This is a genomic window from Blautia sp. 1001283B150304_161114_C9, from assembly GCF_015668165.1.
Taxonomy (GTDB): Bacteria; Bacillota; Clostridia; order Lachnospirales; family Lachnospiraceae; genus Blautia_A; species Blautia_A wexlerae.
Window position 1 is genome coordinate 1 of record NZ_JADPGO010000014.1, and the last position, 57,671, is coordinate 57,671.

51 protein-coding genes are annotated in these 57,671 nt (G+C 42.8%); 8 read left to right on the forward strand and 43 right to left on the reverse strand.

Features of this window, described 5'->3' with window-relative positions:
* Positions 1 to 332: 332 nt before the first annotated feature.
* The 4 genes from I4V44_RS08780 to I4V44_RS08795 form a co-directional block, all read right to left on the reverse strand.
* Complete coding sequence (locus tag I4V44_RS08780) at positions 333 to 1,643, reverse strand: transglutaminase-like domain-containing protein (protein ID WP_020993857.1); 1,311 nt, start codon at positions 1,641 to 1,643, stop codon at positions 333 to 335.
* 99 nt (positions 1,644 to 1,742) lie between these two features.
* Positions 1,743 to 2,636, reverse strand: a complete 894-nt coding sequence (locus tag I4V44_RS08785) for an Ig-like domain-containing protein (protein WP_118587588.1) — start codon at positions 2,634 to 2,636, stop codon at positions 1,743 to 1,745.
* 48 nt (positions 2,637 to 2,684) lie between these two features.
* Positions 2,685 to 2,885: a hypothetical protein gene (locus I4V44_RS08790; RefSeq protein ID WP_008704289.1), complete on the reverse strand. Its 201-nt coding sequence runs from the start codon at positions 2,883 to 2,885 to the stop codon at positions 2,685 to 2,687.
* Positions 2,886 to 3,146: 261 nt separating this feature from the next.
* Positions 3,147 to 4,076, reverse strand: coding sequence for an AEC family transporter (locus I4V44_RS08795; RefSeq protein WP_008704291.1), 930 nt, complete (start codon positions 4,074 to 4,076; stop codon positions 3,147 to 3,149).
* A gap of 143 nt (positions 4,077 to 4,219) precedes the next feature.
* Here I4V44_RS08795 and I4V44_RS08800 point away from each other — a divergent pair, with 143 nt between their 5' ends.
* The gene (locus tag I4V44_RS08800) at positions 4,220 to 5,155 is read left to right on the forward strand and encodes an AEC family transporter (protein ID WP_055058694.1); all 936 of its coding nucleotides are present in this window, start codon (positions 4,220 to 4,222) and stop codon (positions 5,153 to 5,155) included.
* A gap of 53 nt (positions 5,156 to 5,208) precedes the next feature.
* Complete coding sequence (locus tag I4V44_RS08805) at positions 5,209 to 5,829, forward strand: LysR substrate-binding domain-containing protein (RefSeq protein ID WP_271724925.1); 621 nt, start codon at positions 5,209 to 5,211, stop codon at positions 5,827 to 5,829.
* Positions 5,830 to 5,839: 10 nt separating this feature from the next.
* Here the strand turns inward: I4V44_RS08805 and I4V44_RS08810 are convergent, their stop codons facing one another.
* Positions 5,840 to 7,231 carry an MATE family efflux transporter gene (locus I4V44_RS08810; protein ID WP_330380932.1) on the reverse strand — a complete coding sequence of 464 codons (1,392 nt, stop codon included), beginning with the start codon at positions 7,229 to 7,231 and terminating at the stop codon, positions 5,840 to 5,842.
* Positions 7,232 to 7,413: 182 nt separating this feature from the next.
* On the opposite strand from I4V44_RS08810, the gene I4V44_RS08815 reads away from it, so the two are divergent.
* Together I4V44_RS08815 and fliB are read left to right on the forward strand one after the other, a co-directional pair.
* Complete coding sequence (locus I4V44_RS08815; protein ID WP_196002612.1) at positions 7,414 to 8,232, forward strand: putative hydro-lyase; 819 nt, start codon at positions 7,414 to 7,416, stop codon at positions 8,230 to 8,232.
* Between the two features lie 19 nt (positions 8,233 to 8,251).
* Positions 8,252 to 9,400, forward strand: coding sequence for a flagellin lysine-N-methylase (gene fliB / locus I4V44_RS08820; protein WP_196002613.1), 1,149 nt, complete (start codon positions 8,252 to 8,254; stop codon positions 9,398 to 9,400).
* A gap of 84 nt (positions 9,401 to 9,484) precedes the next feature.
* On the opposite strand, the gene I4V44_RS08825 is transcribed toward fliB, so the two are convergent.
* The 4 genes from I4V44_RS08825 to I4V44_RS08840 all read right to left on the reverse strand — a co-directional run bounded on the left by I4V44_RS08825 (position 9,485) and on the right by I4V44_RS08840 (position 11,046).
* Positions 9,485 to 9,748, reverse strand: a complete 264-nt coding sequence (locus tag I4V44_RS08825; protein WP_118575980.1) for a hypothetical protein — start codon at positions 9,746 to 9,748, stop codon at positions 9,485 to 9,487.
* Between the two features lie 98 nt (positions 9,749 to 9,846).
* A complete protein-coding gene (locus I4V44_RS18220) occupies positions 9,847 to 10,005 on the reverse strand; it encodes a DUF4186 family protein (RefSeq protein ID WP_420314757.1) in 159 nt (52 codons plus the stop codon).
* Positions 10,006 to 10,021: 16 nt separating this feature from the next.
* On the reverse strand, positions 10,022 to 10,600 hold the full coding sequence (locus tag I4V44_RS08835) for an SOS response-associated peptidase (protein ID WP_196002614.1): 579 nt from the start codon (positions 10,598 to 10,600) through the stop codon (positions 10,022 to 10,024).
* Positions 10,601 to 10,608: 8 nt separating this feature from the next.
* Entirely contained in the window at positions 10,609 to 11,046 is a 438-nt protein-coding gene (locus tag I4V44_RS08840; protein ID WP_243280243.1) for an AlkZ-related protein, read from the reverse strand.
* Positions 11,047 to 11,439: 393 nt separating this feature from the next.
* Here I4V44_RS08840 and I4V44_RS08845 point away from each other — a divergent pair, with 393 nt between their 5' ends.
* Together I4V44_RS08845 and I4V44_RS08850 are read left to right on the forward strand one after the other, a co-directional pair.
* The gene (locus I4V44_RS08845) at positions 11,440 to 12,303 is read left to right on the forward strand and encodes a serine hydrolase domain-containing protein (RefSeq protein WP_196002615.1); all 864 of its coding nucleotides are present in this window, start codon (positions 11,440 to 11,442) and stop codon (positions 12,301 to 12,303) included.
* Positions 12,304 to 12,532: 229 nt separating this feature from the next.
* Positions 12,533 to 13,426, forward strand: coding sequence for an alpha/beta fold hydrolase (locus I4V44_RS08850; protein ID WP_196002616.1), 894 nt, complete (start codon positions 12,533 to 12,535; stop codon positions 13,424 to 13,426).
* 258 nt (positions 13,427 to 13,684) lie between these two features.
* Here I4V44_RS08850 and I4V44_RS08855 read toward each other — a convergent pair whose 3' ends face one another.
* The 8 genes from I4V44_RS08855 to I4V44_RS08890 all read right to left on the reverse strand — a co-directional run bounded on the left by I4V44_RS08855 (position 13,685) and on the right by I4V44_RS08890 (position 24,169).
* Positions 13,685 to 13,978: a hypothetical protein gene (locus I4V44_RS08855; protein ID WP_020993853.1), complete on the reverse strand. Its 294-nt coding sequence runs from the start codon at positions 13,976 to 13,978 to the stop codon at positions 13,685 to 13,687.
* Positions 13,979 to 14,004: 26 nt separating this feature from the next.
* Positions 14,005 to 14,466, reverse strand: coding sequence for a zinc ribbon domain-containing protein (locus I4V44_RS08860; RefSeq protein WP_196002617.1), 462 nt, complete (start codon positions 14,464 to 14,466; stop codon positions 14,005 to 14,007).
* 103 nt (positions 14,467 to 14,569) lie between these two features.
* Complete coding sequence (locus I4V44_RS08865; protein ID WP_196002618.1) at positions 14,570 to 15,577, reverse strand: DHH family phosphoesterase; 1,008 nt, start codon at positions 15,575 to 15,577, stop codon at positions 14,570 to 14,572.
* A 556-nt stretch (positions 15,578 to 16,133) separates the two neighbouring features.
* Positions 16,134 to 18,467 (reverse strand): ferrous iron transport protein B, encoded by a 2,334-nt coding sequence (gene feoB, locus I4V44_RS08870; protein WP_196002619.1) that lies wholly within the window; start codon positions 18,465 to 18,467, stop codon positions 16,134 to 16,136.
* Positions 18,468 to 18,784: 317 nt separating this feature from the next.
* Positions 18,785 to 19,444 carry a DUF6465 family protein gene (locus I4V44_RS08875; RefSeq protein ID WP_182437868.1) on the reverse strand — a complete coding sequence of 220 codons (660 nt, stop codon included), beginning with the start codon at positions 19,442 to 19,444 and terminating at the stop codon, positions 18,785 to 18,787.
* Positions 19,445 to 19,667: 223 nt separating this feature from the next.
* Positions 19,668 to 21,722 carry an ATP-dependent DNA helicase RecG gene (recG, locus tag I4V44_RS08880; RefSeq protein ID WP_055052844.1) on the reverse strand — a complete coding sequence of 685 codons (2,055 nt, stop codon included), beginning with the start codon at positions 21,720 to 21,722 and terminating at the stop codon, positions 19,668 to 19,670.
* A gap of 394 nt (positions 21,723 to 22,116) precedes the next feature.
* Positions 22,117 to 23,751 carry a DAK2 domain-containing protein gene (locus tag I4V44_RS08885; protein ID WP_055060065.1) on the reverse strand — a complete coding sequence of 545 codons (1,635 nt, stop codon included), beginning with the start codon at positions 23,749 to 23,751 and terminating at the stop codon, positions 22,117 to 22,119.
* Positions 23,752 to 23,809: 58 nt separating this feature from the next.
* Entirely contained in the window at positions 23,810 to 24,169 is a 360-nt protein-coding gene (locus I4V44_RS08890; RefSeq protein WP_020993850.1) for an Asp23/Gls24 family envelope stress response protein, read from the reverse strand.
* A 208-nt stretch (positions 24,170 to 24,377) separates the two neighbouring features.
* On the opposite strand from I4V44_RS08890, the gene rpmB reads away from it, so the two are divergent.
* The gene (gene rpmB / locus I4V44_RS08895) at positions 24,378 to 24,566 is read left to right on the forward strand and encodes a 50S ribosomal protein L28 (RefSeq protein WP_019161496.1); all 189 of its coding nucleotides are present in this window, start codon (positions 24,378 to 24,380) and stop codon (positions 24,564 to 24,566) included.
* Between the two features lie 332 nt (positions 24,567 to 24,898).
* Here the strand turns inward: rpmB and I4V44_RS08900 are convergent, their stop codons facing one another.
* The 16 genes from I4V44_RS08900 to rsxC form a co-directional block, all read right to left on the reverse strand.
* On the reverse strand, positions 24,899 to 25,270 hold the full coding sequence (locus I4V44_RS08900; protein ID WP_020993849.1) for a GerW family sporulation protein: 372 nt from the start codon (positions 25,268 to 25,270) through the stop codon (positions 24,899 to 24,901).
* A gap of 2 nt (positions 25,271 to 25,272) precedes the next feature.
* Positions 25,273 to 26,301, reverse strand: coding sequence for a DUF2953 domain-containing protein (locus I4V44_RS08905; protein WP_196002620.1), 1,029 nt, complete (start codon positions 26,299 to 26,301; stop codon positions 25,273 to 25,275).
* A 4-nt stretch (positions 26,302 to 26,305) separates the two neighbouring features.
* Positions 26,306 to 26,617 (reverse strand): hypothetical protein, encoded by a 312-nt coding sequence (locus I4V44_RS08910; protein ID WP_055052846.1) that lies wholly within the window; start codon positions 26,615 to 26,617, stop codon positions 26,306 to 26,308.
* A gap of 104 nt (positions 26,618 to 26,721) precedes the next feature.
* Positions 26,722 to 27,177 carry an NUDIX hydrolase gene (locus tag I4V44_RS08915; RefSeq protein WP_055060056.1) on the reverse strand — a complete coding sequence of 152 codons (456 nt, stop codon included), beginning with the start codon at positions 27,175 to 27,177 and terminating at the stop codon, positions 26,722 to 26,724.
* A gap of 180 nt (positions 27,178 to 27,357) precedes the next feature.
* Positions 27,358 to 28,860, reverse strand: coding sequence for a peptidoglycan D,D-transpeptidase FtsI family protein (locus I4V44_RS08920; protein WP_196002621.1), 1,503 nt, complete (start codon positions 28,858 to 28,860; stop codon positions 27,358 to 27,360).
* Positions 28,769 to 30,142 carry an FtsW/RodA/SpoVE family cell cycle protein gene (locus I4V44_RS08925; protein ID WP_118575212.1) on the reverse strand — a complete coding sequence of 458 codons (1,374 nt, stop codon included), beginning with the start codon at positions 30,140 to 30,142 and terminating at the stop codon, positions 28,769 to 28,771. The genes I4V44_RS08920 and I4V44_RS08925 overlap by 92 nt, the downstream gene beginning before the upstream one ends.
* 5 nt (positions 30,143 to 30,147) lie before the next feature.
* Positions 30,148 to 32,343, reverse strand: coding sequence for a U32 family peptidase (locus I4V44_RS08930; RefSeq protein ID WP_118338387.1), 2,196 nt, complete (start codon positions 32,341 to 32,343; stop codon positions 30,148 to 30,150).
* A 128-nt stretch (positions 32,344 to 32,471) separates the two neighbouring features.
* Positions 32,472 to 32,879, reverse strand: a complete 408-nt coding sequence (gene zapA, locus I4V44_RS08935) for a cell division protein ZapA (protein ID WP_008704329.1) — start codon at positions 32,877 to 32,879, stop codon at positions 32,472 to 32,474.
* A gap of 134 nt (positions 32,880 to 33,013) precedes the next feature.
* Positions 33,014 to 34,018 (reverse strand): Holliday junction branch migration DNA helicase RuvB, encoded by a 1,005-nt coding sequence (gene ruvB / locus I4V44_RS08940; RefSeq protein ID WP_008704331.1) that lies wholly within the window; start codon positions 34,016 to 34,018, stop codon positions 33,014 to 33,016.
* Positions 34,019 to 34,097: 79 nt separating this feature from the next.
* A complete protein-coding gene (ruvA, locus tag I4V44_RS08945; protein WP_118587563.1) occupies positions 34,098 to 34,706 on the reverse strand; it encodes a Holliday junction branch migration protein RuvA in 609 nt (202 codons plus the stop codon).
* A gap of 574 nt (positions 34,707 to 35,280) precedes the next feature.
* Positions 35,281 to 36,072 carry an RnfABCDGE type electron transport complex subunit B gene (locus I4V44_RS08950; RefSeq protein ID WP_196002622.1) on the reverse strand — a complete coding sequence of 264 codons (792 nt, stop codon included), beginning with the start codon at positions 36,070 to 36,072 and terminating at the stop codon, positions 35,281 to 35,283.
* A gap of 13 nt (positions 36,073 to 36,085) precedes the next feature.
* The gene (rsxA, locus tag I4V44_RS08955; protein WP_008704334.1) at positions 36,086 to 36,661 is read right to left on the reverse strand and encodes an electron transport complex subunit RsxA; all 576 of its coding nucleotides are present in this window, start codon (positions 36,659 to 36,661) and stop codon (positions 36,086 to 36,088) included.
* Between the two features lie 6 nt (positions 36,662 to 36,667).
* Entirely contained in the window at positions 36,668 to 37,378 is a 711-nt protein-coding gene (gene rsxE, locus I4V44_RS08960; RefSeq protein ID WP_019161483.1) for an electron transport complex subunit RsxE, read from the reverse strand.
* Entirely contained in the window at positions 37,378 to 37,986 is a 609-nt protein-coding gene (locus I4V44_RS08965; protein WP_118572568.1) for an RnfABCDGE type electron transport complex subunit G, read from the reverse strand. The genes rsxE and I4V44_RS08965 overlap by 1 nt, the downstream gene beginning before the upstream one ends.
* The gene (locus I4V44_RS08970; protein ID WP_118331258.1) at positions 37,983 to 38,960 is read right to left on the reverse strand and encodes an RnfABCDGE type electron transport complex subunit D; all 978 of its coding nucleotides are present in this window, start codon (positions 38,958 to 38,960) and stop codon (positions 37,983 to 37,985) included. Before I4V44_RS08970 ends, I4V44_RS08965 begins: the two co-directional genes overlap by 4 nt.
* A 15-nt stretch (positions 38,961 to 38,975) precedes the next feature.
* Entirely contained in the window at positions 38,976 to 40,292 is a 1,317-nt protein-coding gene (gene rsxC / locus I4V44_RS08975) for an electron transport complex subunit RsxC (protein WP_196002623.1), read from the reverse strand.
* A 184-nt stretch (positions 40,293 to 40,476) separates the two neighbouring features.
* Here rsxC and I4V44_RS08980 point away from each other — a divergent pair, with 184 nt between their 5' ends.
* Positions 40,477 to 41,502, forward strand: coding sequence for a ribonuclease H-like domain-containing protein (locus tag I4V44_RS08980; protein ID WP_196002624.1), 1,026 nt, complete (start codon positions 40,477 to 40,479; stop codon positions 41,500 to 41,502).
* A 14-nt stretch (positions 41,503 to 41,516) separates the two neighbouring features.
* Here the strand turns inward: I4V44_RS08980 and I4V44_RS08985 are convergent, their stop codons facing one another.
* From I4V44_RS08985 to I4V44_RS09025, 10 genes are all read right to left on the reverse strand, one after another.
* On the reverse strand, positions 41,517 to 42,164 hold the full coding sequence (locus tag I4V44_RS08985) for a 4'-phosphopantetheinyl transferase family protein (RefSeq protein ID WP_196002625.1): 648 nt from the start codon (positions 42,162 to 42,164) through the stop codon (positions 41,517 to 41,519).
* 11 nt (positions 42,165 to 42,175) lie between these two features.
* Entirely contained in the window at positions 42,176 to 42,478 is a 303-nt protein-coding gene (locus I4V44_RS08990) for an STAS domain-containing protein (RefSeq protein WP_008704342.1), read from the reverse strand.
* 19 nt (positions 42,479 to 42,497) lie between these two features.
* Complete coding sequence (locus I4V44_RS08995; RefSeq protein WP_243280244.1) at positions 42,498 to 49,928, reverse strand: non-ribosomal peptide synthetase; 7,431 nt, start codon at positions 49,926 to 49,928, stop codon at positions 42,498 to 42,500.
* Positions 49,929 to 50,003: 75 nt separating this feature from the next.
* Positions 50,004 to 51,482 (reverse strand): amino acid adenylation domain-containing protein, encoded by a 1,479-nt coding sequence (locus I4V44_RS17595; RefSeq protein ID WP_243280246.1) that lies wholly within the window; start codon positions 51,480 to 51,482, stop codon positions 50,004 to 50,006.
* A 13-nt stretch (positions 51,483 to 51,495) separates the two neighbouring features.
* A complete protein-coding gene (locus I4V44_RS09000; protein ID WP_025576975.1) occupies positions 51,496 to 53,241 on the reverse strand; it encodes an MATE family efflux transporter in 1,746 nt (581 codons plus the stop codon).
* A gap of 132 nt (positions 53,242 to 53,373) precedes the next feature.
* Positions 53,374 to 55,245 carry an outer membrane protein assembly factor BamB family protein gene (locus I4V44_RS09005; RefSeq protein ID WP_243280247.1) on the reverse strand — a complete coding sequence of 624 codons (1,872 nt, stop codon included), beginning with the start codon at positions 55,243 to 55,245 and terminating at the stop codon, positions 53,374 to 53,376.
* A 10-nt stretch (positions 55,246 to 55,255) separates the two neighbouring features.
* Positions 55,256 to 55,648, reverse strand: a complete 393-nt coding sequence (locus tag I4V44_RS09010) for a hypothetical protein (protein ID WP_025576973.1) — start codon at positions 55,646 to 55,648, stop codon at positions 55,256 to 55,258.
* 116 nt (positions 55,649 to 55,764) lie between these two features.
* Entirely contained in the window at positions 55,765 to 56,601 is an 837-nt protein-coding gene (locus I4V44_RS09015) for a deoxyribonuclease IV (RefSeq protein ID WP_008704353.1), read from the reverse strand.
* A gap of 265 nt (positions 56,602 to 56,866) precedes the next feature.
* Entirely contained in the window at positions 56,867 to 57,250 is a 384-nt protein-coding gene (locus I4V44_RS18540; protein ID WP_420314887.1) for a VanZ family protein, read from the reverse strand.
* Between the two features lie 110 nt (positions 57,251 to 57,360).
* Positions 57,361 to 57,660: a DUF2442 domain-containing protein gene (locus I4V44_RS09025; RefSeq protein WP_196002626.1), complete on the reverse strand. Its 300-nt coding sequence runs from the start codon at positions 57,658 to 57,660 to the stop codon at positions 57,361 to 57,363.
* Positions 57,661 to 57,671 lie beyond the last annotated feature (11 nt).

Consider the following 57,671-nt stretch of genomic DNA (forward strand, 5'->3'; position numbering starts at 1 on the left):
TATAATTTTTGAAAATTCATGTATAGAATAATATTTACTCAAAGAATCAACTCCTTTCAATAATATTCTACTCTAATATCTTATAACACTCAACATGTACTTATATGATTTTATAATTTATATTTAACTGTTAATAACCTCCTGAAATTCATTTGGAGATAATATGAAAAAAATAGGAAGAAAAATTAAGAACATTTCTCCTCCGCGGAGGCATTGTCCCAGGAAAAATTGGATAAATAGATATGCAAAAGTGGTTTTCCGCGGAGAATAAAAGTATTTTGAGATGCAAAAAAGACTCCAGTCATATTAACTGAAGTCTCTTTCCATTCTGATCACTTTTTGTAATCCGTCACGCTGCAGGTTGGTAATCCTTTGGTATCCCATGACATACCTGCCTTTTTCTTCCATGTCCGGCTGCCAAGCAGGAATCCGCCAGACTGCGCATCCAGAATATACCATTTGCCGCCAACTCTTACCTGATTCCACTGATGGCTTGGGTTACTTGCCTTGGAGTCTGCATGTACATATCTGCAGTCTACTCCGATTGCATCACAGAGTGCTTTCATGGCTCTGGCATATCCGGAGCATTGTGCTTCTCCATATACCAATGCACCCCAGGCGGTGTTTGCATAATTATACTGCCAGCCTTTATAAGCGTAGCTGCAGTTGCTGCGGAGATAATTATATGCAGTCAGTACCCTGTCATAGTCTGACATTCCTTTACGGATGTAATTGATCTTGAAACTCTGGACAACACTCCGGACCTGTGCCAGATGCTGCGCGTCCAGATACGGACCGTAGACGCTGCCATACTGATAATCACCTTTTACAGTTGCTGTTTTTAAGGTGATCTTTCGGGCTTTGCTTTTGGAACTGTAAATATTTTTGCCCTTTATGACTCTGTACGCCAGCACTCTGTACTGATAAGTCTTTCCGGCCTGTACATTTTTGTCAGTTGTGGAGATTACATTTCTTTTTTTGACATTTTTCAGGAATGACCACTTTCCGTTATCATATCGGTACACCCTGTAGCCGTCTGCCTGTGCGATATAGCTCCAGGAAAGATTTACGGTTTTATTGTCCGTGGAGTAACACTTGTAAAGCTCCGGTGTCTGCAGATTGGCCTTTACATCAATGATATTTGATACAATCTCCACGCTATATTCTCCGCTGTCCGGATCATACACCATGTCGCCATAGACCAGTCTGTAGGAATATTGATGTCCGGCTTTTGCCGTAGTATCTACAAAAGTCAGATTTCCCTCCACGCATGTATCATGGGAATAGCACTGTACCTTGAAATTGTCTCCGTAGTTCATATACAGATTGTCACCGAGGACTTCCCAGAAGTCTCCTATTACCCTGAAACTATCCAGTTTTTCTAATTTTCCACCTTGAGATACCGGCTTTTCTGAACGATAGATGTCTATTCGATTAGAGTCTGGAGTGGCTACCTCTGCCTTAAACTGAATCTGACTTGCCTCTATAGACTTTCCGTCATATATTTTCAAGAGTTTTGTATCTTCTCTTTGCGCTGCATTTACCGTAAAACCTGTTCCGAGACATATCCATAATGTCATTATTATCAGCAAAAATATTGATTTCTGTATAAATGAGTTTTGTTTTCTTTCTTCTAATTTCATGGTTTTCCCTCTTTTATTTTGATGTAATTCCTTGAGAATGCCCGGTAGATACAACTTAGGCTTGAAAAGGATTCATGTCCTGCAACGACCAGACAGAAATTACATTCCTAATTTCTGTTTGGTATTTGAAAGTTCTTTTCTTATTAAGTTGTTATTTGATGACTGAGCAAAGCTATACCATGTAGCGTTTGCATGATATTTCTTGTAATAAGTTTCATACATATTCCCTGAGGTTTTCTTGCCGTCCATATACCAGTCTCCTTCCATTGCATCCCCCTTCCATATGAACTTGTGGACCAGTCCAACAGACCCATCTTTTTTGGTTCCATAGTAATAATTATCCCCACACGCATTACCAGTTAGCTCTAACAGATATTTTCCGTTGTATTTACATATACCCAAACCTCCAAAATATGGCATATTGTTTCCAGACCATGAAATACGTGAGGTAACCCGTTTTGCAGATTTTCCGCCATACTTCCACAATTCTACATGATATTGAACTTTGTCTTTGTTATACCTTTCTGTTTGGTATGTCAGGATAAGTTCGTTGATGTCGTCATTATTGAAATCCAACAATTTGGCATAGCATAGTCCCGTCCAAAACTGTTTCTGCTCATTTAATTGAGCTTCCCCATATTTTTTCTCATAACTTTGTATCAGATTCCGGTAAGCTGAAGTTGGATCTTTGATATTTCCTTCTTTTTTGACCGTTACCTTGCAGACGAGATTGTAAGTATCGCCATACTGTTTAACTTTACACCTGATATAAGTTGTACCGGCTTTTTTTGCCTGGATCTCGCCGGAAGAATTGACTTTTGCTACCTTCTTGTTATCAGAAGAATACTTTACGTTTGACAAATAACTGATGCCTGTACAAGGGAACTCTTTTTTCTCCTTTACTTTCAGTGTGATCTTTGTGGTATCCGTATCCGGCTTCAGGGATGCAAGTTTTACTTTCTTTTTCGTCCAGAAAAATACAAAGGGAACCATATGCCATAATCAATGCATCCGCATCTGCGAACGCCTGATAATCATAAACTACATTGAACTGATAATCATAATCATCTTCCGTATCTTCGCCAAAATAAGATTTATAGTAATAACTACTGTGAATCCCAAGAAAAACAGAACATTTACGTCCATAGACTTAGCTGCATGAAAAATACCCTGCATCAGATTCATCGTATGCGGTGAATTTGCATTTCCGATCATTACACCAATCGTATACCTTTTCTCCATACGTATGCTCCCTTTCCACAAGTCTTTGTTTTCGTTTTATTTTACAATATTTTTTTGCCATCATTCAATATATTTTAGTTGTTTTTACCAAATTATTTAAATATCTGCAACCCCTTTCCCGTTTACAGGATTCTACGCCTCATGCGGAGCACTATATATCACAGGTACATTACGAAGTAATTTCCTGCGACATACAAAAATTACCGCCTGGTCTATTTCAATCCGCAGTAATTTTCATTTTCTGTTATTCAGATTTCATGATCAGTAGATTGTCACTGCCATAATTATATATACAAGAATAGATACCAGACAGTACATAGAGTTTGTTGTGGAAACATAAGCGCTTCCTTCTTCATCTTTCATAAAAGTCTGCATACTGAATGTGGCCGGTGCTGACATATAACTGATAATTGCAAGATTGACCAGCCGATCATCACCTACCAGATAATGTACAGCAACAAGAACTCCTGCGATCATCACTGCCTGAAGCAATACACGTAAGATGATCGTGGCAATGCATGGCTTTAATAATTTCGCATTCAGTTCCATGCTGTATCCCACTACCAGTAAAATAATGGCAGTCACAGATGTGGTGAGAATATTTTCCACACTCTGGTACACGCCTCCGAAAGGACTGTCTAAAACTGCAAGGATCACCTTCGATAATCCTGCAATAATTCCCAGGATACTTGCAATAAATGCCGGAGTCTTTAATGCACTGAAAAACAGTTTTTTCACATCAATCTTCTCACCGTTTTCCACCTGTCCCAGCATTCCCATATATACACTGAATCCAAACAACAGTCCGGCAATATCCAGAACTGCAATACGGGAAAGATTTTCACTGCCACAGAGGCTTGTATATAACGGATAGGCCATAAGTCCCCCTTCATATACGCTTACCATAAACGGTAGATATTTCTGATAGGTTCCTTTCAGAAATGGCTTCAGCAAAAAGCCCAGACCAAAGGATACTACCAGCATTACAAACATGATCAAAATCAGGATTCCGGTTTCTTTATTATATTCCGCTGTTGCCAGAGCATGAAAAATAGCAACCGGAAGCATAACATTCGTTACAAGCACCTTCATGTTATTGATTCCGTCTCTGGTCAGAATCTTCCATTTTCTGCACAGCATACCGACCACGATCATAACCAGTACAGGCAGAACAATTTCTAATACATTCACTTTTTTACTCCTCCTAATATATAACTCAGCTTTGTTTATTGTAACTCAAAAAAACATTTTTCGCCACCTATACTTTCTGTTGTATTTTCACTTTTTTGCAGTTATAATTTTATGTGAATTTACGAAAAAAAAGGAGAACTCAAATGAATACTTTCAGCATTCTGACTGCTCAGATCGGAATGTTCGTGATCTACATGCTTGCAGGCGTGATCCTGATCCGCACACGGGTTATGAACAGAGAAAATCTTGAAGTCATTTCAAAATTTGTAATAAAACTGGCGCTTCCTGTAATGATTTTTATCAATACTGTAAACGGAGTGGAACGTAAAACTCTTTTTCATTCACTGAGCATTTTTCTGATTGCGGGAATTATGTATATATGTCTGTTTTTACTCAGCTACATATCTGGTATTTTTTTTCATCTGCATGGTAACCACAGGCAGCTTTACAGTGCCATGAGCGTATTCGGAAATGTGGGATTTATGGGTATTCCCATAGTAACCAGTATTTATCCGGAAAACGGTATGCTCTACATCTGTGTATTTACCATTATTGATCAGCTCATGCTGTGGACAGCAGGTGTACGCCTTACTTCAGGTACAGACAGTCAAAAAAACCGTTTTGATTTCCGGAAGCTGATCAATCCTGTTACTGTTTCCATCTTTCTTGCTGTGATCTGTGTGCTGACAGGAATCCGGCTTCCTGAAGTTCTGAACAATTCCCTTCAGAAAATCGGCCAGACCGCCACACCTCTCGCAATGATCTATCTTGGCGGTGTTTTCGCCTGTATCGATGTACTGAAAAATATCCGGAGACTGGATTATTATGGAATTGTCATCCTAAAAATGCTTTTGTTTCCGCTTTTCTTCTATGTATTACTTGGATATCTTCCGGTTTCTTCAGAAATCCGCACTACCATGGCTCTGACTTCTGCAATGCCAGTTATGTCCTCTGTGGTAATGATGGCAAATGCCTACGGATCAGATGGCGATTATGCAATGGGTGGAATTCTTGTTACAACTATCTGTTCTGTTTTTACACTTCCATTTATTTACTGGATTTTTCATTTTATCGGATGATTTAAATATAATACTTTTTTATAAATATTTACAAATTTCATTTATAAAAAAGTGTGGTATACCACCTCTACGACAGCGCTTTCCGCATTCTGGATATCCGCAACAATCTTCTGGAGAATTTCACCGGTTCCAGAAAGCAGATCATTGATCTGGCAGCCTCCACCATTCCTTCTTCTTATCTCCTTCCTGAACTTCTCGCAGGTTTTGGCAGAATGTATCCTGATGTATATTTCCATTCCTGGCAGACAGACAGTTCCGGCGCTATTAACCGTGTACTGGATGGGACCGTAGACCTGGCTTTGACAGGACAGAATACAGGAGACGACAGCTGTGTATTTATTCCCTTCTGTCAGGATAATATGGTGATTGCTACCCCTGTGAATGATCATTATTTAAACTTAAAACAAAAAGAACAACCTGTTGTTTTTCAGGACTTTATCAAGGATCCTGTTATCATCAGGGAAAAAGGCTCCGGAACCAAAAAGGAAATGGATATTTTTCTGGAAAATGCCGGTATTGAACCTTCCAGTCTGAATGTAGTAGCCCGCATGAATGACCTGCAAAAAACAAAGCAGATTCTTCTGTTTCCATTAGAAGAATCTGCTCACAAACGCAGTTTTTATATTGTTTACAGTAAAAACAGAATTCTGAAATCCCATTCATTCACTATGTAAAAGAATACTATCAGACAGTCTGATTAATATTCTGATATTTTTTTGGCATCCAATTTCCCTTCCATGCATAGATAAGCATGAGTACCATTCCTACAGCCCATGAAACAGGATACAGTACATATATAATATCAATGCTGGTGAAATGTGGAACCACAAACTGAATCCACAGAATACGGAACAGGCATAATGCAAGCAGCATCACTACCATGGGAGGTACCGTCTTTCCTGTTCCGCGAATGGTTCCTGCCAGGGAATGCATAATTCCCAGAAGGAAATAGAACGGGCAGAAATATTTCATTGCCTGTGCCCCATAATAGATTACTTCTTTATCACTGCTGAAAATCCCTATGATCGGTCTGGAAAAGGTCAGCAGGAGAATTCCTGTCACGATCGTATAAAGCACGCTCATTCCAAGAGTTACTCTCAATCCTTTCCTGATTCTGTCTGTTTTTCCCGCACCATAGTTCTGACCGGTAAAAGTCGTTGCTGCCATACTAAAACTCATTACCGGCAGAATGTTAAACCCATCTACTTTCAGGTATGCACCAAAACCCGCCATTGCACTGGCTCCGAATCCATTGACACCAGATTGTACCAGTACATTTGAAAAGGAGATTACCGTGTTTTGAATTGCAGTCGGCAGACCTACCTGGATAATCCGTCCTGCCATTGTTCTATCAATGGAAAGTTTCTTCGGATTTATGCGGTAAATATCCGGAACTCTCATCAAAAACCATAATGCAAAAATGCAGGAAAGTACCTGGCTGATATCTGTTGCAATTGCAGCACCCTCGACTCCCATGTGCATTCCGCCGATAAGCCATAAATCCAGAAAAATATTGGAAAACGAAGCTACTGCCAGATACATCAGCGAACGTCTGGAGTTACCTACTGCATTCAGGATCCCCGCTGCCATATTATAGATGACATTAAAAACCAGTCCATAAGAATAAATTCTCAAATACAGAACTGACTGATTCATTACTTCTTCCGGAGTTCTCATCCACCTGAGAATTGCAGGTGAAAATACAATTCCAGCGATAGTAAGAACAATTCCCAGAATAAGCGCAAGCATCAAGGCTGTATGTGCAGAACGCTGAACGCCATTCTCATCTCCTGCTCCATAAAACTGGGATACAATAACTCCCGCACCTGCAGATGCCCCCATACTGAATGCAATCAGCAGACAAATCAGCGACGTACTGGAACCAACTGCAGCCAGTGCATTGCTGCCCACAAAATTTCCTACAATAATTGAGTCCACTGTATTGTACATCTGTTGGAGCAGATTTCCCAGTATCAATGGAATAGAAAACAGAAGAATCTGTCTCCAGATGGTCCCTTCTGTCATGGTACTGATCGATTTTAACTTCACACTCTTACTCTTTTCATATGCTGCCACTCTCATTCCCCCATTCATATATTATTGCTGTTCACAACGCGTCCGGCAGCACCCTTCGGCATTCCTATTATAAAATATTTTATATAAAAATCAAGCCGCCACTATTTATAGCATTGCATTTCCTGTCAGTTTACTGTACAATACTTTTATATTGTAAAGTACGAAACAGGAGGTAATTTATTATGGCTTTTGATATCACACCTTATGTAGATATGTCCCCAAAGAAAGTTCGTGAACTGATCCGCAAGGGAGTTATTGATTTCCCCACTGCAGGAATGTGCCGTGGCTATGCGCAGGCAAATCTGGTAATTCTGCCACCGGAATATGCTGCAGATTTTGAAGAATTTGCACACAAGAATCCATTTCCGTGTCCAATTCTCGAGATTATCAAAGGAACTCCTGAAACTCATGACATGGGTGAGGGCGGAAATATCTGCACGGATATCCCGAAATACCGGATTTATGAAAACGGTGTATTTACAAAAGAAATTACTGACGCTTCCGAGTATTGGAAAGAGGGATATGTTGGATTTCTTATCGGCTGTTCTTTCTCATTTGAAGAAGCACTGATTAGAGAAGGGATTGAAATCCGTCATATCGCCCAGGGACGAAATGTACCGATGTTCAAAACTAACATTCAGACAGTTCCTGTTGGTCCATTTTCCGGTCCTATGGTCTGCTCCATGCGCCCGATGACACCGGAAAACGCAAAAAAAGCTTATGACATTACTTTCAAAATGCCGAATGTTCATGGTGCCCCTGTACATATGGGAGATCCGAAAGAGGTCGGTGTTGATGACGTTATGAAACCTGATTACGGTGAAGCAGTGGATATTTACGAAGGGGAAATTCCTGTGTTCTGGCCATGCGGCGTAACTCCGCAGGCAGCAATTGAGAATGCCAAACCGCCAATCGCTATCACTCATGCTCCCGGACATATGTTCATTACAGATATTCCGAATGCAGAGTTAAACGACTATCTGGAAGCAAAAAAGAAATAATCAGAAAGCAGCAGAAACCATGGAATTTACATTTCCCAACTATTATAAAGAATTTTCTTGCATTGCCGGGTCCTGTCCGGATACCTGCTGTGCAGGATGGCAGATTGTTATTGACAATAAAACCCTGAAGAAATATCAGCATTTCAAAGGTCCTTTTCACAATCGACTGCACAACGATATCGACTGGAAGGAACATGTCTTCCGCCAGTACAACCGACGGTGTGCATTTCTGAACGAAGAAAATCTGTGTGATATTTACACAGAAGCAGGTCCGAAAATGCTTTGCGACACCTGCAGAAATTATCCACGACACATTGAAGAATTTGAGGGCCTGCGTGAGATTTCTTTGTCCCTTTCCTGCCCGGAAGCAGCAAGAATTCTGCTGTCTCAGAAAGAAAAAGTTCATTTTGTTACCATCGAAAAGGAAGCCGCTGAAGAAACCTATGATGATTTTGATTACTTTTTATTTACTGCACTGATGAATACCAGAGATCTTCTGATAAAAATCATCCAGAACAGAAATGTCCCCATACGGAAACGCCTGTGGAAAGTACTTGCCATCACACATGATTTTCAGCTGTGTTTAAATAAAAACGAACTTTTTAAATGGGAAGAGATTCGGAAACGTCATGAAGATTCCGGATTCGGAAAAACATTTTGTGATAAAGTTCATTCCAGAATGAATACTTCTGACACATCAAAGGATCTATTTAAAAACATGTGGAAAACTATTGTTCCGGAAATGGAAGTTCTTCGTCCCGGATGGAAAGAATTTCTGAAGGAACGTCTTGATTCCTTATATATTTCTTCAGGAGAAAACGATTATATATATCAGAAAAGCGAATTTGATTTCTACTGTCCGGACTGGCAGATTCAGGAAGAACAGCTTCTGGTTTACTGGATTTATACTTATTTCTGTGGTGCAGTCTATGACGATGAAATCTTTACCAAGGTTAAAATGGCTGTCGTCTGTACTTTGTTTATCCATGAGCTTGATGTCGGAACATATCTGAAAAACGAACATCATTTTAACCTGAATGATCAGATTCAGATCTGTTATCAGTTCTCCAGAGAGCTTGAGCATTCGGATCTTAATCTGAATAAATTTCAAGAACTGATGTCTGAAAATAATATTTTCTCCTTTGAAAATCTGTTAAAGATATGCTGAATGACAAAAAACTTGCTCATTTCTTATTCTTTTTACAATTGCATTATTTGATATAAAAAACTTGTATTCTTTCGGATTTGGTAATCATCGCCTTCTATAAATTGCATTCACCCCAAATTGCGTATATTCTCCTGCTCGATATCCCCGAACAAATTCTCTATCCATTTCCCATTTTGAGATTGCTAATTCGAATTTACTCTGATAATGTCGTTGACTAATAAAGAAATCCAAATAACTTATTATTTCACTTTTGGATAAGACCTTATTATCAATCATGACCGCAAGTATTTTCTGTCGTCTGGAAGCAGATAAACCTTCTTCTTGCGAAACAGTATAACCAAACTGCATAAAAATAGATTCCTGAGCTAATCTCATTCCGTTAATACATGAATTTTTTAGGTAGGATTTTTCGTCACAAATACGACATAAAACCACGCCCATATTTCTTAATCGTATATAGGTGCTTTCCAAAATAAAATAAACTCTGCATTGTTTGCATTTTCACGAATATAATCAATGTCATTCTGTTTAAGATGAAATCTGCTCCGAAATCTGGAGTTTTCAAGTCTCTCGAACAGTTGCTTGTACCATTCATCCTTTGTCATTAAAACTCACCACTTTCTATGAAAACAGACTCTGCTGTTCATATTCCGTCTGTCGATTAAGCTGAGTCGGTGTCTGGTACAGAAGTACAGGCATTTTGTTATTATCAAACCAGTCTGTGATTTGTTCCCTTTCCAAGATCAAAGGCATGCGATCATGGATTTTTTTCATGGAATTATTCGCTGTGGTAGTCAGGATCACAAATCTTCGTTCATTCTCAAACCAGTCACAGAATCCTGCCATATACAGCACAGAGGAATCCGGTCTGGCAAAGGAACTCTTTTCTTTCAGGGAATTCCATTCGTAGAACCCGCCTGCCGGAATCAACAGCCGGTGATATAAGATTCCGTTCTGAAAGGAAGGTTTATCCATGACGGTTTCCACCCTTGCATTGATGACCGGATTTTTGCCTTTTGACAGGGGATATCCCCATCTGCATATACCCAGTTCCAGTCCATGTTCTGACTGTCCAATGACCGGTGCGACATCGGTCGGACGGATATCTCCTTGTGTCAGCCGGATCCTCCTATCTATGTTCTGTACCACTCTGGAAATCTCCTCCATCATATCGAGATCTATATAATATCTGCTGCACATATTCTCTCCTATTTTAGAATCTTTCTTATCTGCGTATCCGCGACTTCTGGATAAAGCTGTTTCATAATATTCTTATGTTTAATCGGTGCTTTTTCATCCTCAAACAGAGCATCAAAATCATAGCCGTCCCTACGGTAGTTGGCAAATACCGGCAGCCATTTTTTGGAAATAAACCCGGCTTTTTTGGCAAAAAATTTCCCGTAAAGAACATCATGCTTTTTTGCAATGGCAATCCTCCATCTCCACGGATCCCTCACCGGATCATCAGACCACCAATATTCTGCCACTGTCCGTTCCTCCAGAGAAAACCCCGGAATTTCGTTCTTAAAAAGAGGAAGAAAACCAACCCGGTTGATATATTCGACTGCTTCATCCACATCGTGGATGCATTTCGGATCATCCCATGTTACTCCATGAATGATCCATTCCCCTGCTTCGTTTCCCATGACTTTCTCCTTTCTGTATTTTGCAGTCTTAAATATACCACACATTGACAAGGCAAGACAAAGATATATATTTTTATCGAAAAAATTGATGACATTTTTGTTACTGTTCATACACAATGTCATTAACTTAAGCAATTTGCCAATACTGCATTGATGAAAATATCAGCAGAAGGATTTAATTATGATAAAAAAGGGAATATTGAGGGATTAAGATGCAATGTCTTGCTGAAATTCGGGTATAACAAAAAGACAAAATCAATATTTAATATTGAAATTTGTCTAAAGATGAAATATAGTAATATACCACCTTCTGCAATAACTGGTTTATCCACCATTTTTGTGTTAATATAAAAGTAATAAAATACATTTAAGGACAAGAAGGGTGTAAATATTATGGATATTTCAGATTTTGTTAAGAAAGCAAAAGAATATAATGTTCTTGGAATCAAAATTTCAAAAGATAATGAACTTGCAGCAGAGTGGTACAGCGAACCGGAATGCAGAAGGAATATTTATTCTGCAACAAAGAGTTTCACATCCTGTGCAGTTGGCTTTGCTGTTCAGGAAGGGCTGATCGATCTTAATGAAAAACTAACAGAAGCATTTTCAGGTGACTTGCCGGAGTGTATAGATGAGAACCTGAAAGAAGCAACTGTTCGTGATCTTCTTACCATGTGCCTTGGACAGGAGAAGGGCAGTCTGATGGGAGAACAACGACCTTTATATGAAGAAGATAACTGGGTAAAAATGTCTCTGGCTATTCCCTTTAAGTATAAGCCGGGTACGCATTTTGTGTATAATAACGTTGGTCCCTATCTGGCAGGCATTCTTGTACAAAGACGCTCCGGCTGCGATCTGGTTTCTTACCTTACACCCAGACTTTTTGCCAAACTTGGAATAAAACGTCCTACATGGGAGACTGATCCACTTGGAAACAGTTTTGGAGCCGGCGGATTATTTCTGACCCTTTCTGAACTTCACAAATTTGGACTGTTTTATCTTAATAAAGGCAAGTGGAATGGAAAACAGATACTGTCTGAGAATTGGATAGAAGAAAGTACAAAGGCAGCTGATGTTGGATACTATGGTTATCTTTTCTGGCGTGGTGAATATAATTCTTTCCGGGCGGACGGAAAATACTCCCAGATATCTATGATCCTTCCGAAAAAAAACGCAGTCGTTTCGTTTGTTTCAGAATGCCGCAGGGGAGACGAACTTCTGAAGACAGTTTATGAGCTTGTCTGCGCAAAACTGTAATATCTTTTCTCCGCGGAAAACCAGACTCCTCAACATCCTAAACAACTTTTTTCCAGGTATGCAAAAAAACACTTTCCTTTTCTGAAAAAAAACAATATAATGCTTCACGCAAGAAGATGGTTCTACCGGCGAAATAAATCCGACCAGAAGAAAAGGTTATCGCTGACACCATCTATTCTGTTTTGCAAAATCTGGCATATTACAGAGAAATAAGAAATGAGGAAATAGAGTGAAAAGAATATGTATAGCAATTTCATCAAACGCTAAAGACACCACCATGCACCTGGAAATCTATGCACCGGAATATAAGGGCGATCTCAAAGGCCTGATCCAGATCTGCCATGGAATGACAGAATATATGGGAAGATATGTGGAATTTGCAAAGTATTTTACCAGCCGCGGATACATTGTCTTTGGCAATGACATCATCAGCCACGGACACAGCACCACACCAAAATCATCCTGTTTGTACATTAATAACTGGAACGACACAGTTAAAGATATGGTATCAGCAAGGGAATACGTTGTCCGGAAATACCCAAACCTGCCTATCTATCTTTTGGGATTTTCTCTGGGTTCCTTCATTGTAAGGACAAACGCTGATCTGACTCCCTACAAAAAAGAAATCCTGATCGGTACCGGTGCGCAGTCCGCTTTCCTGATGAGGATAATGAGAACCTGGATCGGGAAAAAATATACCGGAAAGATGTCCTGTGCTTCTGATAAGATCTATGATCTGATGTTCGGTACATATGGCAAAAAGTTCAAAGGCAGACCGGCCAATTACTGGCTCCTGACCGATAATGAAAAGAGAAAGGAATACACTGGTGACAGTCTTGTTCGTCAGGAGGTGTCTCCTGCTTTTTTCTGCGAGTTTTCCAAAGGCATGGAATGTGCCAGCCGAAACCTAAAAAATCCGAATAATACCATTCCAACTTTATTCCTGTATGGAAAAAAAGATCCGGTATCCGGTTTTGGAAAAGGCGTCCGAAAGGTATACAAAGCATACAAAGAAAACAACCCGGATACGGAGATCAGAAGCTTTCCCGGAACTCACGATATCCTGCATGACTCCGGATATGAATCGGTATTTAAGGCAATCGCCGATTATTTGAGAAAATAATACTACAATCAGAACCCGATGCTCTACCCTGAAAAGCTGCTCCAGTCGTGCCTGGCTGTCCAGTCGCCCTTCGTACTCCTCTTTATTCTCCGTATGTATAATAAACGGAGCAATATCTGCCTGCAGGCATTGCACAAATGCAATGATGCGGGCTACCTTATAACATGAGAAAAGCATTAAACAAGGAGACTCACGCCAAAACTATGAATCTCCTTGTTTAATAAAGGTTCGAAGTAGCCCTCCGGGTATATCTATATCTTATTTTTGATTAATCTCTGCGAATCCAGCAGCATCAATTTTTAATTCTATTTTTTCGCCTTTTTTAAGTTCTTTCCATTGAGAAAAATCCATTTCATATCTTCCTGTTTCGGTCTTTCCCTTCTTTTTCTCATATGTAGCGGTCACAAAATAATGCTCTTCTTCTGCTCCTGTTCTCTGTCCGTCTTTAAGTTTTGGTTCCGGCCAGGAAGGGTTCTGATCATTGCCGGAACTTTTTGCAGTATCGACAACCGTCCATTTGTCTATTTCATAGTAATATTTTGTAGCATACACAGGCTCCTTCCGGTAGACTGGTTTTTCTACATCTTCGGTGCCAGGCATGACATCATGCCAAAAATGATTGCTACGAAGATTCCCAGAATGAGCAGCACCCGCCTCAGCAGTGGCTTTTTCTTTGGTGTATTTTGGGGGATATTTTTCTGGCAGGATTCTTTTTTCTCATCTTTCTTTCGTTTCTTTTCCTCTTCCTGCTGCCTCATCTCGAAGTAGTTTCTCTCCGAATCTTCTTTTGTGGCACCACAGTTTTTGCAGACATTCAGATCGTCGCTGTTAAGACTGCCGCAAAAGCTGCACTGCCAGTCCGGATTACGGCTGATCTTTTCTGCTTTCTCCTCAGAAACATATTTAATTTCATCCAGCATATAGAATTTTATATTTTCGTCCTGCGGATGCCCACAATCGGGACAGGTTTTTTGGCCGGCTCTAATCCTTTTATTCCCACAAAACGGGCAATCCCAGAGACCTTCGATTATCTTTCCCATACAGACTCTCCTCTTCTTTTCCCTCAATAACAATTCCAACAAGTGTTTATATTCCACTTCGGTTTTATAATTTTGTGCAGTTTTTTATTTGCTCATTTATAGATTACTGTTTATTTTTCATCTCTGCTACTCTGTCCAGAATCTGTTTCTTTAATTCTTCTACATTATCGGTCTGATATTTTAATCCTGCTGCGGAGATATGTCCTCCACCGCCAAAAGGTTTCAACAGTTCATTAACATTGATCCATTTCCCGTCTGAACGGAAAGAACATCTCCACCCGTTTTCTTCTTCCTCATACATGGTAAAACCAAGTTCAATATCGTCGCAATCGCGCAGGATCGTGCTGATACAGTGGATGTCTTCGTATGTGATATCTTTTTCGACAATTTCCTTCTGTCCCATAATGACATAAGCAACCCGGCCATCCATCGCACGTACTGCCCCATGAAGAATATCGGCTCTTTTGTACAGAATGTCCAAGGTGTCACTGTGTAAGGTTTTCATAATCCTGCCATGGTCAACTCCCATAGCCATCAGATCAGCTACTGCCTGAAAAATACCCTGGTTTGCCCTTGCCAGTCCTCCGGTATCATGCAGGATGCCAAGGTAAATATAATCTGCGGCATTGGGGTACGCTTCTTTTTGGGCTGCATTTAGAAGCAGTTCGGAAGAAAGCATATGGTATACATTTTCCGCACACGCCTCAGAAACCTTTGTCCAGTTCACATCTCCGTATCCTTCATTGGAAGCATGATGATCAACAACAATGCTGGCAGCGGCATTTTGGTAATATTCCAATCCGATCATACGCTCCAGAGTTGCATTATCACAGACTATGGCACAATATTGTTTTCCGGATATGTCCGGCATCTCAAAAGGAACAAATGTCTTATCTTCCACGACCATCTTTTTCGGGCCGCGCTCCAGCGTTTTTGCAAGATATGGAAACACCCTGTATTGTGGATAATTGACATGGATATAATGCGCAAGGCTCATCACCGATCCGGCAGCATCGCCATCCGGATTTAAGTGTCCCAGAATCACTACAGTGTCCAGATTGTGCGTCTGCATGGTTTCATCAAAAACAGTATCAAAATTAAACTCTGTCATTCCTACCTCCTTCGTATATCACTTCCCTGTTATATTTTAATTTTATCATCTAACAGATCAGATAGCAAGTTGTGGGCACATACAAGCCAAAATTGTTACTGTTCACTCCGTTCTCAGTAACATAGCCAAAATTCATTACAGATTGCATTATTTTGCGGAATTGCTACCGAATCAAAAAGAGACCACTTGTCTCTTTTGGTCTCTTTTCTGTCTCTTTTAAAAAAACTATAGCAATTTCATAAGATTTCTATAGTTTTTTCAGGGTTTCTGTACTATAATGAAACCCATAAAGAGATTGTCATATCAAAAATAGTAATCTAATTTTCTGCTGAAAAATCAGATCATCTCCCATCAAACTGGAAATTTAGGGGAAGTTGTTCTGATATTATTATGAAAAAGATGATCGAAGCCCAGGAAAGACAGATGTCCAGTGGTTCCCAGGGCGGACAGTACTAATCAGATAAAAGCCTCTCAGTTGAGGAACTGAAAAAAACCGATGGTGATGACTGAAAACAGTCAAATCCATCGGTTTTTCTATAAAAGCGAATTAATAAAATCAGATCATCCCTATCAGATGTACGATCAGTGCAGCCACCCAGGCAATCACACACTGCCATACCACAACACCAACAGCCCATTTGCTGCCCATTTCACGTTTGATCGAAGCGATAGCCGCCACACATGGTGTATAGAGCAAACTGAATACCAGCAGGGATGCTGCTGCCAGCGGAGTCAGTACAGAGGCAATATTTCCACTGAAAAGTACTTCCAGAGTAGATACCACGCTCTCTTTTGCCATAAATCCGCTGATAAGAGCTGTACAGATTCTCCAGTCTCCCAGTCCGATCGGTTTAAATATAGGTGCCAGGACTCCCGCCACCATTGCCAGAATACTGTCTGCAGAATCTTTTACAAGATTTAAATGCAGATCAAAGCTCTGCAGGAACCAAATTATCATTGATGCAAGCAGGATAATAGAAAACGCTCTCTGCAGGAAATCTTTTGCTTTTTCCCACAAAAGCTGACCTACATTCCTTGCTCCCGGCAGCCGGTAATTGGGAAGTTCCATGACAAACGGTACGGGATCTCCCTTGAAAAGAGTTCTGTTATACAAAAATGCCGCCAGGATTCCCACCAAAATTCCAAGCAGGTAAAGACCTGCCATAATAAATCCGCCCTTCTTCGGGAAAAAAGCACTTACAAAGAAAGAATAAATCGGCAGCTTCGCAGTACAGCTCATAAATGGAGTCAGCAAAATCGTCATCTTTCTGTCACGCTCACTTGTAAGTGTACGTGTGGTCATAACAGCCGGAACCGTACATCCGAATCCGATCAGCATTGGTACAATGCTTCTTCCGGAAAGGCCGATCTTACGCAGAAGTTTGTCCATCACAAAAGCAACACGTGCAACGTATCCGCTGTCTTCCATAAGAGACAGAAAGAAAAATAGGGTTACGATAATCGGCAGAAAACTGAGTACACTTCCCACACCTGTAAAAATACCGTCAATGACCAGGCTATGCATGGCACTGTTTACATTTGCTGCTGTCAGTGCTGCTTCTACCAGCGCAGAAACCTTATCAATTCCAATCTCCAGAAGCCCCTGAAGCCACGCTCCGATCACATTAAAGGTAAGATAAAATACCAATACCATGATTCCGATGAAACAGGGAATCGCTGTATATTTTCCTGTAAGAATCTTATCAATTTTCTCACTTCGGATTCTTTCTTTGCTTTCTTTAGGCTTTACAACTGTCTGTTCACACAAACGCTCAATAAAGTCAAAACGCATATCTGCGATCGCAGCACTTCTGTCAACCTGACGCTCTGTTTCCATCTGCTGTACGATATGCTCCAGCATCTCCGTCTCATTTGTGTCCAGCTTCAGCTTCTCAAGAATCAGCGGATCTCCCTCGATTGCCTTGGTTGCTGCAAAACGGGTAGGAATATCAGCCTGCGCCGCATGATCCTCAATCAGGTGCATGACCGCATGAATACAGCGGTGTACTGCACCGTCATGGTCACTCTTATCACAGAAATCCTGACGCAGCGGATGTTCCTGATATTTCGCTATATGTAACGCATGGTCAACCAGCTCATCAACCCCTTCATTCTTTGCTGCGGAAATAGGGATTACAGGTACTCCAAGCAGCGATTCCATCTTATTTACATCTATAGAACCCTGATTTCCCAGCACTTCATCCATCATGTTCATTGCAACTACCATAGGAATATCCATCTCCAGAAGCTGCATGGTCAGATACAGGTTTCTCTCAATATTGGTAGCATCCACAATGTTGATGATCGCACTTGGTTTCTCATCCAGGACAAAATTTCTGGAGACAATCTCCTCACTGCTGTAAGGGGACATGGAATAAATTCCCGGAAGGTCTGTGATTTCTGTATCCGGATGGCCTTTAATCGAACCGGTCTTACGATCCACCGTTACTCCTGGAAAGTTTCCCACATGTTGACTGGAACCTGTCAGTTGGTTAAACAGTGTAGTTTTTCCACAGTTCTGATTTCCCACCAATGCGTACGTCAGTGTAGTTCCCTCAGGCAGTGGATGTTCATCTTCTCTGGAATGATACTTTCCATCCTCTCCAAGTCCCGGATGTGCCAGGTCGCTTACAGCCTCTATTCCGGCGTGACTTCTGCTTCGCTTCGGAATCTGTTCGATTTCTATCTGCTCTGCTTCCGCAAGTCTTAATGTCAGTTCATATCCATGTACCTGTAATTCCATGGGATCTCCCATGGGTGCAAACTTCACGACTGTGACCTCAGCTCCCGGAATCATACCCATATCCAGGAAATGCTGACGCAGGGCACCCTTGCCGCCAACCGACGTGATCACAGCACTTTTTCCGATTTCCAAATCTTTTAATGTCATTTTCAGTCGCTCACCTTTTGTATTTGTATTTGGTTATCATCGTCATTATTGGCCGATTTTTCTCAATAACCTTATGCAGATAGCTTATACTAACTGATAATTTTTGTCAAGTAGCAGGTATGTCTCAATTTTTTTATAACCGAAAGCACAAAAAACTCAGATGAATTTATGTTATCATCTGAGTTTCTCAATGTCTTAACCTGACAGGTCATTAAACCTGTCTGTGATTACTTCATTACTTATTATTCTGATCATTCTCAAGTAACTGATTTATGTGATTGCCATGAGATTTGAAAATTGTTCTTATTTTTTATATGTCAGATCCACACAGAACCAGTGATATCACCGTTAATTACATAATATGCTTTGTTCTCTTCAGGTTTGATATAAATCTTAATATCTTTGAGATCTTTCTCCTTTTTACCCAGTTCGTCTGTCCAGATTCTTCTGACATTACTTAAAATATTTTTTGTATATACTTCTCTGCCCATGAACTGAATATATACTTCTGCTGTTGCTTCTTTCTTAGTGGTTCTTCTTGTTGTCTTCTTCTCGGCAGCTGTCTCTTCAGCCGGTTTCTCAGCTGTCTTAGCAGGAGCCTTCTTTGTAGTTCTTTTCGTTGTTTTTGTTGGTTTTGCAGCAGTCTTTGTTGTTTTAGCTGTCTCTTTTTTCTCGGCAGCTGTCTCTGTTTCTGCCGGTTTCTTTTCTACAGTGTCTGCTGCTTTAGCTGTTTCTTTCTTCTCGGTTTCTTTCTCTGCTTCTGCTGATTTCTTTTCTGCAGTCTTTCTTGTTCTTCTTGCTGCCGGTTTCTTTGCTGTTGTTTCTTTCTTTACAGTCTCTGTTTCAGCAGTTTCTTTCTTGTTTGCTTCTTTATTTACAGCTACTTCTTCAGCAGTTGTCTTTGCAGGAGCCTCTTTAACTTCGGTTGTCTTCGCAGTGGATGTGTTGAGATCTGCTGTAGTTGCTTTTGTTGCCATATGATTAGCCTCCTTACAAGGTATAAGTATTCGTAACTGCTCAGTTTTGTACAGTTACAGGTATTCTTATGTTACCGAAAATATGATAAACAGTAACATTCTTTTATGAAAATAGAATACTACGAATCTTCTGCTTTTGCAATGTTTTTCTGTTTTTATAATTTAGGCATCTTATGAACAGTAACATGAACAGTATTATTTTTTACTCTGTATCCGTCATTTTCTATAGTCCTAGATTCTGCAGATCTTCCTTCATATATGCCGAGAGTCTCCTCTGAAGTTCCTCATTCTGCGGAAGGCTTAAATCCGCATCAAGGGACAGAATCTCCGAAGCCGTTTCACTAGCAGCTTTCAGGATATCCGCATCCTGATAGATGTCCCCCAGTTTAAATTCCAGCAGACCACTCTGGCGGATTCCAAAAAGATCACCAGGACCGCGAAGCTTCAGATCCTCTCCTGCAATATAAAATCCATCATTGGATTTGTTCAGGATCTGCAGACGTTTAGAAATTTCCTTTGCACCATTTCCCTGCATAAAAATGCAATATGACTGATATTCCCCTCTACCGACACGCCCGCGAAGCTGATGAAGCTGTGCCAGCCCGAAACGCTCGGCATTCTCCACCATCATCACTGTAGCATTAGGCACATTCACTCCTACCTCAACTACAGTAGTAGATACCAGGATCTGAATTTCCCCTGCGGCAAAAGCCTCCATGATCACATTCTTCTCTTTCGCTTTCATCTTTCCATGAAGAGAAGCAATCTTTATATCTGGCGAAAAAACATTGCGAAGCTTCAGGGTATAATCCAGCACATTTTCCCCATCCATCCCTTCGCTCTCCTCCACCATTGGACAGATCACATAAACCTGCCGTCCCTGACGGATCTGCTTCTCCATAAAGGAATAAGCCTTCGGCCTGTAAGAAGTATCCACCACACAATTTTTAATGGGAAGTCTCTGCGCAGGAAGTTCATCAATTACTGAAATATCCAGATCCCCGTATATAATGATCGCCAGCGTCCTTGGAATCGGTGTAGCACTCATCACCAGCACATTAGGCGGGTTTCCCATAGTAGTCAGTGCTTCCCTCTGTTTCACACCAAAACGATGCTGCTCATCTGTAATAACCAGTCCAAGATTATTGTACTGCACTTTTTCCTGAATCAGCGCATGCGTTCCTATCACCAGGTTAGCCTCTTTTGACGCGATCAGCGCATATTTTTCCCTTTTCTCCTTCGCAGTATCTGATCCTGTCAGCAAAACCGGATGCCCAAAATCAATATTCTGTTCCTGCAGCAACTTCTCCATTGCCTGAAAATGCTGCCTTGCAAGAACCTCCGTAGGTGCCATAAGCACTGCCTGATATCCATTCTCCACAGTCATGATCATTGCGAGAAACGCAAGGATCGTCTTACCGCTTCCCACATCTCCCTGCACCAGTCTGGACATCAGGGCCTGGCCGCTTAAATCCCTCTCAATCTCATGCCACACATTCAACTGCGCCTTTGTCAGATCATAGGGCAGACTTTCAATAATCTGCTCTGTCGTCCACACCGGATGCATGGGAAACGCATTCGGTGCTTCCTCCGTCTTCTCTTTCAAAGACTGCACAGCAAGAATAAAAAGAAGAAACTCGTCAAACACCAACCTTCTCCTTGCAGCTAACAGCTCCTGCATATTTTTGGGAAAATGAATCGCAGGAATCGCAAAATTCCTGTCTGCCAGGTGGTACCTCTCCTTATACTCATCTGCCAGATACTCTGCCTGAAGCTTCTGCTCATCAAGCACCTGATGGATCAGCTTCACGATCGTCTTATTAGAAAGCCCCGCAGTCAGTCCATAAATCGGCTGAAGACTGTGCAGAATCTCCTCATAAGCCGCAGGCGTAAAAATCTCAGGGTGCTCCATCTGCAGCTTCCCCTGCTTCCTGACGACACGCCCCCGCAGAACAAACCTGCTGCCTTTCCTGACTGCAGAGCGCAGATACGGTGCATTAAACCACGTAACAGAAATTTTCCCCGTAAGATCTGCCACAGTGGTCGTGATCACCTGAAGATTCCGCACCTGATTCACATACACACCCGTTATAACCGCCACAGAAATCGCCACAACAGCTCCCTCTTCCAGAGACCGGATCTCAACAGGCTCCTCATACGCATCATAATTACGTGGATAATAACTCAGAAGAGATTCCATATCCGTAACTCCTATTTTCGCAAATAACTTTTCCGTTTTCTCCCCCACGCCCTTCAAAGTACGCAAAGATGTTGACATATACCACCGATTCCTTTCTACTACAATATAATTATGAATATCCCTTACAGCCAGTAAAAATTATCTATCTTATCCCTGCAAAAAATAACCAAATCAAGCAACCCTCATTCTTCAATCACAATAATCTGCCGACAATAAACTTCCACTATCCAAATCTCAGGCAGGAAAATATTTGTGTCAGGATGCATTTGCAGGTATCTTAGAGATTCTCATGCTTTTAGCAGATTTTTTTCACCTTAGAATCTCTTAGATGCCGAAACCGCATCCTGACACAAATATTTTCCTGCCGTCCCCTTTTATAATACGAAAACGGATATACCCACCCTCAACAATGGCCTATACCCGTTTTCATCACATGAACTATTCGTTTATCTCTCTCAAAAACTCTATTATCCTACTCTACAGAAATAACATAATAATAAATCGGCTGTCCACCCGCATTCAGTTCCACATCACAATCCGGATAAGCTTCCTCCAGAGCCGTTGCCAGCTCCTCAGCTTCAGCCTCCTCAGTATCAGCACCATAATAAATACTGATCACCTCAGACTCATCATCCACCATCTGGGCAACTGTCTCCTTGGCAACTTCCATGCGGTCCTTGCCAACAGCCAGGATTCCATGATCACCGATACCCATCATATCACCCTCATGGATCTCCTTATCATCAATCCTTGTATCACGCACAGCATACGTGATCTGTCCGGTCTTCACATGTTCGATTGCCTGAAGCATAGCCTCAATATTCTCCGCACTGTTCTTCTCGGGCACATAACTGATCATGGCAGTAATTCCCTGCGGAATGGTCTTAGTCGGCACAACCACGATCTCTTTATCCTCAGTAAGATCCCTTGCCTGGTTTGCAGCAAGAACAATATTCTTATTGTTCGGGAAAATATAAATAGTCTTTGCATTTACTTTTGCAATGGCATTGAGCATATCCTCTGTACTCGGGTTCATCGTCTGACCGCCCTCGATCAGGTAATCCACACCCAGTTCCTTAAAGATCTCTGTCATTCCCTTTCCCACAGATACGGAAATAAAGCCTACTTCCTTCGGCGGCTGTGCTGCTTCTTCTTTTTCTTCCTGTTCTGCCTGCTCTTTCGCCATTTTCTCGGCATCCTTTATAAGCTTCTCCTGATGCTCCTCACGCATATTGTCGATCTTCATACGTGAAAGTGCACCAAAGGTAAGGGCTTTCTCAATAGCCTGTCCGGGATGATTGGTATGAACATGAACCTTCACGATCTCGTCATCTGCAACAAGCACAATAGAATCACCAAGGGACATCAGGAATTTCTTAAATTCATGCTCTGTCTCCTCGGACATCGGCTGGTTCAGAAGAATAATAAACTCTGTACAATAACCAAATTTAATATCAGCCTCTGTCTGTGCATCGATCTTAGTCACAGCAGGACCTTTTGCTTTGTCAAACTGTGTATAATCAATCTCTTTGCCAAGGAAACCATCATATGCACCATGGTATACTTCCAGAAGTCCCTGTCCACCGGAATCCACTACTCCTGCTTCTTTCAGAACCGGCAGCATCTCCGGTGTCTTTGCCAGAGTTTCCTCCGCATGAGCGATCACACTCTGGAAAAATGTATCCAGATCCTCTGCTGTCTCCGCAAGCTCTACAGCCTTGGCAGCAGCCTCTCTTGCAACAGTAAGGATTGTTCCTTCCTTCGGTTTCATGACTGCCTTATATGCAGTCTCCACACCTTTCTCCATGGCTGCCGCGATATCAATGGCATCCAGTTCCTTACTGTTCTTAACACTTCTGGTAAAACCACGCAGAAGCTGAGAAAGAATAACACCTGAGTTACCTCTTGCACCGCGCAGAGAACCGGAAGAAATCGCCTTGGCCAGTGACTCCATGTCAGGCTCTCCCAGAGAACCTACTTCTGCTGCTGCTGCCATGATCGTCATTGTCATATTGGTTCCTGTATCTCCATCCGGTACCGGAAATACGTTCAGTTCGTTGATCCATTCTTTTTTAGCTTCCAGATTCTTGGCTCCTGCAAGAAACATCCTGGAAAGTATTCTGGCATCTATGGTTTTGTTATTCACCACAAGTTCCTCCTCTATCCTAATCAATTGCGCGTACACCTTCTACATAAATATCGATCTTATCGATCTCCATTCCTGTAAAGGCCTCGACTTTATATTTGACATTGCTGACAAGGTTGTCTGCAATTGTACTTATATTCACGCCATATGCCACAATAACATGGAAATTCAGGCGGATTTTATTGTCCTCTGTAATTCTGACGCTGATGCCATGTTTCAGGCTGTTCTTTCCAAGAAGCTTTACCAGTCCGTCCTTCATACTGACTGCAGCCATGCCTACGATACCAAAACATTCTACAGCAACGCTTCCTGCGTAGGTTGCGATTACATCTGTGTCAATTATGATCTGACCTAATCCGGAATCTATACGTCCATTCATATGGTTACCTCCAATGCTCATTATTGTATGTAAGTGTATTATAACCTCTTTTCACAGAAAAAGAAATATAATTTTTGAGTTTTTTCCTTTTTTTGCTTGCAAAAGCACAATTCATCTGTTACAATGTAATCTGTTGAACACAAGGTTACTGTTCAGACGCTATGCACACAGCACGACAGTAACAATAAAGCGTCAAGGAGGTGCTATCATGGCTAAATGTGCAATCTGTGAGAAAGCTGCTCATTTCGGAAATAATGTAAGTCATTCACATAGAAGATCCAATAAAATGTGGAAATCTAACGTAAAATCCGTTAAAATCAAGACTGCTGAGGGTGGAGCTAGAAAGACATATGTATGTACTTCTTGCTTAAGATCCGGTAAAGTAGAAAGAGCATAATAACACCATTACCCCTGTTGCAACAGGGGTATTTTTTTTGCAAAAAAGACTGTCCCTCTGTTCAGATATTCTTTACCGAATATTCTGCCTGAGCTGACAGTCTTTTTTATTTCATATGTCAAACGGGATATTCGCAATCTTCTGTAAAGTTAATGACAGAAAAGATGATATCCCAACAACAGGAAAACTCCGGCCGAAACCACCAGAACCACATTTTCTGCGATCAGCATCCCGATTATCATCCCAATCCCTATGAAAAACAGCATAAAGCCGAACAGCTTTTCCAATTCTTCTGCACCTTTTTCATCGGTTTGCTATAGTCTATGCAAAAATTATTTTTCTGATTCGCCGACAGATTCTTCGTCACCTTTTCCGGAGGTAAAACGGTCTACAAAATCCGGAACCATATCAAGGATCTTGGTGAGACCATCCTGATTTTTCACATTGACCAGCTTTGTTGTTCCATTCTGGATCACAAGCACTGCACAGGGAGTCATCTTTCCTGCCATTCCGCCGCCGCCGTTATCCTTCTTCTCTCCTGAAAAAGCACCGGCACCTACACCGAAAGATACATCCATCAGAGGAAGAATGATCGTATCGCCTACATGGATTGCCTCTCCTACCACTGTTTTCGCAGAAATAAAACTGTCCATTCCCTTGAATAATGAATTTACGGTTTCTTTAAAATTGTTTTCATTTGCCATGGTCATGCCCTCCTGGTTTTCCAACGTTTTATAACGTATTTTATATTTTTATTGAAATAAATACTCACTGCTGCCCGCACAGGAACAAATCCGTAGATCCTGCCTTTTGCCCTGATGTTTCCATACAGATAATTCTCACTGTCAAAACGGGGATTGATCTGTATACAGTTTTTGTGAAATGGAATTGTCATCCCAAGTACAGCAAGTGCCGCACCTGTCAGCGCCGGATCTTCAAAAGAAAAAGTAACCTGCCCTTCTATCCTTGTAGGAAAAATATGCTTAAGCAAAAATTTTCCATGTTTCCATACAAGTTTTCTGGCAGCTGTCACTCTGGGATGTTCTATAAACGCCTTCCACCAAGACACATTCTTCTTAATCTTCCCGAATGTCCTGCGGATATTTTGCAGTTTTGTACGAATCGACTGAAATATATTTCGGATCCGGTCATAGATCCTTTTTATAAAAAACTGCCTCTTCTTTAGACTATTCCGATCTGTATCATCTGCATTCAGTTCCTGCTGTCCGGATATCTGACTGTTTCTGATCCTCTCTGTATCAGCAGATGTATCTGAAGCTGAATTTCTGTCTGTTTTCAGATCCTCAGTCTCCATATTCTCTGATTTCGGGTGATCAACCACTGATTTTTTATGCTCTTCTTCCCTGTTTCCGTCTGTGCCGGATACAGATACCTTTTCTGCGCCGGATTTCTCCGAATTTTTCCCGGATTTCTTTGTTATATACCTCTTCTCCTGCCGTTTTTTCAACAACTTGTCTACGGGAATTCCAAACAGATGAAAGGATATCTCCATCTGCTGATCTTTCCATTCCGCTCTCAGCGAAATCCCATGAAACAGCCAGCTTACGATACCCTCTCCCTCTGTCTTTTTCCAGCCACCTTCTGCCTTGACAGCTGATGCCTTATATCTTACAGGACAGAACAGTACAAGAAGAACTGCCAGTAAAAGAAGGCCCAGCAGAATTCCCAGGATGATCAGTATAAATTTAAGGATCAGCCATAAAATATGTAACATATTCTCACCTGTTTTCTATATATTCAGCTGTTGCGAAGGTTCCCGTTTCCCTGTACATTTCATCGATCAGACTTCGCACCATCTCCAGGGCTTCCTCTTTGCCCTTCGCCATTCCTATGATCTTCGGACAGATTCCATAAAAGCTCTTCTGTATCAGCATTGCTGCAGGAATAATATCCATCAGATTCACAGGATTCTCTGACAGAGTAAGGAGATAAATGCCCAGAACCGGTTTTCCGCTGTTCAGTTTCTTTTTTATCTTCTCAGGATCCTTTACAGATTCCCCTGCAAGAAAATTCTCCTGCCATTTCAGCATCTTACACCCTCTCCCGTTTCTATAACACTTCAGTTACAGTATTTCCATTTTCTCCAAAATTTAAACCGGGCTGCGTTGCAAAAAAACACAGCCCTGTTCTCTCGTTAATAATACTTATGCTGTTTTCCCCAGAGTCCATTGCTCCTCATCTCCAGATATTCCTGATAAGCACGCTCTACGATCTGCTTCTCGTTTGAAAACCTCAGCAGATGATAGATCTCATGAAATTTATAATATCCGGAATCTACAAAAAACTCCTCTCTCTGGGGCTTACTATGATAATTATCCGCAGTCATAAGATACCAGTGTACCTCTTTGGAAACCACGTCCTCCGGAACGGTAAAGTTATATTGGCTCTTTCCGATGTATTTCACAATGGTCGCACGCACTCCAGCCTCTTCCATCACTTCCCGCAATGCTGTCTGTTCATGCGTTTCGCCTGGTTCCACTGTTCCTTTCGGCAATACCCAGCCCTCATAACGGTTCCTGTAAGATTTATACAAAGTAAGAATCTTACCCCGATGAATTACCACACCGCCACAGCTCGTTGCTTCTATCATAATGCAATCCCTCCTGTTTTGCGTGGTATTATAAACTGAGTATAGTATATCTCTTTTTTTCCAAACCCGCAAGCTATAAATATCATTTCATAACATATTACCGATTAATTAGTTACTGTTCACTCCGTTCACAGTAACGTAGCCAAAATTCATTCCAGATTGCCTGCAACATGGAATTTATTATTGCTTGTCATAATAATACGCATCAAATATCTGCTCTGCGATGGGCACTGCTGCTTCACTTCCGGTACCGCCATTCTCAACAATGATCGCAACTACCAAATCCGGATCATCCACGTTGGAATAACCGATAAACCAGGAATGACTGGAACCATTCTCATCAAATTCCGCTGATCCGGTCTTGCCTGCCACTGTATATCCTCTTCCGTTCAGAGCCGATGCGGTTCCGTTTTCCACAACACCTTTCATAAGCTTTCCAAGGATATTCGCCTCATTTGTTGCCATCAGACGTTTATAGCTCTCCGGCTCTGTTGTCTTCACTGTCTCTCCGTCTGAACTTACAACAGAATCAATGAGATAAGGCTTCATGAGCTCCCCGCCATTGGCGATCGCACTGGTAATCAGCGCCATATGCATAGGTGATACCAACGTATTACCCTGTCCGATGGCAGTCTGCATAACCTCTGCAACAGAAGATTTTCCATTTAATGTAAAAGTACTCTTTTTATAGGAAGAAAGCGGAAGACTCTTATTAAAAAGAAGATCCTCGGCTGTTTTTTTCAGAGAACTGCCTCCGAGCATGGTTCCGATCTCTGCAAATGCACTGTTACAGGAATTGGCAAAAGCACTGTAAAAATCTTCCTGTCCATGAACAGTTCCGCCATAGCACCGGATCGTATGATCTTCTCTGGTAATACTTCCCTCACAGAGATAGGAAAATCCCTCCAGACTGCCCTTGGTTCTGAAATAGTCCAGGGCAGTTACCACCTTAAATGTAGATCCCGGAGGATAGGCTCCGTTTGTAGCTCTGTTCAACAGACTGCTGTCATTAGAATCATTCACCAGTGTGTCCCAGTTCTGGGAAATAGTATTCGGGTCAAAGTCCGGTCTGCTCATTTCCACCAGAATCTTACCTGTAGAGGGTTCTATGGCAACAACCGCCCCTCTCCTGTCACCAAGTGCATTATAGGCAGTTGACTGAAGATCTGCGTTTAACGTCGTGATCACAGAATCACCCGTATTTTTCTGATTCTTAAACTCATTTTTCATTTGGTTCAGGAAAAATTCATGAGAAGTCAGAAGCTGGAAGTTCGCCTCTGATTCCAGTCCGCTTTTTCCATTAGTGTCATATCCGACTACATGAGCGAACATATTTGCATAGGGATAAGTACGTTCCTCTGTTCCGTCTTCGTAAACATTGGTCTGGGCAAGCACCTGCCCATCTGCAGATATGATCTTACCTCTTACAACCCTGTCTGAAAAAGTATCCTGCCTTGTATTATAGGGACTATTGATAAAATCATCGCTCTTTGCATAATTAAAGTAGATCAGATATCCGATCATACTGACAAAGATCAGCACAAAAAAGCAGGATACCAGTGTATACTCTCTGTTACGGGGCCTTCTCTTTTCAGAAATCTCCCGGGCTTTGCGCTTCTGGCGCTTCTTCAACTCTCTGCGCCGTTCCTTTTCTTCGATATCTCTCAATTTCTTCGTCCTCATCTTCTCTCAAAATATACAATCCCTGAATGATCGCCAGCATCAGTACTGTACACGCGACAGAACTTCCTCCATAGCTGACCAGAGGAAGAGTTACACCTGTCATAGGGATAAATTTCGTTGCTCCGCCAATTGTCAGAAATACCTGAAATGCATATTCCGTACCAAGTCCAAGTGCGATCAGTTTGTAGAATGGTTTCTTAATCTTAAGCGCAATATTTACGATCATCAAAAAGAAACTCATACATACCAAAATCAGGCAGATTGCAAAAATCCCACCCAGTTCCTCACAGATTGCACTGAATATAAAGTCATTCTTGACAACAGGGATCTTCTCAGGCGAACCCTGACACAATCCCATTCCAAACCATCCGCCGGTTCCAATGGCAAACAGTGACTGGACGATCTGGTATCCTTCATTCTGATATACCGCCATGGGATCCTTCCAGGCTGTTACTCTCTGACGCACATGGCCAAACAGATGATATGCGACAACTGCCCCTGCAGATCCGCCTGCAAGACCAAGTGCCAGATATCCCACATTTCTGGATGCCACATAAATCATCACAAGATATGCCGCAAAGAAGATCACTGCACTTCCAAGGTCTCTGGAAAGTACAAGAATCCCCACATGCAGTCCCGCCACTACCGTAGTCTGGATCACTTTTGAAAAATCAGCACCTTTTCTCAGCAATGCCGCCATAAAGAACACAAATGTAATCTTTATCGCCTCTGAAGGCTGGATTCCCATCAGGGAAAGTTTTGCTCCATAGCTTGTCTTTGCAAGCACAAATACCGCCGCCAGCAAAACGATTCCGATTCCCGCATAAACCCATGTCAGGTCCTTGAGAAATTTCATCTTCCTGATCAGGACAGGTACGATCAATGCCACCACATTTACGCCTGCCACGATCACCAGCTGTCTGGTAGCTGTGGAAACATCCAGCCTGCACAGCATAATAAATCCTACGCTGAGAAGCATGCACATATTGTTGAGCAGTAAAATCGATGCTTTCTTATAAAAAATCCTGTACAAAATCTGGATTCCCGCAAAAAATGCCATCATTTCGATATAAAACAACACGACCTGAAACTTACCTGTCTTCAGGTAGATGACCAGAAACGCAGTGAAATCCATAAAAAAGATAAGCATCAGCTGCTGGCGCAGCGATTCGTTTCTCTCCTCCTCACTCTGCTGTTTCACCAGATAGAAACAGTGAAAGGTATAAATCACCATCAGGGTAAGGATCACATACTTGGATAATTCTACAATTACATTAATCATATGCCTTACTCGGCTCCTCTTTTAAAATGTCCCTTTGTATATTCCCGTTTCGGAGGATTCTTCCCATCACGATAAACATCTCTGAACTCTTCATATATCTTCACCGCATCCTGAGGCTTCTCAATGGTAAATGCAAGTCTCAGGGAAGAGACACCAAGTCTGTCTATCTGTGATTTCTCTTTCAACAGGCCGTAAGGGATACTGTTGTAAATGATATTATAGCAGGGTATACAGAAATCTGTATTCTCAGTTTTCCATGGGTTACATATACATTTCGCCGTAAATTCTTTATCGTAACGGTCTTTTAAAGTTACCCCTTCTTCCTTATGATTACATCCGTAAAGATTTTTATGCACACACTGGGCCGATATCATAAGAGGCAGATATCCGTAGATCAGCATCTCGCTGTCCCGGTTATCTCTGTGGCGGATTTCCCCTTCGTTCAGCTCAAGCGGTACCGTATTTCTGAGGACTTTCTGATCTTTCCAGAAATCAGCAGCTTCATCATTCCATGTATACATACTGTGATCCAGAACACATTTCTCAGCCAGACCTGCCTTTCGCAGAACTGCAAAAGTCTCCAGATTTCTTACCAGAAATCCTGTCATTCCTCTGTCCATCCACTCTCTGATCCTGGTGAGAAGCTCCCGGGGCATCTCACCTCTCATAATATGCGGAAGAGACAGATACATCTCCATTCCTCTGCTTACACAGTCATCCAGGCAGACCTCCATGGCATCAGCGTTCAGATACATTCCATGTATCCCCTCTCTTTTATATAACGCCAGTGCAGTGGATTTTTCTTCACAGGAAATATAAATCGGAAGATTTTTCTGCTTTGGCGAATCTGCTTTTCTTCCGGCATCCTCTGATAAGCGTTTCTTCCCATTATTTTCTTCTCTCTTATATGGTTTGAGCAATTCATTTTCCAGAGATTCCAGTGCCTCTCTTCTCGCCTCATTCAGCATTTTCATCGGGATAAAAATATTCTCATCCATCTGGATTTCCAGATTTTCCCACTCATATTCTGTATTTCCAAGCTTCTCCATCTGTGAACGGATGCGCTCCTCTGTCAGCGGCTGGTTCTGCGCATACTGTACCTCACCCACAGACGCAAATCCATGGATTCCCCTGCATGACACATCCAGTATAGCAGGACTTCCCGGAAAAAGAATGAATGTTCCCTGAATTTTTTCTTTCTTTTTTCTTAATACAGGACTGACATCTCCTGTTTTCTTCTCATTGCTGAATGCCATCATGGACGGACCATTCTGCATCTGATAATAACCGGTACAGGAACCTCCCCTGTTAAACAGATCCAGCAGATATCTCTTATCCTCCTCTGCTACCCTGTAATTCTCAGCTCCCTTCTCAAAAAGAAGATCCAGGTACTTCCGATATACAGAAGTTACCCCTGCTGTATATCCCGGCTGCTTCATCCTGCCCTCTATCTTAAGAGAAGTAACTCCAGCCTCCAGAATCTGCGGAAGAATCTCTATCGTAGAAATATCTTTCAGACTCAGAGGACATAGTTCTTGCGCTTTCCTTTTCTCTGACCGTCTGCCATTTTCCCCGCAACAAAGCGCCGTCTGGTAAGGCAGACGGCAAGGCTGTGCACACCTTCCTCTGTTACCGCTTCTTCCACCCAGGATACTGCTCATCAGGCACTGTCCTGAATAACTGTAACATAAAGCTCCATGGACAAAAGATTCAATCTCGATAGGACTTGTCTCATGCATCCTCCGGATTTCCTCAAGGGAAAGCTCTCTGGCAGTTACCACTCTGGAAGCACCCTGTTCTTCCAGAAACTTCATCCCCTCCGGACCTGTCACAGTCATCTGCGTGCTGGCATGAAGATGCATACCCGGAAACATCTCCCTGATCATCTTAAACACACCCATATCCTGAACGATCACCGCATCCAGACCTTCCTTATAATATGGAAGCAGATAATCATACAACTGTTCAGACAGTTCCCTGTTCTTCAACAGCGTATTCACTGTCAGATAAAGTTTCCTGCCATGGATATGAGCAGTATCAATGGCACGCAAAAGCTCTTCCTCTCCGAAATTCTTCGCATAGGCCCGCGCGCCAAAGGCTGCTCCCCCTACATAAACCGCATCTGCACCTGCACCGATCGCTGCCTCAAATCCCTCATAGGAACCGGCAGGTGCCAGAAGTTCAATCTCTTCTCTTCTCAATTCTATACCTCACGTTTTCTATAACAGTCATCTTAAATGCATTATTTATGAGCATTGCTATAATATTCAAATCGAATACATATGAAACAAATCATAAAGGGGAAATCACCGAAGTAATCCCCCCTCTGTTATTTCAGCAGCTCATCAATCTGCTTTTCCAGTTCCTTATTCTTTCCCTCCAGAAGGCTCTTCTGTTCCAGGGCTTCCTGTTCATGCTTCTGCGCTTCCTCAATCTGCATACGAAGCGAGATCAGCTCATGCTTCAGATCATACATCTCCTGATCCTTCTGCTGTAAATCCTGTTCAAAAACCTCCGCCTGTTTCTTTGCCTTAAAATAGTCATCTGTAATATTCAGGCTGATAAGTGTATGCTTGGTCTCCATGGGCTGTCTGCTGTAACCCGGCATAGCACTTAACTCATCCATCTTTTTATTTATATAGGATGCTACTTTCTGAAAATATTCTTCCGATTCATAGCCTCCCAGCGTAATAATCTTACCACCTATGATTACCTTTGCTGTATTTTTGACCGCCATCCGTACGAGCCTCCTGTATCTTCCTTCAATCTGCCCGGAACCCCGGACATTTACTTCATTATACTCGAAAGCAGTCGAAATGTATAGGAATTTTTAAAAAACTTTTACTTTTTTATATTTTTACGCCCTTAACTTCAGTTTTTCTCCGGCATCTGATAGCCCAGATGCTCATACGCAAGCGCCGATGCCATACGTCCTCTCGGCGTACGGTTCAGGAATCCATTCTGCAGCAGATAAGGCTCATACACATCCTCCAGCGTACCGGAATCCTCCCCTATCGCCGCAGCCAGAGTCTCCAGTCCCACAGGACCACCCTGAAAATTCACGATCATAGTCTGAAGAATCCTTCTGTCAATCTTATCCAGACCATACTGATCCACTTCCAGAAGATTCAGCGCAAAACACGCCACATCATAAGTAATCCGTCCATCATACTTCACCTGCGCAAAATCACGAACCCTCTTCAGCAGACGGTTGGCAAGCCTCGGAGTTCCCCTGGATCTCTTGGCAATCTCAGCCGCACCCTTCTCATCAATCTCCACTCCAAGAACCTGAGCAGAACGGATAATGATCGTCTTAAGCTCCTCATGAGTATAAAACTCCAGATGATGCATCACACCAAAACGGTCACGAAGAGGTGCAGACAGAAGTCCTGCCCTGGTAGTCGCCCCCACCAGTGTAAACTTCGGCAAATCCAGACGTATAGACCTGGCAGAAGCTCCCTTCCCGATCATAATATCAATAGCATAATCCTCCATAGCAGGATAAAGGACCTCCTCCACCTGCCTGTTCAGGCGGTGGATCTCATCCACAAACAGAATATCTCCCTCCTGCAGATTATTAAGGATTGCAGCCATCTCCCCCGGCTTCTCAATAGCCGGCCCGGAAGTCACCTTCATATGAACCCCCATCTCATTGGCAATAATCCCCGAAAGAGTAGTCTTACCAAGCCCCGGAGGACCATAAAACAAAACATGATCCAATGCATCATGCCTCTGCTTCGCAGCCTCTATATAAACCTTCAAAGTACTCTTGGTCTTCTCCTGACCAATATAATCATCCAACGTCTGCGGCCGGAGATTCCCCTCCAGAGAAAAATCCTCCTCCGTCACATCCGTAGTTATAATACGTTTCTCCATCTGTTACCCATCCTAACCTATAACAATTCTATAACAATACAGGCAATCCAATCTACCAGAGCGTAAAGTCCTGCTTCAGTTAAAAATTCTTCAGCGCAGCCTTCAAAAGACCTTCCACATCATCCGGCGGCACATCCGTAACCTTACGCACCGCACGAAGCGCATCCGCACTGCTGTATCCCAGCGCAACCAGAGCCTCAACAGCCTCCTGCCTGCCATCCGAAACCTCACCGGCTCCCACTGCTGCCCTCTCCTGCTCATGAGCCAGCTTCAATTCAAACGCATCCTCCAGCTTCATCTTATCCTTCAGCTCAAGAATCAGCTTCTGAGCCGTCTTCTTCCCGATACCCGGAGCCTTCGACAACGTCTTCACATCATCCGAAAGAATTGCAAACCTCAATTCATCCGCTGTAATCCCCGCCAGAACTCCCAGCGCAGCCTTCGGCCCCACACCATTCACGCCAAGAAGCAGCTTAAACATCTGCAGATCATCCTTAGCCCTGAACCCATACAGCTTCATGGCATCCTCTCTCACACTAAAATAAGTATGGACCTTCACATCCTCCCCCATACGAATCTCAGACAAATCTGCCCCCGTCATATATATCTCATAACCAATCCCCCCGGCCTCAACAACCACCGAGTTCTCAGTCATATCCACAGTCATTCCATGAACAAACGCAATCATGATACATCCTCCGTCCCACAGCAATCCTCTCCAACATCACATCTGAGCAGATCACCACAAAATTCATCACTTCCGATTCATCATACCACATCCCACCCCATAACGCAAACATATATTCGCGTACACTGTTCGCACACCTTGCGAAACAGTTACTGTTCACTCCGTTCACAGTAACTTAGCCAAAATTCATTCCAGATTGCCTGCGGCAATGGAATTTTGGCTTGTATGTCTCGGGATTTTGGCATATTCATGCCAAAACACCTCGCGGGATAGTGGTGTGTGAACAGTAACGCGAAACAACCAGTAAACAGCGCGGGGCATTATTTCGGTTTGGGTGAATTTTGCAGGAAGCGTAGTAACTCTTAGTTCCGGGAAATCTGCGTTATTCGAAAAATGCTCACTGTCTGAGCCGCTTCGCGGCGAGTTTGAGCATTTTTCGAATGCTTTTAGCAGATTTTCCGAAACTTAGAGTTCCTAGCTTCCGAAACTGAACCCAAACCGAAATAATGCCCCGCGCGTCCCTTAATCGAACAAAAAGAACTGCCATGCCTTCACACAGCAGTTCTTCCTCCCATTACTGAATAATATGTCTCGGACAAACCTCTTTACAAGCCCCACAATTCGTACACTTACTATAATCAATATGCGCACAGAAATTATCAACCGTAATCGCCCCATTCGGGCAAGTCTTCTCACACTTCTTACATCCGATACAGCCAACCTCACACGCAGAAGTAACAGCCTTACCTTTGGCATGAGAACTACACTGCACAAACGTAGTCTGCTCATAGGGTACAAGCTCAATCAAATGCTTCGGACACTTGGCAACGCACTTACCGCATGCCTTACAAGCCTCCTTATCAACCACTGCCACACCGTTCACAACATCAATCGCCCCAAACGGACAGGCTTTCACACAGCTTCCGAATCCAAGACATCCGAATGCACATGCCTTAGCTCCGCCACCAGGAATGAAAGCCATCATCTCACAGTCTTCCACACCTGTATACTCATAATTATCCTTCGTCTTCTCACAGGTACCCGCACACTTCACATACGCCACCTGACGGGTAGTCTCCACAACTTCCTGTCCCATGATCGCTGCGATCACTTTTCCGACAGGCTCACCGCCTACCGGACATCCATTTACAGGTGCCTCACCTTTGGCGATCGCTGCTGCCAGACCATCACAGCCGGGATAACCACAGCCACCGCAGTTATTACCGGGAAGCGCCTCACGAACAGCAACTTCCTTCTCATCCACTTCCACAGCAAACTTCTTACCGGCAACGCCAAGGAAAACACCGATAAAAAGACCTACTGCCGCAACCAGTACAGTTGCCGCGATAATTGCTCCTATATTCATACCAGTCCCCTCCTTAAATCAGTCCTGAAAATCCGAAGAAGGCAATTGCCATCAGTCCAGCTGTCAGCAGAACTGTAGGGAATCCCTGGAAGGATTTTGGAATGTCATTGTATGCGATTTTCTCACGGATACCAGCCATCAGCACGATGGAAATAGTAAAGCCCACTGCTGTTGCAAATCCGTTCACTGTTCCCTGAAGAACATTATACTCTTTCTGCACGTTTGTAAGGGCAACACCAAGAACCGCACAGTTTGTTGTGATCAGTGGAAGATACACACCAAGTGCCTGATACAGGGAAGGCATTGTCTTCTTAAGGAACATCTCTACAAACTGTACCAGTGCCGCGATCAGCAGGATGAATACGATAGTCTGCAGATAAGTCAAGTTCGTAGGAACCAGGATAGCATTGTAAATAATACCTGTCACAAAAGATGACAGTGTAATAACGAAGATGATCGCACCGCCCATGCCGGCTGCTGTCTCAACACTCTTGGAAACACCAAGGAAAGGACAGAGGCCAAGGAACTGACTGAGGACTACGTTATTTACAATCGCTGAGCTTACAAGTATGATCAAAAGTTCTTTCATAATCCATTACCCCCTTTTTCCCTTACACATGGTATTGCCACAGGCTGCACAGCTTCCGCCGCAATCAGGATTACTTGGATCAATGCCACGTTTGGCTGCACCGATTTTGAATTTGTTCTGTAATGCAGAAAGCGCTGCCAGAACAAAGAATGCTCCGGGTGCCAGGATAAAGATTGTAATCGGTTCATAACCTGCCTTACCTGCTGCAGCATCTGCCAGAGGAAGAATCTGATGTCCGAACAGAGAACCTGCACCGATCAGCTCACGTACTGCACCAATACAGGTGATACTTAAGGTAAATCCAAGACCCATACCAATACCATCAAACAGAGAGGCAATCGGTTTATTCTTGGATGCATATGCTTCTGCACGTCCAAGGATGATACAGTTAACTACGATCAGAGGAATATAGATTCCAAGGGAGTCATACAGGCTTGGAATAAATCCCTGTAAAAGAAGCTGTACAACTGTTACAAAGGAAGCAACAACTACGATAAATGCAGGCATACGCACTCTGTCCGGAATAAAGTTTCTCAGAAGAGAGATCATTAAGTTGGATGCTGCAAGGATCACTGTTGTAGTAAGTCCCATTCCGATACCATTGGTTGCAGATGTGGTGATAGCCAGTGTAGGACACATACCAAGCATCAGTACAAAGGTAGGATTTTCTTTGATGATTCCGTTATATAAACGTTCAGCAGGTGTGTTTGGTTTCATCACTGATTTCCCCCTTTCTCATACTGGAATGCACATAATCCGGCATTGACACCGTTTGTCATGGCATTCGTTGTAATAGTGGCACCACTTAACGCATCAATCTGATCATCCGCTGTGGCACCGGTCTTTGTATATTCAAATTTATCTACGTTCTTATCTTTGAACTGATTCTTAAATGCATCTGTGTTTGCTCTCATACCAAGACCTGCGGTCTCACCGATGGAAAGAATGGAAATTCCATTTAAGGTACCGTCATCCTGGATACCCATTGCAAACTGGATATCTCCGCCGTAACCCTCGGAAGTGGTTACTGTAAATGCATATCCCAGTTCATTGCCTGAAGCATCTTTGGCAAGCATAGTCTCATCTATGGACTGTGCCGCATATCCGTTCTCATCCAGATAAGACTGCATGGCATCCGCATCCACATCCACTGTCTCAAAGCTGTCCGCATCTGCAAATACTGCCTTATACGCATCTTGTTTCGCCTGAGCTTCCTGCTTTGCAATAGGATCTGCCGTAATATCCTGGACTACACCAAGGGCAAGTCCTGCCACCAGTGTGATCACTGTAATGGCAATGGTATCTTTGATAATTCTGTTACTCATGCCTTTTTGCCCCCTTTCCCAAATGCCGGGTGACGAGTCACACGTTCAATCATCGGAACTAACAGGTTGCAGAAAATGATCGCATAGGATACGCCCTCTGCGGAACCGCCAAAGAGACGGAAAACCGCAGTCAGTACACCAAGACAGACACCGTATACATACTGTCCTCTTGGTGTGATCGGTGTTGTGACATAGTCTGTAGCCATAAACCATGCACCAAGCATAAGACCACCGCCGAAGATGTGGCTGAACAGATAGTTCACGTCAAATCCCTTGCCTGTTCCAAGCATGTAAAGGATTACAAATACTGCGAAACTTCCAATATAGGTAAGCGGAATCTTCAGATCGATCACCTTGAAAACCAGAAGGATTGCTGCTCCGATCAGGATCGCAAGGGCAGAAGTCTCACCGATAGTTCCCTGGATATCACCGATAAACATATGTAATACAGATACAGAACTGTCTGTAAATCCATTCTGTTTCAGAGCTGCCAGAGGAGTTGCACCGGATACGGTATCTACCACACCTCTGAAGCTGTCGCTTACTGCGAAATCTGTCATCTTTCCTGCGAAAGAGATCATCAGGAAACATCTTCCTGCAAGTGCTGGGTTCATGAAGTTCTGTCCCAGACCACCAAAGAGCTGTTTTACAACGATGATCGCAAATGCACTGCCAAGTACAGGCATCCAGAGCGGAATTGATGCAGGCATATTTAATGCAAGTAATAAACCTGTAACAACTGCACTGAAGTCTGTAATTGTGTTCTTCTTATGCATCAGCTTGTCATAAATCCACTCAAAGAATACACTGGAAGCGACAGTGATCACTACTACCAGTAAGGCACGAAGGCCAAAATTATAAATTCCAAACAGTGTGGTCGGCAGAAGCGCCAGTGCCACAAGCTGCATGATTTTGCTTGTTGTCATCTTATCCCGGACATGGGGATTGGATGATACATGTAACATCTGATCCATTACGATGTCCCCCTTTTACTTTTTCTTACGGCTTGCCAGAACCATCTTACGCATAGATTTGATCATCTGGGTCAGCGGACGCTTGGCAGGGCAGATATAACTGCAGCAGCCACATTCGCAGCACTCCATACCATCAAATTTCTGGAAGCTCTCCATATCACCATGCTCTGCAAAGGTTGCAAGTCTTGCAGGAATGACATGGCCGGGACAGACTCCTACACATCTGCCGCAGTTAATGCATGCAGTCTGTTCGGCATCTGCCACATCATCCTTCTCCAGGCAGAGACATGCGGAGCTTGTCTTAATACATGGTACATGAGTGTCATACATGGCAAATCCCATCATAGGACCACCTGAAATTACTTTGGATACATTGTCTGTCAGTCCGCCGGCAGCTTCAATCAGCTCTGCCATATCTGTTCCGGAAAGGACATCAAAGTTCTGCGGATTCTTAATCCCCTGTCCTGTTACTGTCACGATACGGTCCATAACAGGTTTTCCAAGGATAACGGCTTCATAAACAGCAATTACGGTATCTACGTTATCAACTACGCATCCTGCATCTGCCGGAAGCATGGCAGAGTTGATCTCTCTGTCTGTGACAGCTTTGATCAGGAAACGCTCACCACCCTGTGGGTACTTGGTCATCAGCTCTGCTACTTCAATACGTGGAATATCTTTTACCATTTCTTTCAGTTTCGCAATACAGTCAGGCTTGTTATCCTCAATACAGATGTATCCCTTTGCATTGTCAAAAAGCTTCAGCATAACTCTTAAGCCCTCGATCAGCTTCTCAGAGTCATCCAGCATTCTTCTGTAGTCACTGGTAAGATAGGGTTCACACTCGGCACCGTTTACAAGGATATGATCGATCTTCTCCGGTTCCTTTGGCGCAAGCTTTACCTGTGTGGGGAATCCGGCGCCGCCCATTCCCACAACTCCGCCTTCTTTAATTCTCGCCAAAATCTCCTCTTTCGAAAGATCTTCCAGACGTGCAGGAGTAAATTCCACACTTTCATACTGCTGGTCATTCTCAATGATAATGGAACTGACCATAGAACCTGTTGCTGTCAGGCGCGGTTCGATTCCTTTTACCGTACCGGAAACAGACGAATGGATCGGTGATGAGACAAACCCCGCAGCATCTGCGATCTTCTGTCCTGCGAGCACATGGTCTCCCTTCTGAACTATCGCTGCAGCCGGAGCACCGATATGCTGGGAAAGAGGATATACCATATCTCCCTTTGGCAGATATTTCACTACCGGACTGTTCTTGGATAATTCTTTTCCGTCATAAGGATGAACACCACCCTTAAAGGTTAAAATTCCCATTTCGTTCCCTCCTTTTATATTAAGCACCACCAAAGTGCTCTATTTTTGATAAAATCCATATACTTTTTTGTACATTTTTATCAACCTGTTTATAATATAAACCATTTTTTCAAAAAAAGCACTACCCAAATTTCATTTTCTTGTGTATAATTAAATACAATTTCAGAAAGGAAAAATTATTAACATGATTGTTAAAAAAATGCCTATTTTACAGGGGTTTCCAGACTTTGAGACCGTTAATTTTTTCACTGGAAAACTCTTCCAAAAATACAATTTTACACCTGTTTTTTACGACATAGAAACCACAGGATTGTCAAGAAATTCCACGTATTTATACCTGATCGGAGCTGTTGGAATTGAAGATGAAACTTGGTATTTTTATCAATGGATGGCCGAAAATGCCAGTGAAGAAGAGACAATTCTGAGAATTTTTTCACAATTTCTTCAGCAATATAATTTGATGATTTCTTACAACGGAGAACGATTTGACCAGCCCTATCTGGAAGCACGATATGAAAAATATGGAATCCCCTCTCCATTTACAGGAAAACAGTCTCTGGATCTCTACCTGACATTAAAACCGTTAAAGTCACTTTTAAAACTGCCCGCCATGAAACAGCCCTGCATGGAAGAATTTCTGGGGATCAAAGACAGGATTTATGATAATGGTAAGGAGTGCATTAAACTTTACAAAGATTTTCTGAAGAAAAGAGATACTTTTACGGCTGAAGAAATCCTGGGACACAACCTGGAGGATGTGCTGGGACTGGGAAGAATCTTTGATATGCTGGGATATCTGTGCGTTTATGACGGAGATTATGAAGTTACATACAGTGAATTTGACGGAGACAACCTGATCCTGAAGCTGAAGCTCCCCTGCACACTGCCACAGGAATTTTCCAATGGAAACACTGACTTCTATCTGACAGGAAAAGACGAAGAAATCAATTTAATTATCAAAACAACTGACGGGAAACTGAAACAATACTATGCAGATTATAAGGATTACTATTATCTCCCGGAGGAGGATACGGTTATCCCGAAATCTCTCGGATCCGGAATTGACAGAAAGCACCGGAAAGCAGCAACCAGAAATACCTGTTACACCTGGTTTACCTGCTCCGATGCCTTCCTCAGTTCTCCCGTACAGCAGAAGCAATATCTGACATATACGCTTTCTTGTCTGATTGGAACTCTAGAACGTGTCTGAAAAATCCTCTGTGATCATATATAAATATCGTCAAAAGCAATTTCCAATGGATTGTGAAGAGAAAAAGCCCTCTCACTGCTGACCGAGAAAATATAACCGTCAAATTCCATTGTCTCAAAAAAGCATGGCCTTTCTGAGGATTTTCCGAGGACAAACCCATCTGCTGTGGGAACCACTTCAAAAGAATCCAAAGGGAGGCTCATTCCTCTGCCTGTCATTTTCATATAACTTTCTTTTAATGTCCAGAGCGTAAAGAACGCCTTATCTTTATCCTCCGCAGCCTTGATGTAAGCAAGCTCTGAATGGTAGAAATAATGTTCTGCCACCTCAAGAGGCGCATTGGCATTTTTCTCAATATCGCACCCGACTTCGCAGTCTGACAGCACACCCACAACATAGTCCCCCGCATGAGATACATTAAAAAAAAGGCCATCCACAACCGGCTTTTCATTGTCAGAATATCTCAGGCAGCTTTCCGTAAGCCCGTTTTCATCGAGGATTTTTCTGATGATGATCCCTGCACCCAGACTTCTTTTGCGGTCATCAGGCATACGATACCTGATGACCTTTTCTCTTCTTCTGATCCCAACCAGATCCAGAAGCCTTTCATTCTTAAGCGGATCCTCAAAATGATTAATATTGATTCTGTATAATTTCTGCATCTGATCAACAGTTACTTCTTCTGAATATCGATCTTGCTGTCAAACCCTGTAAGGCTGAATACATCGTAAACCTCATCAGAAACATTGATGATCTTAAATCCATCCTTTTGAGCCATTTTTTTGTAGGCCACGATTACCTGACGTAAGCCTGCAGATGAAATATACTCCAAATTTGTAAAATCAAATACCAGACTTGTGATGCTGTCTTCAAGTCCGGACAGAGCCTCCCCTAACTGGGGAGCTGTCTGTGTATCAAGCCATCCGCTGATTTCCATAGTTGCTTTGTTACCTTCTGTTTTTGTGATAATTTCCATTGTGATTTTCCCTCCTGAATCAATCAAAAAATGTAAGTCTGTCAAGTGCTGCAATTGCATTTTCCAGATATCTGTCATCTGTAACCGGCCATTTATAATCCAGCCTGTACAGAACCTGTGCTGTAAAACGATTGCTGTAATCAATGGTATAGATTTCATTTTCATTATGTGAGGTATAGGCAATCAGTCCGGAAACCGCATCAGAATCCTGACCGGTCTTTGCAAATTCCTTCACTGCTGCCTCAAACTCCTCATCTCTTACAATATCAATCCTGAATCCATAGCTGCGCATTGCGTAGATCAGGTCTGCCATATAAATATGATGGCTGTTGCATGCATGGAATACAGTAAATCTCCGGTCGGTCTGAGCCAGTCTCAGAACTGCCAGCGCAGTAGAATCAATCGGTGAGAATTCTGCCACCTCATGCATACCGCCCATAGGGAATTTACCTACAGCCGCATAACCTCTCAGGCTGCGAAGGAATCCATTGGTAATGAAATTAATCTGGAACTCGCCGTCAGAGTTTCGGCTCATCAGATTACCTACCCGGACTACCTTGCCGTCCAGTCCCTCGGAAACTGCTTCCAGAACCGCCCTCTCTGCCAGGAATTTGGTGCGGATATATTCGTTGGTAATATTCTGTCCGATGTACAGATCATTCTCACAGAAAACTCTGGACATTGGCGGAACACCGTCAGAACCCTCTCCCGCAACGGAAACCGTAGAAATCTGGATCAGTCTGCGGCCGTTATTCTTACAGAAATCGATCAGATTTTCCACACCCTGCACATTAATTCTTTCCAGTACATCATCTGCAGCGAAATGCTTTACGCAGGCAGCACAGTTAACGATGGTACTAAATTTGTATGCTGAGAATCCTGCCACCTGTTCTTTGGAAGTAATATCCCCATCTACACAGATAATACGATTTTCAAACAGTTCCTTGCATGGATTGTCGAAATAGTACATCAGCATATTCATCATTCGTTTTTCCGGTGATTCATATTTGCCCTTGCGCACCAGACAGTAAACCTTACCGTCATAATTGTCAAGGAATGCTTTAAGGACATGGATCCCCAGGAAACCTGTGGCACCTGTGACCATAATATCTCCCAGCTTTTCCTTTGTGATCCGGTCTGCATTTTCTTCTGTATTTGCGCTGATCACATTCTGGATCCTATTATAGTTATAATCCGAAAATTCATTCTTGCTCTGTGCAGCCTCTGTAACTCCGTCATCATCAACCAGAGCTGCAAGTTCCCGTACAGTAGGATATTTGAAAATATCCGCATATACCAGTGAAATATTCTTTGACAGACACATAACAGCAACCTTGGATGCAGTAAGGGAAGATCCGCCCAGCTCAAAGAAGTTGTCCTCAATCCCTACTCTTTCAATTCCCAGTGCTTTCTCAAAAATCTCACAGAGTGCTCTCTGAGCTGCTGTAACCGGCTCTACATAGCTGGCAGTGTTCGTGGTTACCTCCGGCATTGGCAGTGCTTTTTTATCAATCTTACCGCCCGGTGTCACAGGCATTTCCTCAATGCTGACAAAGAAAGACGGCATCATATAATCCGGGATCAGCGGCTCCAGGAAGGTCTTCAGTTCATCCTCCGGGATGGCTTCTCCTGTATAATAAGCTGTGATATATTTATTTCCACCCTTTTCAATTACTGTAACGGCTGCATTTTTCACCAGCTCATGTTTCAGAAGGGCACCTTCGATCTCACCAAGCTCCACACGATATCCTCTGATCTTCACCTGTGAATCGATCCGGCCTATGTACTCAATATTTCCGTCACCTTTCATACGGACCATATCACCGGTCCTGTAAAGACGGCTTTCCTGCTCACATACAGCAAATGGATTTTCTACAAACACAGATGCTGTTTTTTCCGGAAGATTATGATATCCTCTGGCAATCTGCCTTCCTGCGTGACAAAGTTCGCCGGACGCACCCACCGGAAGCCGGTTCAGATTCTCATCCACAATGTAGCTGCGCACATTCCGCTGTGATTTTCCAATCGGGATGTTGTCATACTGTCTGTCTACCAAAAACTCTGTGGAAGAAACCGTATTCTCTGTAGGACCGTAGCCATTGATCATCTGATAGGTACGGTTACGGTAATGCTTGAATTTCTCGCCGCCAAGTGTAACAAATTTAAGAGCAGGTGCATCCTCCAGAAGTTCTGTAACCAGTTCTCCCATCTGGGTAGGGAAGGTTGCGGTGGTGATCTCTTTTTCCTTTATATATCTGCTTATGGCAATGGCGTCCTTACGGATACTCTCCGGTAAAATATACAGGACTGCTCCTGCGGTAAGAGGTGCAAACAGATCGATCACTGACGCATCGAAACAGAAGCTCGCAAACTCTGCCACAATGTCATCCGGTGAAGTATTTCTGCTCAGTGTGATATATTCGATCAGGTTCAACAGATTTCTGTGCTCGATCATAACACCCTTTGGCTTTCCTGTGGAGCCTGAGGTATAGATCATATAGGCAAGGTTCTCCGGTTTCGGAGAAATAAGCTCTGCAGAAAGTTCAAAATCCTCAGCCTCATCTGACACACTGTCCAGACTGATCACATTTCCGTCATAAAATTCCACAAGATTCTGATACTGATCGATCACAAGGAGATTTCTTGCTCCTGAATCCTTCAGCATATATTCAATTCTGCTCTGTGGATACTCCGGATCCAGAGGAACATAGGCTCCGCCGGCCTTCATAACACCCACATAGGCTACTGTATATTCCTTTGTCCTGCCACACAGGATACCTGTAGCCTGTTCCGGGCCAAATCCGTTTTCCGTAAGCTTCTGAGCAATATAATCAGACATTCTGTCCAACTCTCTGTAAGTAAAATCTCCGAAGTCATCCCGCACTGCCGGTCTGTCCGGATATCTGGCAGCCATCTCCTTAAACAGATCTATGAAGGTCTTTCCTGCATGTTCCGGAATATCCTCCATCTGAGTTTTTTCCTCAAACATCAGCCGGATATCAGCCGGATCGCATTCCCTTAAGATTCCCTCTGCAGTGGTTTCCAGATTGTCAGCCAGATACCGGATAGTTTCCTCATGGTACATATCCCCTCTGTACTCAATCTCAAAGACAAATCTGTTCTTTTCAATGGAAATGCTGACAGAAACCGGTGCCTTTGCCATGTTCAGGCTGACAGGCTCCTCCTGTGCATATTCCCCGCCAATGGTGTCAAAAGCAAAATTGTCGCCCTGGTAAATAACCATGGCATCTGCCTTAATATCAAACTCATGGCTGATCTGTGAGAAAGGATAAATATCGTTGTTCATGGAATCGATCAGCTGTTTCTGTACACCGCTTAAGCAATCTTTGGCTGTTCCTGAGAAATCGCAGAAAACAGGGAGTGTTTTTACCAGCATACCCACTGTTTCCGAAAGTCTGGAATCGTTTCTTCCATGGTAAATAGTGGTAAATACAGCATCCTTTTTGAAATTATATTTTCCAAGTGTGATACCAAAAGCGGAAATGAAGAATACATTCTCCGTAATTCCATGCTTTTTACAGAATTCCTTCACATCCTGCACGGAAATGGATCTGGTCTCTCTGTGGTAAAGTTCTGCTGTTGGAGCCGCACCGTTTTTGTCCGGATAGAAGCTGATGCTTCCACCTGCATGTTCAAATACTGACTTATAATAATTCTCTGCATTTTTATAGATATCACCTGCCAGGGCATCTCTGTTATCCAGTGCCAGATCATAGGAAGTATAACCTTCCGGTTCCAGCTTCTCACCGCTGTAAGCTCTGTTAATATCATTAATTATAATAGCCAGAGATGTACCATCGGCAACAATGTGGTGAAGGTCCAGGAACAGATAATTGCCATCACAGGTTCTGTAGATTTCAAACCGGAAAAGCTGTTCATTAAACAACATATATGGACGTACCAGAGTGTCTCTGTTCATTCCGTTTAAAATCGGTGTTTTATAACTGAGCCCATCGTTTCGTTTCTGAAGTACATTTCCGTTGTCATCCATAAACAGACGGGTTTTCAGATAAGGATGCGCCTCAACAGTACTGTCAATGGCTTCTGCCAGTCTGTCCAAATCCACCTTGTTATCAAGCTTTAACAGATACGGGATATTGTAAATGGTAGAACCCATATTTGCAGTACACTCAATGAAAATCCCCTCCTGAGTGTTGGTAAGAGGATAACTTTCCTGTACTTCCCTTTTGCTTTCTTTTCCCGCAGTTTTTACAAATTCCTCCATCATTCGGATAGTGGGATGATTCTTAATATCTGAAGTTTTGATCACAATGTCAAAGGCTTTGGAGATCAGGATATTCAGCTTAATGGCAGTGATGGATGTCAGACCTGCCTCATAAATATCTGTGGTAATCCCAAAATCCGTATACCCCAGAACCTCTGCGATACAGTCAAATAATATCTGCTGAACCTCATTCTCAGGCTTAATGATCTCCGCTGCTTTTTTCTCAGGCAGAGGAAGAGCCTTTTTATTTACCTTCTGGTTCTGGTTCAGAGGAATTTTGTCAATCTGCATGGTAACTGCAGGTACCATATAGGCAGGCTTTGTCTCTTTAATAAAATCATTCAGGGCATTGATATCAACAGTGCTGTCCGATACCACATAGGCAGCAATATATTTTCCACCATTTGGATCATCAAAGGCAACTACAGTGGCATCCCTGATGCCCTCATATCTGCGGATCACTTCCTCAACCTCAGAAAGCTCAATCCTGAAACCTCTGATCTTAACCTGGGAATCCTTTCTGCCAATGATCTGGATATTTCCATCCGGAAGAAATCTTGCCACATCACCTGAATGATACATCACTTCGTATCCCGGTGTATCATCATAAAGATTCTTTGTATAGACCTCGGCAGTTTTTTCCGGCTTGTTAAGATATCCTCTGGAAACCTGCCAGCCGGTGATCATCAGCTCTCCGCATGCACCGGGAGGAAGCATATGCCCCAGCTTGTCTGTAATATAAAGCTTCACATTGTCAAGTGCTTTTCCGATCGGGACATTTGGATAATATTTGTCCACTTCAAATACAGTCGTAAAAATAGTCGCCTCTGTAGGTCCATAAGCATTGATAAACTTATAATCTTTTGGCGGCTCACATGGAACCAACTTCTCTCCTCCTACAGAAAGATATCTCAGGCTCTTACAATCCATCTCCAACGCAAACTGCCTTCCCACCTGAGTAGTCATAAAGGAATGCGTGATGCCATTTTTCTCAAAATAGTGCTGCAGTCCAATAAAATCCAGACGGATCTCCTCCGGAATAATGTGAAGCTGTGCACCGTTTGTGATGGCACCGTAAATATCCATCATGCAGGCATCAAAACCAAAGGAAGCATATGCAGCTATCCTGGAATCCGAATCTATGCCATAATACCTCTTGAACCAGTGACAGAAAGCAGTAATATTTCCATATTCCAGCATACAGCCCTTTGGCACACCTGTGGAACCGGAAGTATACAAAAGGATAAACAGATCATGCAGCTGCGGCTTCTTAAGCACAACATCCCTATCTTCCAGCTGCCAGATCTGATCTGTAAACAGCACCGGTCCTTTATATCCGTCTACCAGAGAAAGAAGCTCTCTGTCAGCAATGAGAAGCTTTGCAGAGGAATCCTCCATCATGTACATCAGGCGGTCCCTGGGATAGGTTGGATCCAGAGGCTGGTAAGCTGCACCTGCCTTTATCACGCCCATCGGTGCGATCGCCATATATTCACAGCGGGGGATCAGAATGGAAACAACATCTTCACTGCCAATTCCCTGGGATGCGATATATTTTCCAAGTCTGTCGCTGATCTCATCCAGTTCTCTGTAAGTATATTTTTTATCCTTAAATACCACAGCCGTATGGTCAGGAATGGTCTGTACCAGCTCCTCAAACATATCAGCGATGGTCTTACTTCTGTCATATTCGCAGGCAGTATTATTAAATTCCGCAATTGTGTCCGCTCCATTTTGGGAAAGAACAGAAACTTCCGAAATATATTTTGCTTTCAGCAGGGAATCCATAGCTGCCTCATAGGATTCCAATATTCCACGTACAAAGGCTTCACTGTACATGTCACTGCGGTATTCTGCAGTAAGCACATATTTATGATCGTATTCTCTTACCTGAATCAACAGAGGCATCTTTGACATATCCGGAGAAAGGTCATGACCCCTGGCAACAGTATCACCGATTGGGAAATCATCCCCAAGCTCTGCCTGATATGCAAATACCAGATCAGAATTAATCCCGTACTTTGCACAAATATCAGAGAACGGAAAAATATCATTTGCCATGGAAGACAGAATCTGCTCAGAGAGCTCTGTCATATAGGCCTGTATGGTGACTTTCGGATCACAGGAACAGTAAACCGGCAGAGTCTTTACAAGCATGCAGACTGTATTCTCCAGTCTGGAATCATTTCTTCCATTATAAATAGTTGCAAAAAGACTCTCCTCGGAATTGGAATATCTGCTCATGAGAATGCCGAATACACCTGTAAACAGAATGTTTGGAGTAACCCCCAGCTTCTCGCAGGCAGAAAGTACCAGAGACTCTCTGGTGTCCACAGGCATCGACAGATATCCTCTCTCAGGAATCTTTCCTGAGCAGTCAGGAAGAGGCAGGGATTCTGTCTCAATTCCCTCGAAAATACTGTCATAATATTTCTCGGCCTTCTTATATTTTCCCTCTTTCATCTGCTGTTCTTCATCAAGGGCAGCATCAAAGCCTGTGTAGGATTCTTTCTCCAATTTCTCACCCAGATAGGCCCGATCGATATCCTCAAAAATAATATCATAGGAATTACCATCTGCCAGGATATGGTGGAAATCTGTAAAAAGATATTTCCTGTCTTCTGTCACATAAATCCCCGCCCGGAACAGCCGTCCCTTTTCCAGCTTAAAGGGACGCACCAGCTCATCTTTCATCTTTTCAAACTGCTCATTTGTGGTCCGGACCACCTCTGGTACAAAGGCTTCCTCACAAGGCTTCTGCACCATCTCTCCGCTGTCACTTAAATAAACCTTTGTCAGCAGATACGGATGTGCAGCGATCATCTGAGAAATGGCATCTGACAGCTTCTGAACGTCAACAGAGCTTTCCAGTTCAAACAGGAACGGAATATTGTATACCGTACTCTCAGGATTCTTCATGCACTCTGCAAAAATACCCTTCTGGGAGCCGGTAAGAGGGTAAACTTCTCTCTTTTCATAGGTTCTGATCTTCGGTGCAAGCATCACATATTTTTCCAGTTTCTCCACCGTATTGTTTTCGTGGATATCACTGGTTTTCACAGTCACTCCGAATTCCTCTGAGATCAGAATACAAAGCTTCATGGCACTGATAGAAGACAGCCCCGCCCTGTAAAAACTTGTGTCAGTTCCAAAAAAATCATTCTCCACAACGTCTGCAACGATTTCAAAAATCTTCTTCTGCATAGGAGTCTGGGGTTCTTTCAGATTCTTTGGCTGTGCAACCGGCTTTGGCAGTGCTTTCTTATCAATTTTGCCATTCTATGTCACAGGCATCTTTTCCAGTTGGACAAAAACCTCAGGAACCATATAATGAGCCAGGGACTCTGATGCATAGGCAGAAAGCTCCTCTGTATTGATCTGGCGGTCAGCCATAAAATAGCAGCAGAGGAATTTGTTATCTACAGGCAGAGTAATGCTGGTAATGATTCCCTCATAGGAATTGATCACTTCCTCGATCTCACCAAGCTCAATCCTCAGACCGCGAAGCTTGATCTGATTGTCTATTCTTCCGAAAAATTCAATCTCACCCTCAGGGCTGATCCTTGCAAGGTCACCGGTCTTATAAGCTCTCTCTCCGTTAAGATCAATGAATACAGCCTCTGTTTTATCCGGCAGATTCATATAACCTCTGCCAACGCCCAGTCCTGCGATCACAAGCTCTCCGGTCTCTCCGTCCGGAAGGATCTTATTCTCTTTATCTACAATATATACCTTCACATTACCGTTAGGCGTACCAATGGTAATGTTTCTGCTGTCCGTAATTACCTTCATGGTACAGCTGATGGTAGTTTCCGTAGGTCCATAACCATTCATAATGTAAGCATCCGGGTTTACTCTGCGAATCTTGTCATACAGAGCCGGAGGAAAAGCCTCTGCACCTACATCAAACACCTTAATCTGAGAAACTGCTTTTTCAAGCTGGGGCAGATCGATCATATTGGACAGGTAAGTAGGAGTTGTGGTCATAATATCCACTTTATTTCTGACGATCAGCTCACCCAGCATAAGAGGATTCAGAATCTCCTCATCAGAGGCGATCACCGCAGTCATCCCGTTGGTAAGTGGCAGAAATTCCTCCAAAACAGACACATCAAAGGTCATGGCTGCCATGGAAAGAGAAACCGATCCCCTGCTGACATAACCATAAGTTTCCGCATTTTTCGGATCCGGATTTACAAAATTGGCAAGGTTGATATGTTCGATCAGCACACCCTTGGGCTTGCCTGTGGAACCGGAAGTATAGATACAATAACAAAGATCATGCTCCCCGATCTTTACCTGAGGATTCTCTGTATTCTCATTCTCCAGAAGTTCCTCGATCAGAAGTACTATACAGGGAAGCTTAGCAAACAGTTCCCTTCGTTCCTCTGCGATCTCCTTTGTTGTGATAATAAAAGGAGCTCCTGAATCCTCAAAAATATATCGGATCCTGTCATCAGGATAATCCGGTGTGGCAACTGCAAATGCGCCTCCTGCCTTCAGGATACCCTGTCGCACTGCATAGAAATCACAGCATCTCTCAAGAACCACACCTACGATAGTCTCCCGTCTGACACCTTTTTCCACAAGTGCATTGGCAATCCTGTTGGCCCGTTCATTGAGCTGTGCATAGGTGAAGCTCTCTTTGCCGGAGACAACTGCACATTTCTCAGGATGAAGCTTCACCTGTTCCTCGAACAATTCTGTTACCGGCCGAAACTCAAAAACAAAATTGTTCCTTTCATTAATATTTTTCATTTTCATGTACCTCCTAAAAAGATATTATGGTATTATTCATATCAATCGCACGAATATAATCCATGGATTTTGATACCTTCTTGACAAGTTCAATCCCATGTATATCAAAGTCTTCACTGTCATACTGATATTCCAGAGGGTTGAAATTTACACCGTTATCTCTGATCCTCAGTCTGCAGAGATCATCCTCCAGACAGAGGTTAATGTCGATCCAGTTGGAGGTTTTTCCCCCGAATCGTATAATATTTACAGTCATTTCCTCCGCACACACTGCGGCAAGATTTGCCTTGCTTTTAGAAGCTCCCTGTTCCTGGCAGAACTCTATGATCCTCTTATGAACCGTTTGTGCTTCCTCCATGGTACTCTTAATGGAAAAATCCAGATTAATCCCCGGATTTTTGTCAGGAACAATATAAAAGCTTGTATTCTTATGCCTGATTTTTCTGAAAATGCAGGCTGCAACTGCAGTTATGATCTCAGTGGCAACAAATCCTGCTGCAATTCCGTCGATACCGATCCCGTCAATCTGTTTCCATACAAGGATTCCCACCAGGGTTGCAGGCAGAACTACCACCGCATTCTCCAGAAATGTGGCAAAGCTTGCAATGGCTGTCTCCTCAATGGACTCGTAATAGCTGATAATAAACTTATTCCACAGATAAGGTGCCACACACAAAGCAAAGATGCGCAGCGCCTGGACCATATGGCTGCCCAGTTCGCCACCGCCGCTTCCGAACATAACAGTGATTTCCTCGGTAAACAGCATAATAAGGACAAAGATCACAGCCAGCAGGATGTAACTGTATTTCAACATCTTTTTACAGAGAACCCGGATTCCCACGTAGTCCTTCTCTCCAAAAAGGATTCCTGCCACATTTGGGATCACACCGATGATTCCGCCTGTAAGCATCTCGACGATCAGCAGCACATTGTCACAGACAGTAAATACTGCCATACCTTCCTCGCCCAGCTGGTTCATGATAATGGTATTCAGTCCAAGCGCCTTTACAAAATTAGCTGCCATAAAGATCAGCATTGGCACGCCTGTGATGATTGCTTCCTTTGTGATTCCAAGTTCGCCCGGCTTTAGCAGGATCAGGTGGAGGTTTCGCTTATCAGAGCGGATATAAAGCACAAAAATTCCCATTGCAAACAGGAAACCAAGAACAGTTGATAAGGATGCACCTGTAATTCCCAGAGGAGTATATCTGAGGAATATATAGTCCAGCACAAGATTGATCACATTGGCTGCAATAAGGTAGGCTGATGCCAGCTCCGGATGATTCTCCACTCCAAGGTAATTGACCATCATCAGTCCAATTCCGATCACTGGTGCCCCCAGCATACTTACACGTATGTAATCTCTGGTATAACCGGTCAGGACACCGTCACCTGATACCAGAAGTCTGGCAACAGGTTCTGCTGCAGGAAGGGCGCAGATTGAAAAAATGATTCCCACCACAAGTGTTACTATAAATGTGGCGGAAAACAATTTCGATGCCCCTTCTTTGTCTCGTTTGCCAAGCATGTTTCCCACTGCTATGGAACCGCCGATGCCAAGGCAGTATCCTGTCAGCTGAACGATCGTCTCCACAGGCAGGCTCAGGGTAACTGCAGACATTGCCTCCACCCCGATCAGGTTACTTACAAATATCGTATCTACGATATTTCCCAGCTGAAGCGCCAGAGACATCATAATCCCCGGAATGATGTACTTATTCAGCTTCGCATTCAGCAGTCTGTTATTTCTCTCTTCCATCGCTTCCTCTCCTTTGTTTTCAGTTTTTTCAAAATATTGTGCCGTAAAACTGTAAGATATTTAAATTTTACCATTTAGTGCGATAAATGGCAAGTTAATAAAGAATGGGAGAAAGCAAATAAATATTGCTATTTACTGTAACCTGATTCCCCATATTTTACAGTCTCTGGTGCCTACAACCGCATAGTTATCGTAGACAGCCGGGGAAGCCTCTATCACACCCTCGCTGACAGATAATACATCTTCCTGTTTACCTGTTTTACCATCAAGAAGGCGGATATCACCTGTACTGTTGCAATAAAGAACCTTTCCTGATCCGTCTTTGTTATAAACGCACACCGGAGAAGACCAGGCATATGAGGAAGAATCCTCCCATACTTTAGATCCGTCAGATTTTCTCAGACAGGCAAGAACTCCCGATGCATTGTCAGAGGTCTTTGCCACTGTCACATATATATAATCGGCAAGGCTGTTCTTTCCACAGGCAATCGTAGACTGAACTCCACCGGAAACACCGTCATCAGTAGTACATTCATAATCTGTATGCCACACGATCTCACCGGTTTCTGCATCAATCTTCCAGACAGGGACAGTGGCTGTGTCATAACTTCTCCATCCAAGGCGGAAGGAAGTACTTACATACAGATACAGATGTCCTTTTTCGATTTCCAGAACAGGCGTTGAATTAGAATCATCCAATGTATCCTGAACCCATACCAGCTGAAGAGTGTTCAAATCCAGACACATAAGATTTCCCCCATTATCGGTCATAAATATATAGCCTTTATAGATTGCCGCACTGTCTTCCATTCCAAGCCAGAAAGACTCTGTACTGCTTCTTGTTCCATAGTAGCGCCATTTTACAGTTCTGCCCGGATCAATGGATAAAGTCCCACTGTTCAGATCATATTTTGTATTCAGCCTGATCAGATACAGGATTCCGTTCTCTCCCGGATAGATCAGGGTATCTGTCTCTGCATCCACAAGTGCTGATCCGTCAAAAAAGCTCAGACTTCCTCTGAGTGAAAACTCATCATTGTCTCCAAAAGTATACATAACACTACAATCCAGCAAGTTTACTACAAATACCTTTGCAGTTCCTTCGTTGCTGTTATATCCGGCGCCAACATACATAATCGGATATCCTCTCGGATCAAGGGCACCCGCACCCTTAAAAGTATATCCCAGATATAATGGGTCACGTGTCTTTTCTCCCGTTCTCAAATCCAGAAAATACACATAACCATCCATACAGGCATAAATCACCTCAACCAGTTCATCATCTGCCTTTGCTTTCTCTGTCATATTCATATGTGCTTTGACCTCTTTTGGCCATTTCATCATAAGCGGTTGTCCTGTCCATCCACTTCCTGTCCAGACTGCACTGCCCGAAGAAAGAGAACCTGTATCTGCAGACCACAGTTTGTTCAGCCTGAAATCAGTCATATCTGCATAACCATGGGAAGGGGTATCGCGAAAACTGTTTCCGCGAAATGTGACGATCCCATCCACATCTGTATAATCCTGTCCTATATTAAAGGAAATATCACCATCAGCCTTATAATCTCCAATATTTTCAAGTACGTTTCCATCCACCTCAATATTAGTATAGCTGATCAGATTTTCCGGCTTTGTAGAATCCACACAATGAGGCTGAAAATTAATCTCTTTAGTCTTTTTCATTTCAACCACATCTTTGGTTTCTTTAATTTCTTTAGTTTTTTTAGTTTTTTCGATTATCCTGCCTTCTTTTTCCTCATCTGCACCTGAAGCTGATACGGCCTTCACCTTCCCGCTGTCTGTTTTGCTGACAGACAGGAAAAACTTGTTTCCTGCAAACCCAAGCAGAAGTACAAAAATTATAATCCCCCCAGTCTTTATGAGAGTTTTGGGGAAGAAAACTTTTCCACTGCGTTTTCCTGAACTTTTCTGTGATATTGTTTTCTGAATGTAATCCGGTCTTGCAGACTTTCTCCCAGAATCCACGTTTCTCTTCTTGTTCATACCTTTCCTCCTAAAAAATATATCCTGTGAACTTCATCTTCTGCCTGGCTGTATCCGGCACATCGATCAGCCCAAAGCGATAGAACATTCCATATATATAACTCACTCCGCGAATATCACCCAGAGCTTTGGGTCTGTCAACCACAGCTCCCACCTTCTTTATATTTCTCAATGCCAGCAGCACTGAACTTAATGCCAGACTCTTACTGTTCTCCCTACGGTCGATCCACAATTCCCTTGTGTAGTCTCCATTCCGACCCTTTCTTACTTCATAAGTGAACGGAAGCCCTGTATAGGTTTTGAAACTCTCACCTGCATAGAGTAAAATAACCTCCCACAGATACTTCTCGTCCAGTGTTTCTCTCAGCTTCTCTACTGCCTGATATCCTTGTCTTTGCTGCATCTCTGATCTTTCCTGCATTCCTTCCTTTTGATCTCACTCCTGCTCTTTCGATTTGCACTTACAACTTGTCAGCACGCCCCAATTTATCTTCCTGATTCGGACAGATATATTTATACTCATTTCTGTTTATACTCATTTCTGAGCAACGCAATTTCATGAGTCCATCCCTCATCATCATTTGGTGTCTCCAGAATAAACGGAATTCCCTCTGTGGCAGGATGATTGATCACGCGGACAAGTGCCTCCAGTCCTATTTCACCTTCTCCGATTCTGGCATGGCGGTCCTTATGGCTGCCAAGGGGATTCATGCTGTCATTTAAATGGATGGCTTTTAGTCTGTCCAGACCTATTATCCGGTCAAATTCTTCAAATACGCTGTCAAGATCGTTTACAATATCATATCCACCATCCCAGACATGACAGGTATCCAGGCAAACACCTAATTTATCTTTTAACTCCACCCTGTCAATGATCTGACGAAGTTCTTCGAAATTTCTTCCTACTTCTGTGCCCTTTCCTGACATAGTTTCCAGAAGTACAATCGTACTCTGATCTTTTGTCAGCACTTCATTGAGAATTTCTGCAATTTTACTGATTCCTACTTCTGCACCCTGTCCTACGTGACTGCCCGGATGAAAATTGTAATAATTTCCCGGTGTCATTTCCAGACGTCTCAGATCATCTGCCATGATTTCTCTGGCAAAATCCCTGAGGTTTTCTTTGGCAGCGCAACAGTTCATAGTGTAAGGCGCATGAGCCACCAGCTTTCCAAAATGATTCTCCTCTGCCAGCTGCCCAAATGCCTGCACATCCTGCGGATCAATGTCTTTGGCTTTCCCTCCTCTTGGATTTCTGGTAAAAAATGCAAATGTGTTACCACCATTTGCCAGCATCTGCTTCCCCATTGCAAGATATCCCCGGGATGAGCTTGTGTGATTTCCTATATATAACATCTTTTTACTCCTCTTCTGTCGTATTTTCACAGTACCAGTTTATAGTAATCCTTTTATCATACATTATGGATTTTCTCAAGATTATCTTTTTCATATCTGCATTATAGCATTTTAACAGATTTTGTTAAACATTTTTACTGTTATAAACAATTTTACGTCAAAAAGACATTGCTGTGAACGGAGTCAATTGTTCCAAAATTTTTCAGGTTGCGCTTATGAACTATCTTCATGTCAGTGAAGACAATATTTCATCTGGTCCTGCCCTTTACTTTTCATGCACCAACCTTAACATCCTATTCCCCAACAAACACCCCAGCATACATCCCAAACTATTATGAATAATATCGTCAAACTCAAACAACCCTCTGCAAAGCAGCAGCTGACTAATCTCGATAGCAGATGATACCGCAATTCCCACAAGCAATCCCATCCACCATTTCAGTTTTCTGCCTGTCAACCCCGGCAATAAAATCCCTGCCGGAAAAAGCAGCAGAATATTCAACAGATTCTCCTGCAGTAAGCCATCTCCCGTAGTACTTCCCAGTCTGCCACATGTACCAATCCCCAGGATTTCCTTCCATGACCAGAATACCTCCGGCTGATACTGCCTGATCCCCGGAGTCCTCGTAAAAACAGTAGAACCAAATATTTATATAAAAAAATCCAGAATATAAGCCCAGAATCGTTGAATTTTCAGCATTCCGGGCTTAAGTTGACCACATTGGGGTTTGACCCCGAGTACTCTTTACAATATTAAAATCAGATAGCAGGTTTAAGAGAGGGATACTCGTAACTATTTACATACATATATTCAGGTGCACAGTCAATCTCCTCATCCAGCCAGGTAACCACTCCATCTACTACTTTACAATTTTTAAAAATATCTTCATCAGACAATGGTTTATAGGCAGATCCTGTTAAGATAGATGCGTCCAAAAGACGCTGTTCTCCTGTTGAAAATGTAAGAATCATCATCATATCATCCAATGGTTTAACAGATACTACTTGGATATTTTCTGACTTTTCATTAGCATATACAATTCCATTTAATACAAACATCAACCCACCCC

Coding starts and splice junctions, on each gene's coding strand:
- rsxC (WP_196002623.1), bottom strand. CDS start 40,292: ATGGGAATTTTAACCTTTAAGGGTGGTGTTCATCCTTATGACGGAAAA.
- fliB (WP_196002613.1), top strand. CDS start 8,252: ATGGAATTTACATTTCCCAACTATTATAAAGAATTTTCTTGCATTGCC.
- I4V44_RS09005 (WP_243280247.1), bottom strand. CDS start 55,245: ATGAACAAGAAGAGAAACGTGGATTCTGGGAGAAAGTCTGCAAGACCG.
- I4V44_RS08780 (WP_020993857.1), bottom strand. CDS start 1,643: ATGAAATTAGAAGAAAGAAAACAAAACTCATTTATACAGAAATCAATA.
- I4V44_RS17595 (WP_243280246.1), bottom strand. CDS start 51,482: ATGAAAAATATTAATGAAAGGAACAATTTTGTTTTTGAGTTTCGGCCG.
- I4V44_RS18220 (WP_420314757.1), bottom strand. CDS start 10,005: ATGACAAAGGATGAATGGTACAAGCAACTGTTCGAGAGACTTGAAAAC.
- I4V44_RS08925 (WP_118575212.1), bottom strand. CDS start 30,142: ATGATTAATGTAATTGTAGAATTATCCAAGTATGTGATCCTTACCCTG.
- I4V44_RS08815 (WP_196002612.1), top strand. CDS start 7,414: ATGGCTTTTGATATCACACCTTATGTAGATATGTCCCCAAAGAAAGTT.
- I4V44_RS08835 (WP_196002614.1), bottom strand. CDS start 10,600: ATGTGCAGCAGATATTATATAGATCTCGATATGATGGAGGAGATTTCC.
- feoB (WP_196002619.1), bottom strand. CDS start 18,467: ATGACATTAAAAGATTTGGAAATCGGAAAAAGTGCTGTGATCACGTCG.
- zapA (WP_008704329.1), bottom strand. CDS start 32,879: ATGGCGGTCAAAAATACAGCAAAGGTAATCATAGGTGGTAAGATTATT.
- ruvB (WP_008704331.1), bottom strand. CDS start 34,018: ATGGAGAAACGTATTATAACTACGGATGTGACGGAGGAGGATTTTTCT.
- I4V44_RS08965 (WP_118572568.1), bottom strand. CDS start 37,986: ATGAGTAACAGAATTATCAAAGATACCATTGCCATTACAGTGATCACA.
- rsxE (WP_019161483.1), bottom strand. CDS start 37,378: ATGAAACCAAACACACCTGCTGAACGTTTATATAACGGAATCATCAAA.
- I4V44_RS08890 (WP_020993850.1), bottom strand. CDS start 24,169: ATGAATGGACGTATAGATTCCGGATTAGGTCAGATCATAATTGACACA.
- I4V44_RS08885 (WP_055060065.1), bottom strand. CDS start 23,751: ATGTTTCTTGCAGGAGCCAAGAATCTGGAAGCTAAAAAAGAATGGATC.
- rpmB (WP_019161496.1), top strand. CDS start 24,378: ATGGCTAAATGTGCAATCTGTGAGAAAGCTGCTCATTTCGGAAATAAT.
- I4V44_RS09015 (WP_008704353.1), bottom strand. CDS start 56,601: ATGTTATATATAGGAAATCACACAAGCTCATCCCGGGGATATCTTGCA.
- I4V44_RS08995 (WP_243280244.1), bottom strand. CDS start 49,928: ATGCAGAAGAAGATTTTTGAAATCGTTGCAGACGTTGTGGAGAATGAT.
- I4V44_RS08985 (WP_196002625.1), bottom strand. CDS start 42,164: ATGCAGAAATTATACAGAATCAATATTAATCATTTTGAGGATCCGCTT.
- I4V44_RS08825 (WP_118575980.1), bottom strand. CDS start 9,748: ATGCAGTTTGGTTATACTGTTTCGCAAGAAGAAGGTTTATCTGCTTCC.
- I4V44_RS08980 (WP_196002624.1), top strand. CDS start 40,477: ATGATTGTTAAAAAAATGCCTATTTTACAGGGGTTTCCAGACTTTGAG.
- I4V44_RS08865 (WP_196002618.1), bottom strand. CDS start 15,577: ATGACAGAGTTTAATTTTGATACTGTTTTTGATGAAACCATGCAGACG.
- I4V44_RS09000 (WP_025576975.1), bottom strand. CDS start 53,241: ATGGAAGAGAGAAATAACAGACTGCTGAATGCGAAGCTGAATAAGTAC.
- ruvA (WP_118587563.1), bottom strand. CDS start 34,706: ATGATTGCGTTTGTTCATGGAATGACTGTGGATATGACTGAGAACTCG.
- I4V44_RS09010 (WP_025576973.1), bottom strand. CDS start 55,648: ATGCAGCAAAGACAAGGATATCAGGCAGTAGAGAAGCTGAGAGAAACA.
- rsxA (WP_008704334.1), bottom strand. CDS start 36,661: ATGAAAGAACTTTTGATCATACTTGTAAGCTCAGCGATTGTAAATAAC.
- I4V44_RS08905 (WP_196002620.1), bottom strand. CDS start 26,301: ATGTTACATATTTTATGGCTGATCCTTAAATTTATACTGATCATCCTG.
- I4V44_RS08920 (WP_196002621.1), bottom strand. CDS start 28,860: ATGAGGACGAAGAAATTGAGAGATATCGAAGAAAAGGAACGGCGCAGA.
- I4V44_RS08860 (WP_196002617.1), bottom strand. CDS start 14,466: ATGGGAAAGATAATCGAAGGTCTCTGGGATTGCCCGTTTTGTGGGAAT.
- I4V44_RS08800 (WP_055058694.1), top strand. CDS start 4,220: ATGAATACTTTCAGCATTCTGACTGCTCAGATCGGAATGTTCGTGATC.
- I4V44_RS08970 (WP_118331258.1), bottom strand. CDS start 38,960: ATGGATCAGATGTTACATGTATCATCCAATCCCCATGTCCGGGATAAG.
- I4V44_RS08840 (WP_243280243.1), bottom strand. CDS start 11,046: ATGGGAAACGAAGCAGGGGAATGGATCATTCATGGAGTAACATGGGAT.
- I4V44_RS08915 (WP_055060056.1), bottom strand. CDS start 27,177: ATGATAGAAGCAACGAGCTGTGGCGGTGTGGTAATTCATCGGGGTAAG.
- I4V44_RS08910 (WP_055052846.1), bottom strand. CDS start 26,617: ATGCTGAAATGGCAGGAGAATTTTCTTGCAGGGGAATCTGTAAAGGAT.
- I4V44_RS09025 (WP_196002626.1), bottom strand. CDS start 57,660: ATGTTTGTATTAAATGGAATTGTATATGCTAATGAAAAGTCAGAAAAT.
- I4V44_RS08845 (WP_196002615.1), top strand. CDS start 11,440: ATGGATATTTCAGATTTTGTTAAGAAAGCAAAAGAATATAATGTTCTT.
- I4V44_RS08990 (WP_008704342.1), bottom strand. CDS start 42,478: ATGGAAATTATCACAAAAACAGAAGGTAACAAAGCAACTATGGAAATC.
- recG (WP_055052844.1), bottom strand. CDS start 21,722: ATGTCAACATCTTTGCGTACTTTGAAGGGCGTGGGGGAGAAAACGGAA.
- I4V44_RS08875 (WP_182437868.1), bottom strand. CDS start 19,444: ATGGCAACAAAAGCAACTACAGCAGATCTCAACACATCCACTGCGAAG.
- I4V44_RS08785 (WP_118587588.1), bottom strand. CDS start 2,636: ATGGTTCCCTTTGTATTTTTCTGGACGAAAAAGAAAGTAAAACTTGCA.
- I4V44_RS08950 (WP_196002622.1), bottom strand. CDS start 36,072: ATGAATATAGGAGCAATTATCGCGGCAACTGTACTGGTTGCGGCAGTA.
- I4V44_RS08900 (WP_020993849.1), bottom strand. CDS start 25,270: ATGGCAAATGAAAACAATTTTAAAGAAACCGTAAATTCATTATTCAAG.
- I4V44_RS08790 (WP_008704289.1), bottom strand. CDS start 2,885: ATGGAGAAAAGGTATACGATTGGTGTAATGATCGGAAATGCAAATTCA.